We start from the raw sequence: 52,250 nt of genomic DNA, 5'->3' as shown, positions 1-52,250 counted from the left end.
CGATCTCGACCCCGGAGGCTTCGACAGGGTCCACCGCGAACCGCTCGGCGGGAGTGAGGCCGGCGTCCTGGAGGGCCTCGAGGTAGCCGACGTGGCGCTGCCCGATGTCGGAGCCCTCCTCGAGGCGCCCGACGAAGCCGATGCGGCGACGACCGTGCTCGATGAGGTGCTCGGTGAGCTGACGGGCAGCGGTGCGGTTCTCGGCGTAGAAGGCATCGACACCCTCGACCTGACCACGGGCGACGCTCACGGTGGGACGCACATCGGCGACCTGCTGCACGGTGTCGTCCAGGGCGCCGCTGCGGGCCATGAATGCGACGCCGTCGACCCGGCCGAGGAGGTCCAGCACGGAGAGATGCCGTGGTTCCTGCGGGTTCAGGAGCGCCAGCACCACGGACAGCCCGAGCTCGGAGGCCGCGACCTCGAACCCGACCAGGAGCTCCGCGTAGTACGGGCCGTCGATGTGCGGGAGCACGACGCCGAGCGCCTTGCTGCGCCGGACGGCGAGCGCCCGAGCCGCAGCCGCCGGGACGTACCGCAGCTCACGAGCCGTTTCCAGGACGCTGTCCAGCGTGCGGGGCGCCACCTTCGAGGGGTCCGAGAACGCGCGACTGACCGTCGCGATCGAGACTCCTGCCCGCTCGGCGACCTGGTAGATCGTGGGGACGGGCGAGGACGCGCCATTGGACATCATCCGGTCTCCTCCAGCTCGTCGTCGAGTGCTGCCCAGCCGTGCCCCGCATGTTCGGGAACCAGCCGCTTTTCGCCGTCGAGATCATCCATCCTTGATGGAAGCGCTTACAGCGTGGCAGTGACTGTATGCGCTTACATGCCAGCGCGCAAGAGGTGTGCGAACGGGACGGCGCGGGGCGACGGTGCGGAAGGACGGCGCGGGAAAACGAGGGCGCGGTCAGACGTCGGGCCGACGGGCCGCCCAGCCGACGGGCGGCCCCGCCCGTCGGTCCGCGCCGATGCCGGTCAGTCCGTGCGGGTCAGTCCGCGCAGGTCAGTCCGTGCGGGTCAGTCCGCGCAGGTCAGTCCGTGCAGGTCAGTCCGTGAAGCGGATATCGACGGCCGTGCCGTGCGCCGGAAGCCCCTCCGCGGCGGCGAGCGTGGTGGCCGCCGCGCGGGCGCCGGCCAGCGCCTCCCGGTCGTAGTGCACGACGTGGATGCCGCGCAGGAAGGACTGCACGCCGAGGCCGCCGTTGAAGCGGGAGCTGCCACCGGTGGGCAGGACGTGGTTCGAGCCGGCCGCGTAGTCGCCGAGGCTCACCGGGCTGTGGGCGCCGACGAAGACCGCCCCCGCGTTGGTGACCCGGGCGGCCACCGCGGCGGCGTCGGCCGTCTGGATCTCGAGGTGCTCCGCGCCGTAGGCATCGACCACCGACAGGCCCTGGTCCACGCCGTCGACAAGCACCACCCCGCTCTGCTCCCCGCGCAGCGCCTCCTCGATGCGCTCGCGGTGCAGGGCGAGGGGTACCTGCCGGGCGAGCTCGGACTCGACCGCTCCGACCAGCCGCTCGTCGTCGGTGACCAGCACGCTCGCGGCGAGCGGGTCGTGCTCGGCCTGGGAGATCAGATCGGCCGCGACATAGGCGGGATCAGCGGTCGCATCGGCCAGGATCGCGATCTCCGTGGGCCCTGCTTCGGCGTCGATCCCCACCGTCCCGCGCACCAGACGCTTCGCAGCGACGACGTACACGTTGCCGGGGCCGGTGACGAGATCGACCGGGTCGAGGTTCTTCCCGTCGCCGAGGTCGTCGGCGCCGTGGGCGAGCAGCGCGATGGCCTGCGCGCCGCCGGCGGCGATCACCTCGGTCACCCCGAGCAGCGCGCAGGCGGCCAGGATCGTGGGGTGCGGCAACCCGCCGAACTCCTTCTGCGGCGGCGAGGCGAGCACGATCTGCTCGACGCCGGCGACCTGCGCGGGCACCACGTTCATCACCACGGAGCTGGGCAGCACCGCACGCCCGCCGGGCACGTATAGCCCCACGCGGCGCACCGGCACCCAGCGCTGGGTCACCGTGCCGCCGGGCACCACCTGGACCGTCTCCTCCGGACGCGCCTGTGCGGAGTCGACACGGCGCACGCGCGCCGCGGACTCCTCGAGAGCGGCCCGGATCTCCGGGTCGAGCTCGTCCAGCGCCCGCTGCAGCTCGGCCTGCGGCACCCGCAGATGCTCCGGGCGCACCCCGTCGAAGCGCTCCGAGGCGTCGAGCACGGCCGCCGCGCCTCGCGCGGCGACGTCGTCGACCACGGGGCGCACGGCGGCGGTCGCTGCCTCGACGTCGAGCTCGGCGCGCGGCAGGGCCGCCGTGAGCTCGGCGGTGCTGAGGGTGCGCGAGCGCAGGTCGGTCACGGCGAGGAACGGGGCAGGATCAGGCATGGGGTCAGTCTAGGAGCTGGCCGAGCAGACGGACCTCGTCGGCCGTGGAGTGGTCGTTCCAGGAGATGGCGTCGGGCCACTCCCCCATCTCGTCGTCGACGGAGGTCACCCGCTGCCCGGTCACGAGCAGGATCCACCCTCGAGAGCTCAGATGCCGGGCGGCCTCGTGATTCCAGGACACCCGGGCGCTGCGGTGCGGCAGCCGGAACCAGATCGGAACGAGGACGTCGAAGATCTCTCCCGCGGCTAACGGGTACGGTTCCCGCTCGAGATCTGCGGTGCGCGCCGTGTACTCCACCGGCGCCTGGGACCGCGTTGACGCGTCGAGCGCCTTTTCCCGCGCGTCCTGGGAGGCCGTCGGGGAGATATCGAGGCCGACGACCCGGTGCCCCCGCTGCGCGAGGGCGACGCCGTGACGTCCGTAGCCGTCCCCGGGGCACAGGATCCGTGAGCCGCTCCCGAGCACTGCCGAGAAGGCGTCGTCCTCCATCACCTGTTGCACGAAGTCGTTCGGCAGATCGCCGAAGGGCCTGCCGAATCTCGCGTAGCGCTCCTCCCAGTCCATCTCGCCTCCGTGTCGCCGCTCCGGCATGTCACCGCTCGACCACCGTACTGTTCCGCGACGGTGCCGCGACGGGATCGACGAGGACGGCGACGACGGGGCCGACGGGGACGACGGGGACGCTGACACCGAGCCTCGGGAGGCTAGTCTCGTCCTCGTGCTCGTCGCATTCCTCCTCACTCTCGTCGCCGGTGGCGCCACCAGCATCGGCGCCGCGCTCGGAGTGCTCGGTCGGGGCACGAACCCGAAGATGCTGGCCGGTGGCCTCGGCCTCTCCGCCGGCGTCATGCTGTACGTGTCCTTCGTGGAGCTGCTCCCCCAGGGCGCCCATGTGCTCTCCGGCGGCGGCGCCATCACGACCCGCGGCACGGCGATCGCCACGATCGCCTTCTTCGTGGGGATCGCGCTGATCGCGGTGCTGGACCGTCTGGTGCCCGAAGCGGTGAGCCCCCATGAGTTCTCCGGGCGGATGACCGGCACCCACGGCCAGGCCGAGGTGCGCGAGCCCGATGAGCAGGCTGCCGATCGAGCGCTGCGCGCCCGGCTCCTGCGGACCGGCGCCGTGACCGCCGCGGCTCTCGCCTTCCACAACGTCCCCGAGGGCTTCGCGACGTTCGTGGCCGCACTGCAGGCACCGGAGATCGCGATCCCGGTGGTCGCGGCGATCGCCCTGCACAACATCCCCGAAGGACTCGCGGTGGCCGTCCCGGTGCGTCGGGCGACCGGCTCACGATCCAAGGCCTTCTGGCTCGCCTCGATGACGGGGATGGCAGAGCCGGTGGGCGCCGTGCTCGGATACCTGCTGCTCGCACCGCTGCTCTCCGGTGACGCGATGGGGGCGATCCTCGCGGGCGTGGCCGGGGTGATGGTGTTCGTCTCGCTCGATGAGCTGCTGCCTGCGGCCGAGGAGACCGGCGAGCACCACACGGTCATCTACTCCCTGATCGCGGGCATGGCGATCATGGCACTCACCCTGCTGGCGCTCTGAGGCGACAGTCCGCAGCTGCCGATGCACGGCCGACGGTCAGGCCCGGGGAGCGGTCCCGGGTGCCGATGCGGAGGCGACGGGGAGGGACTCGTCACGTACCGTGGGGGCATCCGGATCAACACTCCAGGCTCGTGCCTGACGTCGATTAGTCTTGACGTCAAGACAAATGCCGCACCGACCCGAGGGAGCCCCGCGACACATGGCGCGCATCATCTACACCCACACCGACGAGGCACCGATGCTGGCGACCGCATCGTTCCTGCCGATCCTCGATGCCTTCTCCGACACCGCCGGGATCGACGTCACCACCCGTGACATCTCCCTGGCCGGCCGCATCGTCGCCACTTTCTCCGATCTCCTGCCCGAGGAGCAGCGGGAGGCCGACGCCCTCGCCGAGCTGGGCGAGCTGGCGAAGTCCCCCGAGGCCAACATCATCAAGCTCCCCAACATCTCCGCGTCGGTGCCGCAGCTGAAGGCCGCCATCGCCGAGCTGCAGGGCCAGGGCATCGCCCTGCCGGACTACCCGGAGTCCCCCGAGACCGACGAGGAGAAGGACGTCCGCGCCCGCTACGACTCGATCAAGGGCTCGGCCGTGAACCCCGTCCTGCGCGAGGGCAACTCGGACCGTCGGGCGCCCGCCGCGGTGAAGAACTTCGCCAAGGCGCACCCGCACCGCATGGGTGAGTGGTCCACGGAATCCAAGACCTCCGTCGCCACGATGGATGCGGACGACTTCCGCGCCAATGAGCAGTCCGTGGTCCTCGAGGCCGAGGACACGCTGTCGATCGTGCACGTCGCCTCCGACGGCACCGAGACCGTGCTCAAGGCCTCCCTGCCGGTGCTCGAGGGCGAGGTCGTGGACTCCACGGTCATGCGCGCCGCTGCGCTGGACGCCTTCCTGCGCGAGCAGATCGCCGCCGCCAAGGAGCAGGGCGTCCTGTTCTCGCTGCACCTCAAGGCCACCATGATGAAGGTGTCCGACCCGATCCTGTTCGGCCACGCGGTGCGAGCCTTCCTGCCCACCGTGTTCACCCAGTTCGGCGATCAGCTCGAGCAGGCCGGCCTGTCCCCGAACAACGGCCTGGGCGGCATCCTCGCCGGGGTCGACGCGCTCGATGCCGAGCAGCGCGACGGGATCCGCGCCGCGATCGACACGGATCTGGCCGCAGGCCCCGACCTCGCGATGGTGAACTCCCACAAGGGCATCACCAACCTCCACGTCCCCTCCGACGTCATCATCGACGCCTCCATGCCGGCGATGATCCGCACCTCGGGGCACATGTGGAACGCGGATGACGCCGAGCAGGACACCCTCGCGGTGATCCCTGACTCCTCCTACGCCGGGGTGTACTCCGCGACGGTCGAGGACTGCCAGAAGAACGGCGCCTTCGATCCGACCACGATGGGCACCGTCCCGAACGTCGGCCTCATGGCGCAGAAGGCCGAGGAGTACGGCTCCCACGACAAGACCTTCGAGATCGCGGCCGACGGCCAGGTCGAGGTGCGCGACGCCTCCGGCACGGCGCTCATGACCCAGGAGGTCGCCGCAGGCGACATCTTCCGCGCCTGCCAGGCCAAGGACGCTCCGATCCGTGACTGGGTCCAGCTCGCCGTGCGTCGCTCGCGCGAGTCCGGGATGCCCGCGGTGTTCTGGCTCGACGACTCCCGCGCCCACGACCGCAACCTCATCGCCAAGGTCGAGGCCTACCTGGCCGAGGAGGACACGGAGGGTCTCGACCTCCAGATCCTCTCGCCGATCGACGCCACGAAGCACACGCTGGAGCGCGTGCGCCGCGGCGAGGACACCATCTCGGTGACCGGCAACGTTCTGCGTGACTACCTCACCGACCTGTTCCCGATCATGGAGCTGGGCACCAGCGCCAAGATGCTCTCGGTGGTCCCTCTGATGAACGGCGGCGGCCTGTTCGAGACCGGTGCCGGCGGCAGCGCCCCCAAGCACGTCCAGCAGCTCGTCGAGGAGGACTACCTGCGCTGGGACTCCCTCGGGGAGTTCCTGGCGCTGGCCGAGTCGCTGCGTCACCTCGCCCGCACCGCGGACAACGAGCGCGCCCGCGTGCTCGCCGACGCCCTGGACCGCGCCACGGAGACGCTGCTGAACGAGGGCAGGTCCCCGCAGCGCAAGCTCGGCAGCATCGACAACCGCGGCAGCCACTTCTACCTCGCGATGTACTGGGCCCAGGAACTGGCACAGCAGACCGAGGACACCGAGCTCGCCACCGCCTTCGGCCCGATCGCGAAGGAGCTCACCGACGGCGAGCAGACCATCGCCGACGAGCTGCTCGCAGTGCAGGGCAAGCCGGCGGACATCGGCGGCTACTACCGCCCCGATCTCGAGAAGATCTCGGCCGTGATGCGTCCGTCGAAGACCTTCAACCGCATCCTCGAGGAGATCTCCGCGGCGCTGTGAGTTCGTGACGAGGACGGCCGGAGCGCCGATCCTCGCGCAACGACTCTCGCGCAACGATTCTCGCGACAGTGGCATGGACGGGCCGCTGGTGATCCGAGCTGGCGATATCGCCAGCTGACATCACCAGCGGCCCGTCCGCTCCCGGAGCTACTGACCGAAAGGACCAGGCAATGCCCGTCATCCCCTCCCCCGTCGACGACATCGACCTGCGCTACGACGTCACGGGCTCCGGGCCCGCCCTGGTGCTGCTGCACGGCTCGGTGCTCTCGCGAGCGATCTGGCGCGGGCTGGGCTATCTTCAGCCGCTCGCGGCCGAGCACACGGTGGTCCGGATCGATCTGCGGGGCCACGGCCGATCCGGCACCCCGCATGACCCTGCCGCCTACACGCAGGACGTGTTCGTCGCCGACCTGCTCGCGGTGCTCGATGCCGAGTCGATCGGCCGGGCCGCACTGATGGGCTACTCGCTGGGTGCCCGTATCGCACTGACCGCAGCGCTCGAGCACCCGGCACGGGTGACGCGCCTGGTCAGCCTGGGTGGTTCCGCCGCTGAGCAGCAGGGGCAGATCGACACGGTCTTCTTCCCCGGGGTCATCGACGCGATCGAAGAAGACGGGATGGAGGCGTTCTGCGACGGCCAGGGCCTCGGCCCCGATGTCACCGGACGGCGCGACCGCGCCACGCGCACCGCGTTCCTCGCCGCCGATCCGCTCGCCGTCGCGGCCCTGCTGACCGCGACCGATGCCACCGCCGGGATCCCCGACGACGTGCTCGCGGAGTGCATGGTCCCGGCGCTGTGGATGGCGGGCACCGAGGACCATCCGCGGTACGAGGACTCCGTGCGAGCCGCGTCGCTGATGCCGGACGCGGAGTTCGTCCCGCTGCCCGGGCGCTCCCACGGCGCCACCCTGTTCCCGTCGGACGACGTGCTCGATCAGGTCCTGCCGTTCCTGCGCTGAGGCTGCGGCCCGCCCGGAGGAACCTGCTCAGACGAACTGGCGCACGAGGGCGATCAGCGCGACGACGACGATGATGCCGCGCAGCAGCCACTCGGGCATCAGCTTGGCGAGATGGGCGCCGAAGTAGCCGCCGATCAAGGCGCCGACGGCGATCGCGGCGGTCGCGAGCCACACGATCTCCGCCCCGATCACGAAGTGCGCGATGACGTAGACGGTTGCGGCCGCGAGGTTCACGACCAGGCTCAGCAGATTCTTCACGCTGTTCACCGAGCCCATCGTGCGACCGGTGAACGTGCCCAGGAGCCCGAGATAGAGGATCCCCTGCGCGGCGGTGAAGTACCCGCCGTAGATCGAGGCGGCACCCATCGAGCCGACGAGCGCCGGCGAGCGCAGCGGGCTGCGGTCCGGGCCGTCGGAGGTCGGTGGCACCGGCCCCCGGGCGGCCCTGCGCCGATCCGACCGGGCACGCATCGCCGTGGTGATCCGCTTCTGGAAGACGACCATCGCCAGGGCGACCACGATGAGCACGGGCACGACGACGTCGAGCGCCGAGGCCGGGGAGACCAGCAGCAGGAGCGAGCCGAGGACCGCTCCGCCGGCGGCGGTGAGGACGAGCGGCGGGAGGTCGTGCTTCTCCGCCGCGATCTCCTTGCGGTAGCCGACGACGGAGCCGATCGTCGAGAAGAGCATGCCCACGGTGTTCGTGCGCACGGCGACGCCCGGAGGGATTCCGAGGGCCATCAGCACGGGCAGGGTGAGCAGCGACCCCGACCCGACGGCCGCATTGATCGCGCCGGCGAGGGTGCCCATCACGAGCAGGACGATGAGCGAGAGCGGTTCCACGATCGACGACCCTACTGCCCGCAGGGGCGCGCCGGGCGGATGTCCGCGCCGGAGCCGTGCTCAGCGCGCGAGGTCCTGGAGCGCCGCCTGCAGCACCTGCGCGTGGTTGTGCTCGGTGTCCTTCGCGGCGAACAGGAGCACGACCTTGTGCGCTCCGGCGTCCCGGGCCCGGTCCAGGAGCGCCTGCGGGGCGTCGCTGTCGTCGAGCTCATGGCGGTACCGGTCCGAGAACTCCTGGAAGCCCAGCTCATCGCTGTGGAAGGACGTCCGGAGCTCGGAGCTGGGCGCCACGTCCTTGTCCCAGTCGTCGTGGGCCAGCCGCTCCTTCTTGATACCGCGCGGCCACAGCCGGTCCACCAGCACGCGGTGCTCGTCGGCGCCGGAGCCGTCGCCGTCCAGCACGTCGTGGACGCGTGCGGTGGTGATCTCGATGCTGCTCATGATCGATCCTTCCTGCGGCGTACGTCGTGGAGAAACGAGACAGGGCCCGATCCGCGCGGAAGGCGGACCGGGCCCTGGTCGGGGGCGGCAGCGGCTGCCGCGGCGGGGCGCTGCTCGGGTGAGGCCGTCTCAGGCGAGAGCGGCCTTCGCGCCCTCGTAGTCGGGCTCCTCGGAGACCTCGCCGACCTGCTCGGTGTAGACGACCTTGCCGGTCTCGTCGGTGATCACGACGGCGCGCGAGAGCAGACCGGCCAGCGGGCCGTCGCTCATGGTCACACCGTAGTCCTCGCCGAAGCTGGAGCGGAAGGCGGAGCCGGTGACGACGTTCTCGATGCCCTCGGCGCCGCAGAAGCGGGCCTGCGCGAACGGCAGGTCCTTGGAGACGCAGACGACGACGGTGTTCTCGAGGCCGGCGGCGAGCTCGTTGAACGTACGCACGCTCATCGCGCAGGTGCCGGTGTCCAGCGACGGGAAGATATTCAGCACGACGCGCTTGCCGGCGAGGTCGGAGCTCGCGACCGGCGAGAGGTCCTGCCCGACGAGCTCGAATGCCGGCAGGGCGGAGCCCTGGGCGGGAAGCTCGCCGACGGTGGAGATGGGGGTGTTCTTGAAGGTGATGGAAGCCATGGCTCCATCATTATCCGCCGAGCTGAACGGCACAAGCCGACTCCTGGGAGCGGACGGCGGAACTGGGCGAGAGCACCCGGCGAGAGAGCCGGACTGAAGTGACCTGCGCCGAGCACGATGGGTCCGTCCGGACTCGGTCAGTCCATCGTCTCCCGCAGGCGGGCCGTCTGCTCGGCGACATCGAACTCCGCCGCGGGCCACTGGGGGTCGATGCCGCGCAGCGCGTCCAGCAGGAGCTGCTGCACCGCGAGACGGGCGTACCACTTGCGATCCGCCGGGACCACGGTCCACGGGGCACCGACGGTGGAGGTGGCCCGCAGCGCCTTCGTGTAGGCCTCCTGGTAGGCGTCCCAGTGCGCGCGCTCGTCGACGTCCCCGGGGTTGAACTTCCAGTGCTTGTCGGGCCGCTCGAGCCGCTCCATGAGTCGTTCGCCCTGCTCCTGGCGGGAGATGTGCAGCATGACCTTCACGATGACGGTCCCCGCCTCGGTGAGCTCACGCTCGAAGGCGTTGATCGCGGTGTACCGGCTGCGGATCTCCTTCGCGTCGGCCCAGCCGTGCACGCGATGGATCAGCACGTCCTCGTACTGGGAGCGGTCGAAGACGCCGATCATCCCGGGCTCCGGGGCGTGCTTGCGGATGCGCCACAGGAAGTCGTGGCGCTTCTCGGCGCGGGTGGGGGCCTTGAAGGCGGTGATGTCGATGCCCTGGGGGTCGACGCCGCCCACCACGTGCCGCATGATGCCGCCCTTGCCGGAGGTGTCCATGCCCTGCACGATCAGCAGCACGGAGCGGCCTCCCTCGACGCCGTGGTGCGCCGCGTACAGCCGTTCCTGGAGCTCGTCGAGCTCGGCGGTGCGTGCGGCGAGCTGCTCCTTGCCGTCGGCCTTCTTCCCGGAGAACCCCGGGGTGGCGTGCGGATCGAGCTCGGTGACGTCCTGCGTCCAGTCCGACGGGATCGCGACGCCGCGAGGCTGCTGGTCCGCGGGGGCGCTCTTCTTCTGCTTCTTCGACATGGGGGCAGATTAGCGCCCGCGGTGCCGCCGCACAGCGTTCCGCCCGAACTTGACTCCACCGATCGGTCGGGCGAGTGTCGAGGCATGACGATCACCGCGCTCACCAACGCCCACGTCCTCCCCATCTCCTCCCCCGCCCTCGACGGCACCGTCCTGGTCGAGGACGGCCGCATCTCCGCCGTCGGGCCCCATGTCGAGATCCCCGAGGACGCGCTGGTCGTGGACGCGGGGGGCGGCTGGCTGCTGCCGGGCTTCATCGACGCCCACGTGCACCTCGGGGTCGACGAGGAGGGCGAGGGCTGGGCCGGCCAGGACACCAACGAGATGACCGACCCGGTGATGGCGGCGGCGCGGGCGATCGACGCGATCAATCCCGTGGAGATCGGCTTCGACGATGCGATCATCGGCGGCGTCACCGCGGTGAACGTGAATCCCGGCTCCGGCAACCCCATCGGCGGTCTCGCGGTGGCGATCCGCACCCACGGCCGGGTCGTGGACGACATGGTTCTGCGCAGCCCCTCGGGTCTGAAGGCCGCGCTCGGCGAGAACCCCAAGCGCATCTACGGCGAGCGCAAGCAGACCCCGTCGACCCGTCTCGGCGTGGCGCTCACGATCCGGCAGGCTTTCGCGAAGGCCCAGGTGTGGATGGCGAAGGACGAGGCGGATCGCGACGCCGACCTCATGAGCGAGGCACTGGCTCGCGTGCTGCGGCGCGAGATCCCGTGGCGCCAGCACTCCCATCGGGCCGACGACATCGCCACCGCGCTGCGGATCGCCGAGGAGTTCGGCTTCGAGCTGGTGCTGGACCACGGCACCGAGTCGTACCTGATCGCCGACAAGGTCGCCGCCGCCGGGGTGCCCGTGCTGTACGGCCCGCTGATCGTGTCCCGCTCGAAGGTGGAGGTGCGCCACCGCACCCCGAAGGCGCCCGGTCTGCTCACCGCCGCCGGCGTGAAGGTCTCGATCATCACCGACCACCCGGTGGTGCCCATCGACTTCCTCGTCCACCAGGCGGCCCTCGCGGTCAAGCACGGCATGGAGCCAGCGGACGCCCTCCGCGCGATCACTCTGAACCCGGCCGAGGTGCTCGGCGTCGAGGACCGTCTCGGCTCGATCGAGGTCGGCAAGGACGCGGACCTGGTGCAGTGGGACGGCGATCCGCTGGACACCCGGAATCGCTCGCTGCGGGTGTGGCAGCACGGCCGCGAGGTCATGCACCGCGACGAGGCCGGGGAACCGGTGATCACGCAGCGGTGAAGGGCAGTTCGAAAGCCTCCCCCCCCCCTCTAAGCTGAACGCGTGAACAGCCCGGAGATCAGCACCGTCGACCCCGCCGATATGGAAGAGATCGTCGCCTGGAACGCGACCATGCGCACGGCCTACTCCAGCGGGCGCGCGGTCGTGTGGTGGACATCGGCCGAGGCATCTGCCGAGCAGCTTCGCGCAGCCCGTGCCGGACATCTCCACATGGCACTGACCGCACGGCGCGGCGGCATGATGGTCGGTGGAGCGGAGATCGCCCTTGCCCCGGGCCAACCGGCAGAGGTCGAGATCGGTGTTCTTCGCGAGCACCGCGGTCAGGGCATCGGCACGGCGCTGGCGGCCGCCGCTCGTGAGCTGTGCGGCGATCATGAGCCTCCACTCCTCCAGACCGAGGTGTTCACCGAGGAAGGGGTGACGTTCGCCCGCAGCTGGGAGATCGAACCCGGCAACGTCGAGCACCGACAGGTCCTCGACCTGCCTCTCTCGGCCGAGGCGCTCGATGCCCTTGACCGCCCGTCCCCTCACCTCACGACCCGCTCATGGGTCGGGGCGTGCCCGGAGGATCTCGTGGACAGCTTGGCCAGGCTGACCGAGCAGATGGAGGAGGACGTCCCGGCGGGGAGCCTGACCCGCATCGTCACGCCAACGGACCGAGAACGCATTCGACGCAACGAGGTCCGCCTCGACGCCGAGGGCTACGACCTGGTGCGCAGCATCGCCCAGCACGCAGGGAAGAGCATCGGCTACACATCGCTCTTCGTCCCACGAGCCGACCCGGAGATCGTCGTCCAGGACTACACCCTGGTGGATCGCGCCTATCGAGGGCAGGGCGTCGGCCGTGCCCTGAAGATCGCTAACCTGCGCCAACTCGCTGCGGTGCCGTCCGCCGCAGGCTCGCGGTGGGTGCAGACCTCCACGGCGGTGACGAATGCACCGATGCTCGACCTGAACGTCGCGATCGGATTCCGTACTGTCGACTCGATCTACGAGTGCGAAGGGCGGGTGGACTCGCTCCCGGCGGCGTCGCACCCGAGCTGAGCGCGACGCGGGCTGCGTCGGGCTCCGGGCGTGCACAGCTGGCCGCCGCCTGCAGAGCCTGGCTGTCGCGCCGACCATCTGGTTCTGTTCGGCCTTCGAGCGTTCCTGGAGCCAGCCCGGCGTGGCGGCCCAGCACTCGCCCGGCGCTCGTCCCTGCAGACGCTTCCGGGCCTCAGAACGGGAGTCGTGGCTGATGGGGACGCTTCCCGCGAACGCCGACCACACCCCTGAACAGGCACTTCACGTGCAGACCGGTGACACGGCGGGTGTGGCGGAACGTCGCGGGGATGCGCTCGTCGCATCACTCCTTGGCACCTTCACAAGAACTGGTGGAACGGCGATGGCAGCCGCCGGTGGGCGGAACGAGATCCGAGCGCGATGCACGAGCGGCCCTGTATTTCTGACACCTATGCATTAGCGTCGAGCTCAGTGTCGAGATGGACCGCGAGCACGTCCCAGCGGACACCAGCGCCCGTCTCGGGCCGCAGTAATCCGGAACGATCGCACAAAGGGGAATCTCATGACTTTCCAGGGCAACATCGAGGATCTGCAGAACGCCGTGGTCGTGGACCGCGCCGGGGACAAGGTGGGCAAGATCGGCCAGCTCTACCTGGACAGCGAGACTCAGAAGCCGTCGTGGGTCACGGTGAACACCGGCCTCTTCGGCACCAGCGAGAGCTTCATTCCGCTGGACGAGGCGAAATTCGCCGACGGGACGCTCACGGTTCCCTACGAGAAGTCCTTCATCAAGGACGCGCCCAACATCGACGAGAAGGGCGAGCTGCCCCGTGAGGCCGAGGGCGAGCTGTACAGCTACTACGGTCTCGACGGCACCTCGGGAGGCACCTCGGGTGATTCTGGCCGCCAGGGCGGCGACCGCGAGCGCGATGGCCGCCACGCAGGCACACCGGGCTCGCGGGATGGCCGGGCAGGCGCACCCGGCAATCCGGGACCGCGCGAGGGCCAGGCAGGCGCGGCTGGTGCAGCGGGAGCGGCGGGAGCGGCTGGTGCGGCAGGCAACCCGGGCCCGCGCGAAGGCCAGGCAGGTGGGCCCGGCACCGCAGGCGCCCCCGCAGGCCGTCCTGGCCAGGACGGCCGAGAAGGTGCCGGGGCTGGCACCGAGGATGCGAACGTGACGCTCCACGAGGAGCGGGCTCAGGTCGGCACGGAGAAGGTCGAGACCGGCAAGGCTCGTCTGCGCAAGCACGTCGTGACCGATACCGAGACCGTCGAGGTCCCGGTGCAGCGCGAGGAGGTCGTCCTGGAGCGCGAGCCCGCTGACGGCCGCACCGGAGGCACCATCTCCGAGGAGGACGTCGAGGTGACGCTGTCCGAGGAGCGACCGGTCGTCGAGAAGGAGACGGTCGCGACCGAGAACGTGCGCCTCGGCAAGCGGTCCGTGCAGGACACCGAGACCGTGAGCACCGACCTCGCGCATGAAGAGGTCGAGATCGACGGTCAGACTCCTCGCGGCAACGGCCCGGGCGCCGGCGGGGAGGCCGGACGGTCCGAGCGGGATCACTGATCCCTCGGTAGCAGTTCTGCAGGCTTGACTGCAGGATGGGCGGGCGCGCCACCTCGGTGGCGCGCCCGCTGGCGTCTGGAATCGCGGGGCGGTGCGCGGGCCCGACGCCTGGTCAGTCCTCGACGCGGACCGTCCCGGTCTCGACGTCGACCTCGATCTCGGTGTCGTCGTCGCCGGACTGCTCGAGGTCGATCTGGTAGCGGATCGTGCCGTCGTCGGAGTCGAGGTCCCAGCTGGAGACCCGGCCGTCGTGCTTCCGCAGCGCCAGGTCGATCGCCTCGGCGGGAGTCATCGGCGAGGTGACGTCCACGGCCGGCTCGTCGACCCTGTCGTCGTCCTCCTCGTGCTGAAGGACCTCACCGGTGGCGGCGTCGATGTCGATTTCGTGCTCGCGACCGTCCAGGGCGACCTCGATCTCCCACGCCCAGTCACGATCGTCGTCGTGGTCGATCGAGACCGACACCGTCTGCCCGCCGCCGGCGGTCTCCAGAGCGATCGCGACGGCTTCCTCCGCGGGAACTGGCAGCTGCTCAGTGGCGAGGTCGGCGTTCTCGGGGAGCGGTGCGCCGCCGGATGCCGCGTCGTCTCCGGCGTCGGTCGCCTCGTCTGCCGTGCCGCCGTCGGAGGGTGCTGCATCGGCGCCACCTGTGTCCGAGGCGTCGCTGCCCGCTGAGTCGCCGTCCCCGTCGCCGCCGTCGTCGCCATCGCCGTCGGACGCGGTGTCGTCCGTCGCCTCCCCACCGTCGCTCACGGAGGGGTCGGAGTCCCCGTCGGCCGGAGAGCCATCGCTCCCGGAGGTGTCCCCGCACCCGGCGGCGAGGGCGACGACGAGGGCGCCGAGGGCGGTGGCCCGCGCGGTGGTGCGGAGGGTGGAGCGAGAGCGCATCGTACGGATCATGACGGTCCTTGTCCTGCCGGACCCCGCCCGACATATGTTCTGAAGATACCCCCAGGTTACGAGGCATTTCCCGGGAGAACCAGCACTCTGAGAACACTCTCATCGGGCTCTCACCAGACATCTTGACCCACCCGCCGCAGGCCCGTGCACGGTAAGAGTCTCGGGGCGGCGCAGCCCAGGTGAGCGGGACCTCCGGCCTTCCCCGTCCGCCACCGACGATCTACGGTGGGAAGCAGCCCCCAGGGGACCCTGATTTCTGATGCAGCAGGAAGGCGCCATGACCTCAACGAGGACCACCGCGAACACCACCACGAGCACCTGGCCGGACTCCCCCGCGCAGTCCCCCACCGAGGAGGAGCTGCACCGGATCCACGCCTGGTGGCGGGCCGCGAACTACCTCTCGGTCGGGCAGATCTACCTCAAGGACAACCCGCTGCTGCGCATCCCTCTGCAGCGCGAGCACGTCAAACCCCGCCTGCTCGGCCACTGGGGCACCACCCCGGGGCTGACCTTCCTCTACGCCCATGCGAACCGGGCGATCCGGCAGCGGGGCCTGCACGCCATGTACATCACCGGGCCCGGCCATGGCGGGCCGGGTCTGGTCGCGGCGAGCTACCTCGAGGGCACCTATTCCGAGGTGTATCCCGCCGTGAGCCCGGACGAGGACGGCCTGAAGCGGCTGTTCACGCAGTTCTCCTTCCCCGGCGGCATCCCCTCGCATGTCGCTCCGGAGACCCCCGGCTCGATCCACGAGGGCGGCGAGCTCGGCTACGCCCTCTCCCACGCCTACGGCGCCATGTTCGACCGCCCCGACCAGATCGCCTTCACCGTGGTGGGCGACGGCGAGGCGGAGACCGGTCCGCTGGCGACCTCCTGGCACTCCAACAAGTTCACGAACCCCCAGCAGGACGGGGTGGTGCTGCCGATCCTGCACCTGAACGGCTACAAGATCGCCAACCCCACCGTGCTGGCCCGCATCGGCGACGAGGAGCTCGAGGCGCTGATGCGCGGCTACGGGCACACCCCGCTGTTCTTCACCGGCGGGTTCCAGGACGAGGATCCGATGGCGGCGCACGAGCGCTTCGCCGCGGTGCTCGACACGGCGCTGGACCAGATCGCAGAGATCAAGCAGCAGGCGCAGGCCGATGCCGCGGCCGGCCGCGAGACGGAGCGGCCCGCCTGGCCGATGATCATCTTCCGCACCCCCAAGGGATGGACCGGGCCGAAGACCATCGACGGGCAGGTCACGGAGGGGTCCTGGCGCTCCCATCAGGTGCCGCTCGCGAGCGCCCGGGACACCGACGAGCACCTCGCCGACCTCGACGCCTGGCTGCGCTCCTACCGTCCCGAGGAGCTGTTCGACGAGGAGGGTCACCTGCTAGAGGAGATCGCCGCCACCGCTCCGAGCGAGCTGCAGCGGATGTCGGCGAACCCGGCCACCAACGGCGGCTCCGTGCTGGTCCCGCTGCGCCTTCCGGACTTCCGGGACCACGCCGTCGAGGTGCAGAATCCGGGGGCGTCGGTCTCCGAGGCCACCAAGGTGCTGGGCGCCTGGCTGCGGGACGTGGTGACCGAGAATCCCGAGAACTTCCGGATCTTCGGGCCCGACGAGACCGCCTCGAACCGTCTGCAATCGGTGTACGAGGTGACCGACAAGCAGTGGAACGCGGACTTCGAGCCGCACGACCGCGAGGAGCATCTGGCGCGATCCGGCCGCGTCATGGAGGTGCTCTCGGAGCACCAGTGCCAGGGCTGGCTCGAGGGCTACCTGCTCACCGGCCGCCACGGCCTGTTCTCCTCCTACGAGGCGTTCATCCACATCGTCGACTCGATGGTCAACCAGCACGCCAAGTGGTTGAAGGTCACCAACGAGCTGGAGTGGCGCCGACCGATCGCCTCCCTGAACTACCTGCTCAGCTCGCACGTGTGGCGCCAGGACCACAACGGGTTCAGCCATCAGGATCCCGGGTTCATCGATCACCTGGTCAACAAGAAGGCCGAGATCGTGCGGGTGTACCTGCCGCCGGACGCGAACACGCTGCTGTCCACCTATGACCACTGCCTGCGCTCGCGCCAGTACGTGAACGTGGTGGTGGCCGGGAAGCAGCCCAACCCGAACTGGCTGAGCATGGACGAGGCCGTGGTGCACTGCGCGCGCGGGCTCGGGATCTGGGAATGGGCCGGCACCGAGGTGGACGGCGAGGAGCCGGACGTGGTGCTGGGCTGCGCCGGCGACATCCCCACCATCGAGACGCTCGCGGCCGCGAAGCTCCTCCGCGAAGCGATCCCCGGCCTGAAGGTCCGGGTGATCAACGTCGTGGACCTCATGCGCCTGCAGGAGGACACGGAGCATCCCCATGGCCTCTCCCCGGAGGACTTCGACGGGCTGTTCGGCGAGGACATCCCGGTGATCTTCGCGTACCACGGGTATCCCTGGCTGATCCACCGCCTGGCCTACCGCCACGACCGCAGCTCCCGGATCCACGTGCGCGGCTACAAGGAGGAGGGCACCACGACCACGCCCTTCGACATGCTCATGCTCAACGACTCCGACCGCTACCACCTGGTGATGGACGTGATCGATCGGGTCGAGGGCCTCGCCACCCGGTATGCGGGACTGCGCCAGCGGATGGTCGACGCTCGGCTCCAGGCACGGGCCCATGCCTACGAGCACGGCGAGGATCCGGCGCACATCGCGCAGTGGCAATGGGACGACAACGCGGACGAGGCGGGCGACGGCGCTCCCGCGCAGGCCCAGGACACCGGAGGCGACAACTGAGGCGGCCCGGCGCACGGCCGGGTGCGCCGGAAAGGCGGGGATGAGCACACAGCAGAGCCCGGAGCCGGCGAGCGGCTCAGAGGATGCACAGCGCCGGATCGTCCGCGTGCGCGGGCAGGTCCAGGGCGTCGGCTTCCGGATGGCGGCCGCCTCGGAGGCGGCGCGGCTCGGTGTGGCCGGCACCGTGCGCAATCTGTGGGACGGCACGGTCGAGGCCGACGTCGAGGGAACGCAGCACGCGGTCGAGGCGATGCTCGCCTGGCTGCGTCAGGGGCCGACGAGCGCGCACGTGAGCGGGATCGACGTGCGCCCGGAGGCACCGCGCGGGGCGGCCTCGTTCCGGATCACCGGCTGACCCGCCGGCTAACTCAGGCGCGGACACGACCCCGCGGCGCGGTGCGCAGATAGTTCACCGCGACCAGCACGCCGGCGGTGATCATCACCGTGGAGGTCACGATCAGCGCGGTCTGGCCGGCAGAGTCGATGATCAGGCCGCCCACCAGAGCTCCCCCGGCGATCGCGGTGTTGAACACGGCGCTGTTCAGCGCGGTGCCCTCCTCGATCACCTCCGTGGCCTGGGTGTTGACGAACGCCTGGATCGCCACCGAGATCGCGCCGACGAACAGACCCCACAGCGGCATGATCGCGAGCGCCGAGGCGGGGCTGCGCATGAGCACGAGCACGGCCAGAAGGGCGATGCCCATCCCGGCCGAGACGACGAGCACGCCCCAGGGGGCGCTGCGGCTCAGCAGCGGGGCGACGGCGAAGTTGCCGATCAGCCCAGCGATGCCGAACACCAGCAGCATCAGCCCGACCTGGGTGACCGGCACTCCGGCACGCTCCAGGAGGATGGGGCTCACATACGCATAGGTGATGAACTGTGCGACCACGACAAGCGTGGTGAGCGCCACCGCGTAGCGCACTCCGCGGGTGCGGGCGGCGGCGAGCATCATCGACGGCGTCACCTTCACCGGCGAGCGCACCGGCGTCACGAGGACCAGGATCAGCACCGCGACCACTGCCGCCGCGACGCCCACCACCACGAACGCGGTGCGCCAGCCCACGTGCGTGCCGATCCAGGCGGCGACGGGGACGCCCAGCACCAGGGCCGCGCCCGCGCCGCCGAAGGCGACGGTCAGGGCCCGGGAGGTGTGCTCGCGGGGCACCTGGCCGATGGCCACGATGGCCAACACCGCCCAGTACAGGCCGATGGAGATCCCGGCGAGGAGGCGGGCGATCAGGAGCACCGCGAAGGTGGGCGCCACGGCGCTGAGGAGGCTGGAGAGGACCACGGAGACCAGGGCGATCACCAGCACGAGGCGGCGATCCAGCCCGCGCACGATCACCGGGGTGAGCACGGCGACGATGCCGGCGAGAACTCCGGGGACGGTCACGGCGAGGCCGGCCACGCCGGCGCTGACCCCGAGGTCCGGTGCCATCACGCTGAGGACGCCGATGGGCAGCTCCTCGATCGTGATGAGGATGAAGATGCCCAGGGCGAGTGCGACGACCCCGCCCCACCGTCGTGCGCTGTCCACTGCTGCTCCTCGGGCCGGGCCCGGTGTTCCGCCGGGCAAACTCCTCCACGATAGGGCACTGCCCCTCGGACAGCCGATGGCCCCGGGGCGCTGAGTGCGGGGACTCGCGCTGCCGGGGCCGTCGGGATCCGTGATCGTCCGGTGTCCGGGTCGTCCCGGACGGGACGACCCGGAGGGGACGATCAGTCAGTGCCGGTCAGGCACTGCCGATCAGGTCATGCCGATCAGACGGCGGCGTCGAAGGCCGCGCCGATCTCCTGCTCACCGTCGTTGTAGGTCAGGAACTTCCCGACGGTGCCGGGGCGCTCGAGCGCCGCGCCGATGGTGCGGGCCACGTTCCCGCGCGAGACCGTGCTGCTCTCGGACGCGGTGGCGTCGATCCGCCCGGTGGGCTCCTCGAGGGTGAGACCGGAGGGGCCGAGGATGGTCCACTCCAGGTCAGTGCCCTGCAGGTGCGCGTCGGCCTGGGCCTTGGCCTCGGCGTAGGCGAAGAACGGCTCGTCCTCGGGCACGCCGTGCTCGAGGCTCGCGCCGAAGTAGCTGATCATCACGTAGCGGGTGGCGCCGACGCGCTGGGCCGACTCCATCGACGCGATCGCCGCATCCCGGTCCACAGCCCACGTGCGCTGCGGGCTCCCGCCGCCGGCGCCGGCCGTCCACACCACCGCGTCCTTGCCGCGCAGCAGCTCGTCCCAGCCGTCGGCGTCGAGCGATTCGATGTCCGCCACGACCGCCTTGGCCCCGGTGGCCTCGATCTCCGAGACCTGATCGGGGTTGCGGATCACTGCGTGGACGGTGTGACCCGCCTCCACGAGCAGCGGCTCCGCGAGCAGCGCGACCTTGCCATGTCCTCCGATAAGTGCAATATCCATACCTCCACCTTCGCACCGTCATCTGCGCACGTCGAGGCCGGGCCGTCCAGGTTCACTCCTGGTGGAATGCCTCGCGGTCCGCACGGCGCTCCGCGCCGTCGACGCGCACGCCCGTGCACCGCGCTCGTGGCGCTGCCGATATCCTGGCCGCGGTCGCCATCGGGCGTCCGATCCCTCGGGGGAAGGAACCTCGCATGGCCGGTGGACTCGCCGCACTTCTCGACGACGTCGCAGCGCTCGCGCGGCTCGCCGCCGCCAGCGCCGACGATGTCACCGCAGCCTCCGCGAAGGCGGGCTCCAAGGCCATGGGCGTGGTGATCGACGACGCTGCCGTGACGCCGCAGTACGTGAAAGGGCTCGAGCCCAAGCGCGAGCTGCCGATCATCTGGCGGATCACCAAGGGCTCCTTCCGCAACAAGCTGATCTTCATCCTCCCGGTCCTGCTTCTGCTCAGCGCCTTCGCTCCCTGGGCGCTGACTCCGATCCTCATGCTCGGCGGCCTCTATCTCAGCTTCGAGGGCGCCGAGAAGATCTGGGAGCTCGTCAGCGGGAAGCCCAAGAAGGCACCGGCGGCCGCAGAGGGTGCCGGCGCCGAGGACAAGATCGTCTCGAGCGCAGTGCGCACCGACCTCATCCTCTCCGCCGAGATCATGGTCATCTCCATGAATTCGATCGATGCCGACTCGCTGTGGGCACGCGCGATCGTGCTCGTGCTCGTGGCCATCGGTATCACCGTCCTCGTCTATGGGGCCGTCGGCATCCTCGTGAAGATGGATGACGTCGGGCTGGCCATGGCGGCTGACGACAACTCCGAGTTCAAGCAGAAGTTCGGCCGCGGCCTGGTCGGCGCGATGCCGAAGATCATGAACGTGATCAGCTACGTGGGCATGGTCGCGATGCTGTGGGTGGGCGGGCACATCCTCCTGGTCGGCACCCACGACCTCGGCCTCGCCCAGCCCTACGGCTTCGTGCACCACCTCGAAGGCGCCGTCGCCGGCATCGCCGGGGTGGGCGCAATCCTCGGCTGGCTCATCAACACCGCCTTCTCCTTCGTGTTCGGCCTGATCATCGGCGGCATCATCGCCGTGATCCTGCACTTCCTGCCCTTCGGGCATCACGACGAGGACGGGCATGACGGCAGCGGGCACGCCGGGGACAGCGCCGGCCAGCACGACGCCGGCCAGCACGGCACCGTGGAGAGCACTGAGAGCACTGAGAGCGCCGAGAGCGCTGAGAGCTCCGACGCCGGCTCAGAGAGTCACGACGCGAAGGGCTGACCCCAGGGCTCCCGGCATCGCAACGGTGCTTGCCCGGCCTCCCAGGCCGTGCGACCGTTGGTGACCACCGTCATCGACCGAGGAGTCCACAGCGCCGTGCATCCTGTCGATCGCCGTTCCTTCCTGTCCCTGTCCACCCGGGCCGCCGTCGGCGGAACCGCAGTCACCGCCGCGGCGGCCGCGTCGGCGGTACCGGCTGTTGCCGCTTCTGCGCCCGCTGCCCCTGGGGAGGACCCCGCTCCCCCGCCCTCCCGGGAGTTCCGCGCCATGTGGCTCTCCTCCGTGGTCAACATCGACTGGCCCTCGAAGCCCGGACTCAGCGTCGAGGAGCAGAAGGCCGAGTACATCGCCTGGCTGGACCGCGCCCGGGAGCTCGGGCTGAACGCGGTGATCGCCCAGGTGCGGCCCACAGCGGATGCCTTCTGGCCCTCCCGCTTCGAACCCTGGTCGGTGTACCTCACGGGCACTCAGGGGCAGGATCCCGGCTACGATCCGCTGGCCTTCCAGATCGAGGCGGCCCACGAGCGCAACATCGAGTTCCACGCCTGGTTCAATCCCTATCGGGTCGCCATGAGCGAGACGCCGGACCTGGTCGCGGATCATCCGGCCCGGGTGCACCCCGGGTGGGTGTGGCCCTTCGGCGGGAAGCTCTACTACGACCCGGGCCTGCCCGAGGTGCGCGCCTTCGTGCAGGACGCGATGATGGATGCGATCTCGCGGTACGACGTGGACGGCGCCCACTTCGACGACTACTTCTATCCCTACGCGATCGCCGGGAAGGAGTACCCGGACCAAGCCACGTACGACGCCCAGTCCGATGGCGCCACCTCGATCGAGGACTGGCGCCGGGAGAACATCAACTTGCTGGTCAGCGAGATGCATGAGCGGATCCATACGGAGAAGCCGTGGGTGCGCTTCGGGATCAGCCCGTTCGGGATCTGGCGGAACTCCACGAGCGATCCGGAGGGGTCGGACACCTCGGGATCGGAGAGCTACGAGATCATCTGCGCGGACTCGCTGCGCTGGGTGCGCGAGGGCTGGGTGGACTACATCAACCCGCAGATCTACTGGCAGTTCGGCCACCCCGCCGCGGACTACGAGACCCTCGTGAACTGGTGGGCCGAGAAGGTCGAGGGCACCGATGTGGGCCTGTACATCGGCGAAGCCGCCTACAAGGCGATCAGCGGAGTGTTCCCCGAGGTCACAGAGCTGGGCGATCACGTCGATCTGACCCGCAGCCTGGACGCCGTGGACGGCAACGTGTATTTCAGCGCGGCGAGCCTGCGCGATGACACCACCGGTTCGGTCGACGACCTCGTCCAGCGCCACTATCAGCACCCGGCGATCGTGCCCGAGCTCGAGATGGTGCCCGGTGAGGCTCCCGGTGCGCCGACCGTGCTGGTGGTGCGCCGCACGGAGGACGGGGTGCAGGTGCGATGGAGAGGGCACGGAGCCGCCAGCTACGCCCTGTGGCACCTGCCCACCGCCGACGTGACCGACGAGGCTCTCGCCGACGGGCGGAATCTGGTGGCGACCGTGCGCGCGGACCGGGGCTCGCAGGCGCTCGTGCACCTCGAGGCCGAGGGCGCCGACGGCAACGGGTACTACGCGGTCACGGCCTACGACCGCACCTGGCACCAGAGTGCGCCCTCGAAAGCAGTGCGGGTGCGCGGCTGACTGCGGCACCGGCCACTGTCCAGCCCACGATTCGATATGAGGACGTCGGGCACGTGGAGGCCCGCCGGCTCACCGCGTTCCCGCTCCATCCTCACGGTTCCAGTGGGGATTCTGATGCGACCAAATAGCGGCCTGGACGCGGTCACGGACGCCGAGCTTGGCGATGATGCGTGAGACATGGGTCTTCACCGTACCGACCTCCACGAACAGGCTCTCTGCGATCTCGGCGTTGCTCTGTCCGTCAGCGAGGGCGGTGAGGACGTCGCTCTCCCGAGCAGTCAGGTCGGGCAGCGGCAGAGACGATTTTTTGGCTGGCCTCCGGCGGGCGAACTCGCGGATCACGCGGCCGGTCACCGCAGGAGAGACCAGTCCGTCTCCGGCCGCAGCAGCCCTCACTGTGAGGGTCAGATGCGTTGGATCGGCATCTTTGAGCAGGAATCCCGCAGCCCCATTCTCCAGCGCCCCGAAGACATATTCGTCGAGATCGAAGGTCGTGATCACGAGGACGGGCACCGGCCGCCCAGCGGTCGGATCAGAGAGCTGAGCAGTCGCAGTGAGGCCGTCGCCCCCGGGCATCCGCACGTCCATCAGCACGACGTCAGGTCGCAGTCGGCAGGCACGTTCGACGGCTTCTTGGCCATTGGAGGCTTCACCCACGACCTCGATGTCGCCGTCGACTTCGAGAAAAGTGCGAAGCGAGCGACGGACGCTGGGCTGGTCATCAGCGATCAGCACGCGGATCATGCGTTCCCCCCGACGGCGTAAGCCTGATCAGCAGATGGCTGGTTCGGCAGTGTGAGCGCTACAAGCCAGTCACCGTTCGGTGTGGGGGCGGCCTCCAGCGTCCCGCCCAGGAGCGTGGCTCGTTCGGCCGCACCGATCAGCCCGTAGCCCGTGCCCGTGTTCCGGAAGCGCTTCGGCGACGATCGCTCCTCACTGCCGAGGTGCTGACTGGTCGGATTGGTGACGGTCAATTGCACGCGGTCGCTATCGGCGTCGAGGGCGACGGTGACCGTGTGTCCCGGGGCATGGGCATCGGCGTTGAGCAGAGCTTCCTTCAAGATGCTGAGCACCGTGGAGGATGCGGCGTCGCCCACGCTGGCAGGCACCCGGACGTGCGGATCCACGGTGAGTCCCCTTTCCCTGGCTACGGCGGCGATGAGTTCGCGGGCAGCCTCGTCGAGGGGCATGCGGGTCGGGTCGTCGACATCGTCCTCCCGCAGAGCACGGACCACCGTGCGCATGGTGTCCAGGGCCCGTGCGGTCTTCTCCTCCACCTCGGTGAGGATCGGCTCGTCGCTGGTGAGCCGCAGTGCCCGAAGGGAAAGCAGGACGTCCATGACCTCATGGGCTGCGAGGTCATGCAGATCGCGAGCGAGACGGTTGCGTTCCGTCGCGATGGCCTCGGCATTCACCGCGCGCGAGTGCTTCTCGACCAGCCAGGCGCGCTCAGCAGCGTCGCAGGCACGCTGCCGTTGGAGACGGAATCCGTACCCCACCGCAGAGCATGCGACGAAGAAGAAACCGATATCCAGCGTGACCAGACCAATCTCGGGCACTGTGACCCCCAGTCCGTTCCGGACGGCGAGCCCCACTTTCAGGAAGGTACCGAGCAGCCACCCAGACGCCACGACGATCAGCCCGAGTCGAAACGGCGCATACGCGGCAACGGCGTAGACGCTGAACCAGAGCGACAGTGTGAACGCCGCACTGCCGGTCTGTCCGATCAGTATCGAGCTGGCGAGAAAGACCAGCAGCACCCCGGCGAACACCATCAGCGGGTACCGCCGATGCCACCACAGCAGGCCGGCGGCCAGCGTGTTGACCACGAGAAACACGACGTACCGTGCGACTCCACCGTCGATGATGTAGTCGTGGATCGCCCACAGATACAGGGCACCCACAGCCACGCTCAAGGCGCCGACCGCCAGGACGACGAGGGTGTCGTACCTGCCGGTGCTACCGGTCGAAGTCGCCGAAGACATGCCCCCATGATGTCTGAGTGCGGGGAGATCGGCATCTGTCGGAGGATGGACTTCTCGCGGCGTCCCCGGGAAATCTGTCTTGCGACAGATGTGCCGTGGGCTCCGACCCCGACACGCTGGACGCATGAATGATGAAGCCGATGCTCCGCCACCGCTGTCCGGTCTCGCGATCGAGGTCCAGGGCCTCAGCAAGAGGTTCAGCGATCGCGACGTTCTCCGCGATATCTCGTTCGCGGCCCGCCCGGGTCGCGTTACTGGATACCTGGGTCCGAACGGCTCGGGCAAGACCACGACCATTCGCATACTGCTGGCGCTCACCGCTGCCGCCACAGGCTCTGCCACCTTCGGCGGCTACCCGTACCGGGCGATCGCGCACCCCGGGCGGTCGGTCGGCGTGCTCCTGGAGAACGCCGGCCTGCACCCAGGTCTGACGCCGACCAAGCAGCTGCGCATCGCGTGCGCCGCAACCCACACCTCGAGGTCGCGGATACCCCGCGTGCTTCACGAGGTGGGACTGTCCGAGGTCGCGAACCGGAAGATCAGGACTTTCTCGCAAGGCATGCGGCGACGACTCGGTCTTGCCCTCGCGCTGCTTCCGGAGCCGAGCACACTGATCCTCGATGAGCCGGCCAACGGGCTCGATCCGGAGGGCATGATCTGGATGCGCACCCTCCTGCGCGACTACGCAGACCGCGGAGCCACCGTGCTGCTGACCAGCCACGTCCTGGCAGAACTTGATCGGTTCATCGACGACGTCGTCATCATCGGCAGTGGTCGCATTCTGGCCGAGACGACCCTCGGCCAGCTGCCCGAAGGCGTCGACCTCGAAGCCTTCTACCTCTCCACACTCCATACAGCCTCTGCCACGCAGGAGGTGGGAGCGTGATCGCCAGCGAACTGCTTCGCCTCCGCTTCTCGCTCGTCGCGAGGATCATCGGGATCCTCGTCGTCGCCGAGGCCGTATTCATCGGGCTGCTCCTTGTCCTGCTGCCCTCGATCATCGACGGGCTGATCGCCCTGAACGAGGTCATCCCGAATGCCACTGACGCCGACCAACTCGACCCGTCCCAGCTCGCTGCGTTAAGCCTCGACGCTCCCGCAACCCAAGAAGTCATCATCGACCTGCTGGGCAACTCTGGAACCGGCAGCGGCCTCCCCGCCATCGCAGCCCTGCTCATCGGTGCGTTGACCATTACCACCGAACACCGGCGCGGATCGCTCACCGCCAGTGCCCTCGCCGAACCCCGCCGGGCGCAGCTGCTGCTCGCCAAGATGACCGCTCTCGCCCTCACGGTGATCGCTGGGGTCGTCGTGCTCGTCGTGATCCGGGGCCTCCTGCTCACCATCGGCCTCGCCATCCACGGCGCGCCACTGCAACTCGACACCGTCGCGCTGGCCGGGCTATGGGGCAAGGGCGCTCTCGCTCTCGTTCTCTATGCCGCGATCGGATTCGCCATCGGCTTGCTCGCTCGCAGCCCGGTCACGGTGATCATCGTGCTCGGAGCGGCGATCATCGTCGAAAGCGTCATACGGCCGATCACGCTCCTCATCGTCGGCACACCCAACCCCGCACTCTTTCTTCCGTTCGGCCTCGTTCCCGACATCAGCGGAACAAACCCGCTAGCCGCGCTCACCGGGTCAACGGTGACGACCACAGGAATCACACCGATCACAGCCATGCTGGCCTTGGCCGCCTGGGCGATCATCGCTGCCGCTGTGGCATCGATACGCTTCGTCCGAACAGACGCCCCGGACCTCCAGTGAGGACACGATGACAGCACGGCTCGGGTCTCGCGTCTCGCCGCTGGTGGTGTCTACCCGTCCTCGCGTCGTCCCCACGGATCGATGAGCGCGACATCCAACTGCTCGAAATCCTTGACGTTGCGCGTCACCACGGTCAAGGCGTGGACTGCCGCCGTGGCGGCGATCATGGCGTCCCGCTCTGGACTCGGATCAGGAACATGCAGCCGCGCCGCCCGCCGGGCCACGGCGAGATCCATGGAAAGGATTCGGCCCGCGAACACCTTGAGCAGATCATCCTCCAGCCATGTCTGCAGACGACCCGCCTGAGCAGGATCTCGACGAGCTAGTCGTCCGATCCCGATCTCGATCTCCATGATCGTCAGTACCGACAGGTACAGGTCTGACGGGGCACGGGATGCGACCCACGAGCGCACCATCGGGTCGGCCTTGTGCTCCGGTTTGCGAAGCTCGCTGACCACGTTCGTGTCGAGCAGATAGCTCACAGGTCAGGAACCCTCAGACCGACCTTGATCGGCTCGACGTCGAAGTCGACGTCATCGACCATGCTCAACCGCTCGACCAGATCTGCGCCGTCTTCTCCCAGACGTCGGTATTCCTCGATCGACAGGAGAACGAAGGCAGGCTCGCCGCGATCGGTGATCACGACCGGTCCATGACCGGCCTCGCGCTTGGCCGCGCTGACGTCGCGGTTGAACTGACCAGCACTTATCGTCGTCATCACGATCATCTCCGTCGTAGGTAGATACCTACTTTAGCTCGATCTCGCGATCGTAGCAATCTCTGCGCACCGCGCCCGCGCCCGAGGGCGGAAGAGCACTCATGCCCTGCCACCTGGGCGGATATCGCGGACGACATGAAGAAGCGCGCGTCCGTCCTCGGTGCGTCAGTCCGTCGCGGCGGCACCCTGGTTCGCGACCACCGGCGGCTCGGCCGACCACGGGAAGACGATCCACTCATCGGTGCGCCGCCACACGAAGTCTGGGGAGACGACGGAGGCGGACTTCGAGTACAGCACCGCACTGCGGGCGTCGGCGCCCTGCTCGCGCAGCAGGTCGAGCACGAGGGCGAGGGTGCGGCCGGAGTCGGCGACATCGTCGACCACGAGCAGTCGCTTGCCCTGGATCGACTCGTTGTCCAGCATCGGCGCGAGCAGAACCGGCTCGGGCAAGGTCTCGTGCACGTCGGTGTAGAACTCGACGTTGATCGCGTCGGCGAGCTTCAGGCCCAGGGCGTAGGAGAGGGACCCGGCCGGCAGCAGACCGCCACGGGCCACCGCGATGACGATCTCCGGCTCGAACGCAGAATCAGCGATGATCTGCGCCAGCTCCCGCGAGGCGGTGCCGAACAGCTCCCAGGTCAGGACCTCCTTGGTCGACAGCTCGGACGAGTCGGCATGGTAGGCCTGGGACATCTTTTCTCTTCTCCTCGGGGTGCGATCGACGCAGAGAGCAACGATGGTATCGGCCCGCATGCGCTCGAGCCCGCGCAGCGGGCGCCTGCGTGACGGTCGACTCGTCCGGACCGGCCTTCCACCGGTGGATCGCTGGCTGAGCTCTGGCTGATCTCCGGCTGCAGCGGCCCTGACCGCGCCCTGGCCCCGTCCCACCAGCACCTCCGCGCAGGATGCTGGCCGCGCCGTTCAGCTCGCCCGCCATCGCCCTGCTGCCCCCGACTCATGCATTCAGCCACACATTCCCACAGATATTAACTGTTGTTTCATGTGGCTTTGTGGCGTAGTGTGCGGTCATCTGCGGAGCCGAGGCTCGCTCGACGCCCGCGATCCCCCTTCGATGAGGCAGGTGATCCCATGTACGCCCGCGAACGCCAGCGACAGATCCTCGACACCCTCGCGCAGTCCGGCCGGGTCGCCGTCACGGACCTCTCCGCGCAGTTCGACGTCGCCACCGAGACCGTTCGGCGCGACCTCGACCAGCTCGCGGGACAGGGCTCGCTGACCCGGGTCCACGGCGGCGCAGTGCCCCGGCGCACCACCGAGGTCGAGCCCGACCTCGAGTCCCGCCGCACCACCAACGTCGACGTGAAACGACGGATCGCGACGGCCGCCGTGCGTCTGCTCCCCGCAGATCCGGGCGCCGCCGTGCTGATCGACGCCGGGAGCACCACCGCAGAGCTCCTCCCCCATCTCTCCGGTCGGCGCGGCCCCGTGATCACCAATGCTCCCGCGATCGCCCAGGGCGCTCTCGTCCACACCGATCTCGAGGTGCACGTGCTCCCCGGCCGCGTGCGCCCCACCACTCAGGCCGCCGTCGGCTCCTCGACGGTCGACGCGATCCGCCTCCTCCATCCCGAGGTGGCGTTCCTGGGCTGCAACGGCCTGGACGGCGAGGGGTTCACCACCCCGGACCCCGACGAGGCCGCGGTGAAGAACGCGATGGTCCGCTCCGCCGGGCTGCGGGTCGTCCTCGCCGATTCCTCGAAGGCCGGTTCCCGACACCTGGTGACCTTCGCGCGCGCCGCGGACATCGACACCCTCGTCACCGACGACGGCCTGCCGCCCGAGGTGCTGCGCCAGCTCACCGACGCCGGGGTCGAGGTGATCCGCGCATGATCGTCACCTTCACCGCGAACCCCTCGCTGGACCGCACCATCGACCTCGGCGGCCCGCTCGTCCCCGGCGGGGTGCACCGCATCGGCGCCGACAGCACCCAGCCCGGCGGCAAGGGCATCAACGTCGCGCTCGGCGTGCACCGCGCCGGGATCGACGTGACCGCGATCCTGCCGGCAGCCCCGTCGGATCCCCTGCTCACCCTCCTCGAGGCCGAGGAGCTCCCCCACCGCGCCGCTCCGATCCTCGGCCCGGTGCGCACGAACCTCACCGTGCTGTCCTCTCCCCAGGTCACCACCAAGCTCAACGAACCCGGCGCCACGCTCGGCGAGGAGGAGATCGCGGGGCTCGAGCAGCTGCTGATCTCTTGCGTCGGGGACGGGGACATCGTCATGCTCTCCGGCTCGCTCGCACCGGGGCTCCCGGCCGACGAGTACGTGCGCCTGATCGAGCTGCTGCAGGCGCGCGGCGCCCGCGTCGGCGTCGACACCTCGGATGCGCCGCTCGCAGCTGTTGCCGCAGCCCTTCCCGGCACTGCTCCGGACTTCCTCAAGCCCAATGCCGAGGAGCTCGGCCAGATCGTCGGCGTGTCCGGCGACGTGCTCGAGAGCCAGGTGAGCGATGGGAACCTCGAAGGCGTCCGCGACGCGGCTCTGAACCTCCACCACCGCGGTGTCGGAGCCGTGCTCGTGACCCTCGGCGCGGCCGGCGGACTGCTCGCCACCGAAGGCGCCGCCTGGTACTGCCCCTCGGCCTCCTCCCCCGTGGTCTCGACCGTCGGCGCCGGCGACTCCGCGACCGCCGGCTACCTGATCAGCCGCGAGCTCGGCGAGGCCCCCGGCCTGCGCCTGGCCCGCGCCCTCGCGTACGGGACGGCCGCCGTCGGCCTGCCCGGCACCACCATCCCCCGTCCCGATCAGGTCCGCATCGCTGCGGAGGGCGTCGTCCAGTTCTGATCCCTCCCCTTCCGCCCGTCCCTCCCTGTCTCTCCCCCGTCCCGCCCCCGCGGGACAGCCCGTTCGAAGGAGCACACATGCCCGGGTCACTGATGACCCCCGAGCTGGTCCGCCTGGAGGTGGCCCCTCCCGGTGACAAGCACGCCGTGATCGGCCTGATGGCCGATCTGATCTCCGCCACCGGCCGCGCGGACCGCGACGGCCTCGAGGCCGGACTGCTCAAGCGCGAGGAATCCTTCGCCACCGGCATGCCCGGCGGTTTCGCGATCCCGCACTGCCGCACCGAGGCGGTCCACGAGGCGGCACTGGGCTTCCTGCGCCTGTCCGAGCCGGTCGATTTCGGGTCGGCCGACGGGCCTGCGGACCTCATCATCGGCATCGCCGCCCCGGCGGGCACCGACGACCAGCACCTGAAGCTGCTCGCCCAGCTCTCCCGCGCCCTGATCCGTCCCGAGTTCCTCGCGGATTTGCGCGCCGCCAAGGAGCCCCAGGAGGTCTCCGACCTGGTGATGGGCGTGATCGAGCCCGAGCCGTCGGCGCAGCCAGCCGCCGCGTCGGGCGACGCGGCGGCCGCCGGATCTCCCGGCGCCGCCGGAACCGTCGGAGCCGTCGGAGCCGTCGGAGCCGTCGGAGCCGTCGGAGCCGTCGGAGCCGTCGGAGCCGTCGGAGCCGTCGCTGCAGGATCCACCGCGGCGTCGTCCGACTCCACGGCGGGCGACGCGCCCGTGCTGCTCGCGATCACCTCGTGCCCCACCGGCATCGCCCATACCTACATGGCGGCCGAGTCCCTCGAGAACGCCGCGAAGGAGAAGGGCGTCGAGCTGCACGTGGAGACCCAGGGCTCCGGCGGCATCACCCCGTTCACCGACGCACAGATCGCCGCCGCCAGCGCCCTGATCATCGCGGCAGACGTGAACATCTCCGGCCGCGAGCGCTTCGCCGGCCTCCCGCTGATCGAGCACCCGGTCAAGCGCGCCATCTCCCACGGCCCGCAGATGATCGACGAGGCCGTCGCGGCCTCCTCGGACCCCTCGGCCCGGCGCGTCCCGGCGGCATCGGGCAGCTCGGAGAAGGGCTCGGGATCCGCGTCCGGCTCCGGGAGCCAGCAGTCCTGGCCCAAGCGGATCCAGGCATCGGTCATGACGGGCGTGTCCTACATGATCCCATTCGTCGCGGCCGGCGGCCTGCTCATGGCGCTCGGCTTCCTCATCGCCGGATTCGACGTCGCCTTCGTGGCCCAGGACGTCGCCACCAGCTACTCGCTCACCTCGCTCCCGGACCACATGTCGTACGAGGCGGCGACGGGCCAGATGCTGACGGAGCGGGCGGGCCTCGCCCTCTACCTCGGCGCCGTGTTCTTCACCGTCGGCAACCTCGGCATGGGCTTCCTGGTCGCCGCCCTGTCCGGCTACATCGCCTACGGACTCGCCGGCCGTCCCGGGATCGCCCCCGGGTTCATCGGCGGCGCGGTCTCCGTGCTGGTCGGCGCCGGCTTCCTGGGCGGTCTGATCACCGGTCTCCTGGCCGGTCTCGTGGCCCTGTGGTTCACGACGCTGAAGCCGCCGCGGTGGCTCGCGGGCCTCATGCCCGTCGTGATCATCCCGCTGCTCACCACGCTCGTCGTGGGCGGTCTGATGCTGATGTTCCTGGGCCGTCCTCTCGCCTCGCTGATGACCGCGCTCCAGGACGGGCTGACCGGGATGTCCGGCTCCTCCGCGATCCTGCTCGGCGTGATCATCGGCCTCATGATGTGCTTCGACCTGGGCGGCCCCGTCAACAAGGCGGCCTACCTCTTCGCCACCGCGGGACTCTCGCAGGGCACCGAGGCCTCCTTCCAGATCATGGCCGCCGTGATGGCCGCCGGCATGGTGCCGCCGCTCGCGATGGCGCTGTCCACCGTGGTGCGCCGGAAGCTGTACACCCCGGTCGAGCGGGAGAACGGCACCACCGCCTGGCTGCTCGGCGCGGCCTTCATCACCGAGGGGTCGATCCCCTTCGCCGCGGCGGACCCGCTGCGCGTGATCCCCTCGATGATGACCGGCGGGGCGGTCACCGGCGCCCTGATCATGGCATTCGGCGTCGGCTCCCAGGCTCCGCACGGCGGCATCTTCGTCGCCTTCGCGATCAGCCCGATCTGGGGCTTCGTCCTCGCGGTCCTCGCCGGCACTCTCGTCGCGGCCGCCGTGGTCACCGTGCTCAAGGAGAGCTCGAGCAGGAAGCAGGCCCTGGTCGCCTGACTCCGACGGGGCCCATCGGCACGCACGAACCGTAGTTCCCGTAGTTCCCGTAGTTCCCGTACGACCTTGCGCAGAGCGCCCCGCCACGGCGGGGCGCTCTCGTAGTCTCGGATCTGATCGCCGCGACGGTGTCCTTGCCGCACAGCGCCGTCAGCCGCCAATCGGCAACCGGCAGCCGGCAGCCGGCAGCCGCCAACCCTCAGTGGTCAGCCGCCAACCCACGACGAACAGCGCGCAGTGCGGGCACGGATGCGAGGAGGGACAGCGATGCCGGGAACCGGGCCGAGCCAGGGCCTGCTCCTCGCAGGTCCGCTCGGGCAGATGCCTGCCTACGGGGGCGCGCATCTGAGTGCCCTCGCCCTGGTCGTCCTCGCAGCGATCGCTCTGGTGGTGTGGGCCCGGCGAGCGCACCCAGCAGTGGTGGACCGTTCGCTGCGAGTGGCCGGGTGGATCCTGCTGGCCAACAGCGTGCTCTGGACCGTGTGGGGTTTCCTGCCCTGGTCCTGGAACCTCGACGAGTCCCTCCCGCTGCACTTCTCCGACGCTCTGCGATTCATCGTGCCGCTGGCCCTGATCACCCGAGCACCCTGGGCGATCGTGGTGACCTACTTCTGGGGCCTGACGCTGAACATGCAGTCGGTGCTCACGCCGGACGTGAACTACTTCGTGTGGATACCGCTCGAATTCACCGAATACTGGATCGCCCACGCGAGCGGTGTCCTGGCACCCATCGTGCTGATCTGGGGTCTCCGCTTCCGGCCCACCTGGCGCGGCTATGGCGTCGCCTATGCGGCGACCGTGGCGTGGGCGGCTGTCGCCGTCGTCGGGAACGCGCTGACGGGCGCGAACTACGGCTACCTCAACCGCGCCCCCGCCGGCCCCAGCATCCTGGATGTGATGGGCCCCTGGCCGCAGTACCTGCTGGTCGAAGCCGTCGCGATCGCCGTGGTGTGGGCGCTGATGACCTGGCCGTGGAGCGCGCTCGACGCCCGGCACGGGACCCCAGCGGTCGACCCCGGTGCCCTGCTGTGCCGGCCGGTCACAGGGCGCGGCCTCAGGCCAGGAGCTCCAGCTCCGCCAGGCGCAACGGCCCCTGGGCGGTGGTGATCTCCAGGCGGTGGTGGGTGAACCCGCGCGGCGAGGGGATCTGGAAGGGGCGCGTCTGCCGGCGCCAACGGAAGCTCTGGTCCGTGCGCTCGTCCAGCAGCTCCCACGTCTCTCCGTCCTGCGACCCCTCCAGCCGCCAGGCGATCGGGTCCCCGCCGGTCTCCGCCGACGAGGTCAGGGTGAGGAACCGGGTCACGAGGGGCTCGCCCAGCTCGGGCAGGTCGATCACGACGCTCGAGGTGTCCCACGTCTGCTCGGTCCGGGAGTCGTCGTCCCGCAGCGGGTCCGAGGGATCCGTGCCGAAGAGGTCCCGCAGCGGCTGCGGGTGGTGCCCCACGGGGGTGGCCGACGGCGGCACGGCGCCCCAGTCCGAGGCCTCGGCGTCGGCCCGGGATCCGAGCGTGACGTGCAGGCGGCCGTGCAGGTCCTCGTGGTCGATCCAGGCATCGCGGTGCTCCGTGTCATCGAGGGTCATGCCCACGATGCAGTCGGCTCCGGCTTCGCGTGGCTCGGCGATCACGGTGAACGGCTCCCCGCCCAGCGGCTTGACGTGCACATGGTCGAACAGCGGGGCCACCAGGTGGTAGCGGCCGGTGCCGAGCTGCAGCGGGTACAGCCCCAGCGCGGTCAGCAGCCACCAGGCGCTCATCTCGCCGTTGTCCTCGTCCCCCGGATAGCCCTGCCCGATCTGCTCGCCCACGAACAGCCGACGGTGCACCTCGCGCACCACCTGCGAGGCGATCTCGGGGGTCCCGGCGTGGTGGTACAGGAAGGGGATGTGGTGCGAGGGCTGGTTGGAGACCCCGAACTGTCCCATCCGCACGGCGCGTGCCTCATCCATCTCGTGGATGACGTGGCCGTAGGTGCCCTTGAGGTCTGCTCGTTCCGGGGTGGAGAAGAACTCGTCGAGCTTCGCGCGCAGGAACTGCCGCCCTCCGTACAGTGCGGCGAGGCCCTCCCCGTCGTGCGGGACGTGGAACGCGAAGTTCCAGCCGTCGGTCTCGGTGAAGTCACCGCCCCAGGCACGCGGGTCGAACTCCTCGGGGCTCTGCGCGAAGGCGCCGTCGGCCCGCCGGCCCTGGAAGAAGTGGATGGCCGGGTCGAACAGCAGCGGGTAGTTCACGGAGCGGGCCCGCAGGTAGGCGGCCTCCTCGCGCAGCTGTGCGGCGTGCTGGTCGTCCTCCGTCGACGCCGCCAGCAGCTCGGCCTGGGCGGCGAGCCCGAAGTCGTTGATGTGGGCCTCGAGGGCCCACGACACGGATTCCTCGGTGTCGGTATCGACGTATCCCGTGAACACGGCCCGCTCGTTGCCCTTGCGCCCCACCTCGGTCATCGGCGGGGTCACGGTCGCGTTGCGCAGGCCCGACTCGTAGGCGGCGACCGGATCGGGCAGGGCCACCCCCTTGACGGCGAGATCGGCGAAGGCGACGTCGCTGCTGGTCCCGGTCATGCAGTCCGCGTAGCCGGGCGAGGACCAGCGGGCGATCCAGCCGCCCTCGCGGTACTGCTGCACGAAGCCGTCGGCGATCTCGGCGGCCACCTCCGGGTAGAGCAGCGCGTAGGCCGGCCAGGCGGTGCGATAGGTGTCCCAGAACCCGTTGTTGACGTGCAGCTTCCCGGGCAGCACCTGGGCGTTGGTGCGCGAATCGGTGGCGTCGCCCTTGGGCGGGCGCACCGGGCTCGCGTGCATCGGTGAGACCCGCTGAGCGGTCCCGGCGTTCTCCCACTGGGAGTTGGGGTAGAGGTTCAGGCGGTACAGGTTCCCGTACAGGGTGCGTCGCTGGGCCGGGGTCGCGGTTCCCGGCTCGATCACCCGCAGGCGCTCGGTCCACGCGGCGTGCGCGTCCCCGCGGACCTGCTCGAGGGATCGCCCCTGCACCTCCTGGGCGAAGGTGCGGCGTCCCTGCTCCACGCTGATGAAGCTGGTGACCAGACGCACCGTGACGTGCTCGGTGCCCTCGGCGAAGGTGAGCACGCTGCCGGTGGACTCGCCCTGCGCGGTGGCCACCGCGATCGGGGCCGGCTCCACCTCGGCCAGGACGAACATGCGGGTGGCCCCGTCGGCGCGCTCGAAGCCCTCGGCCAGGCTCGAGTCGACCCAGGCGCGCAGCGTGCCGTCGAACACGGCACCGGCCGCGTCGATGCGGCTGTGCTCGTCGACGCCCTCGAGCAGCAGGTGCGGGGTTCCTGCCTGCGCGGAGTAGTCGATCTCGCAGACGGCGCCGTGGTCGGTCGGTGCCAGTCGCAGTGCGGTCCCGCCGTCGAGCGCCACCTCGTAGAGGTCCGGGCGCGCCGTCTCCTGGGCGTGGTCGAAGCCCAGGGCGCGGGCGGCCGGGGTGGCGTCGGGAGCATCTCCCTGCATCGGCATGAGCACGAACTGGCTGCGATCCCCCATCCAGGGGCTGGGCTGGTGGGAGATCGCCAGGCCCTGCAGGCGGGGACGGTTGTCCTCCCCGTTGCGGCGGTGGTACTCGTACAGCCAGCGGCTGGTGCGCGCATCGGTCACCGGGGTGAAGAAGGCGAAGCCGTTGGGGACGGCGGTCAGCGGGAGGTTGTTGCCGCGGGAGAAGTCGCCGGAGGCGTACGTTCCGCGCCGAGTGTCCACCCAGGCCACGTAGTCCTCGAGGGGTGGGTCCGCGGGGAGCGGGCCGACGTAGGGGCCGTCGATCCAGCCGATCAGCTCCACGGGGCCGACGGGCTCAGCGGGGGCGACGGGCTCAGCGGGGCTGACGGACTCAGCGGGGGCGACAGGCTCAGCGGCGGCGCTGGCCTCGACCGGCTCCTCGCCAGTCTCCTCGCTGGTCTCCACCGCCGCAGGAGCGGTGACGCCGTCCGTCGCGATCGGGTCGGCGTCGTCCGTCGGACCGGAGTTCCCTTCGGCGTCGTCCTCGAGATCGGTCTCGTCGCCGAAGTCCCAGGATGAGATCTGCGACGCTCCGAGGGACGGATCGGTCTGCGCCAGGACCCGCCCCGACGGGTCGCTCCGCTCCAGGTCGATGTCCAGCAGGCTCGCGCCCGGACCCTCGGGGGCCGAGTCAGCGGTGAGGGTGTCCTCCGGCTGCCCGTCGACGGTGTCGACGGTGTCGGCAGGGATGGCGGCCACCAGCAGCACCTCGGCGATGGTGCGCCCGACAGCGGCGTCGAGTGCGACCTGCACGTCGTTCCACTGGTCGGCGTACAGGATCTTCCCCCCGCCGATCCCATCGGCACTGGCCGGGGTCCCGTACTGGTCGCGCGAGTCGAGCTCGGAGAGACGCGAACCGTCCTTGAACACGAGATCGATCGAGACGTGCGTGGCGCCCCAGGTCAGCTCCGCATCGAGCTGCGGGTACACGTAGAACCGCAGCACGTCGCCGCCTTCGATCGTGCGACCCACCGCGGAGGGCAGGCCGTCCAGCGCCGGCAGCGTCGTCTCAGCGCTCTCTCCGGCGCTGGCTTCGTAGCGCAGGGCGGAGGTCGCGAGGAACCCTGCGGCGTCCTTGCTGGTGGGCGAGCCGACGGGCCCCGGGTCTGCGGTGACGATCATGTGCACAAGGTTATCGACCGCGGCGGCCTCCAGGCACGTCCAGTCCAGCGCGGCGCGGCGAACCTGCCTCAGCGGGAGCCCGGTTGCGCAGGCTTCGTCGTCCGCCCCCACCCTCGTCCACAGGCACCAGATGTGCAGGCTCCGCCCTATGCGGCCGCCCTCATCACCTCACGCCCCCGGATGCGCCTCCCCGCCTCGGGAGAGAGATGCACGGCGGCGGGGCTATGGGCACCTCTCCCCAATCATGGGAGGCCAGAGCTGCGGAGCAAGAGCACTCCCCACCTCGGCAGGGAGGCGCACGGCGGCTTGGCTATGGGCACCCCTCCCCATCCGGGGCGGCACATGATGCCGCCCCGATGCGGAATACTGCAGGTGCAGGGACGACGATGCGAGCATTCGGGGGACACACCATGGCGTACGCGCAGGCATCACCGATGCCTCAGAAGGCTTCGCCGAAACGGCCGAAGCGGCCCACCTGGCATTGGCTCGTGCTGGGCGCTGTGGCCCTGCTCGGGCTGCTGCTGGTCGCGGCGCTCGCCCTCTTCATCGGGTGGAAGATCCTGGATCGTGGCAACCCGGAGGACACCCTCGATGACTTCTACAGCTCGCTGCAGTCCGCCGACTGCGACCTGTTCATGGAATCGACCACCGACGAGTTCCAGCAGGCGACCGGCCTGACCTCCTGCGACGTGTTCGACGCGAACATCTCCGGGGTCTCGGGCGTGAGCTACGAGGTCACCGATCGCACCAACCGTCAGGGCTACGCGATCTTCGAGGTCACCGAGACGTTCACCGAGAACGGTCAGTCGGAGTCGGTGGACACGCGCTTCTACGTGCGCCGCATCGACGGCCAGTGGGACCTCGACATCATCGAGGCCGTCGAGCCGGGCAGCGACCCGATCACCTGATCGGCCTGCCGCACCCCACACCGCGCACTGCGCACGGCACACCGCACGCCGCACGCCGCGCACCGCACACCGCACGCCGCACGCCGCACACCGCACACCGCACACCGCACACCGCACTGAGTCAGCGATGAGCGCGGCAGCGTGCCTGGTACAGCTCCGTGCCACCGATCTGCTCGGCCGTCGCCTGGAGCGCGTCCGCGTCGGAGTCGAGCAGACGGATGTGGAAGGCGGCGTCCGCCCCGCACACGGTGCATACCGCAGTCAGCTTCACGACCTCCTCCGCCTGCGCCATCAGGCTCGGGATCGGCTCGAAGGGTCCGCCGTCGTAGGTGACGCACAGCCCGGCGACCTCCACCTGGATCCCGGTCACGAGAATCTCCTCGACGACCGCGACGATGCTCGGGCCGAAGAACTGGGCCTCGTCGATCGCCACGAGGTCCGGGCGCTCCCCCGTGACCGCCTCGCGCAGGTCCTGAGCGCTCTGGAGCATCCTGGCAGGCACGGTGCGTCCGATGTGGGTGCTGAGCCTGTCCTGCCCGCCGCGGTCATCGAGCCGATGGCCGAACACCTCGACCTTCAGCCCGGCGAGCTCGGCGCGGTGCACACGACGCAGCAGCTCCTCGGTCTTGCCGGCGAACATCGGCCCGGCGATGACGTGGAGTCGGCCTGCCTCTGAGGGACGCATGCGATCACAGTACGCGCAGGCCGTGCCTCGGCGGCCCCGGATACAGTGCCCGGATGAGCATCCGGCGCGTCTCTCCCCTCGACGGGCGCAGGCCCACCCGTGACGATCTGGCCGCCTTCGCCGGCTCGGACGGATCCGCGCTCGAGGACGTGATGCCCGACCCCGATCATGGAGAGCGCCTACGACTGCTGATCGTCGGGATCAACCCCGGCCTGTGGACCGCCGCGGTCAACGCACCCTTCGCCCGGCCCGGCAACAGGTTCTGGCCGTCCCTGCACCGCGCGGGGCTCACCTCCCGCCTCGTCGATGCCTCGCGCGGGCTGGCGGAGCAGGACGAGCGCGAGCTGCGCGCACGAGGCATCGGCATGACGAACCTCGTGGCGCGCGCGACAGCACGCGCGGACGAGCTCAGCCGGGAGGAGCTGCGCGTCGGCGGCAGCGAGCTGGCCGCCCGCGCGGAGACCTCGCAGCCGCGTGCGGTCGCGATCGCAGGCATCACCGCGTTCCGCACCGCGTTCGGCCTGCCCCACGCCCGGATGGGTCGGCAGGACCCGGAGCTGGTCCCGGGCTGGCCCACGGAGGTCACCCTGTGGGTGATGCACCAGCCCAGCGGCCTGAACGCCCATGCGACGGTCGACTCCCTCGCCGAGACGTGGCGCGATGTCTCCCGCGACGCCGGCCTGGTGCTCGAGGACAGGGGCTGAGGTCGCGGGCCCCTGGGCGGGAAGCCCTGCGGGTTGCTCTGCGCGATGCCCTCACTGCCGTGCGGGATGCGGGACGTGCTGCTCCTGCAGCCCTGAGCGCTTCTCCCCGGTCGACCAGAAATACAGCAGATCGGTGCCGTTCAGCAACCGGTCCCCGATGGCGCGCTCCTGATAGATGACCGGATTGTGCGAGGCCAGGGTGCGGGCGTTGCGCCAGTGACGGTCCAACGCACGTCCCCGTGAGGTCGCCGATGCCCCGCCGACCTCGAACAGCTCCGTGGTCACCGAGAGCACGTCCGCGACCGTGGTGATCTGGGCCTGGACGGTGCGCAGCTCGGCGGCATCGGTGAGGTGCTCGTGGTCCGGCTCACCGACGGATTCCTGCGCGAGGGCGAGCGCCCGCGCGGCGGCGAGCACCGCGTCCTGCGCCGAAGCCACCTTCGCCGACAGCCGCCCCACGACCTGCTGCACGAGCGGGTCGGCCGCCGCCGTCGTCCCGCTGCCCTGCGAGTAGACCCGGGTGCGTGAGCGCACGAACTCGATCCCCTCGCGGAGCGCGGCGCGGCCGGCGCCCACCAAGGAGGCCAGGAGCACCAGCTGCAGGAAGGAGGTCTGCGTGGTCGTGGCGCCGTCCCCGCGGCTCTCGAGCACCCGCACACGGTCGGTCGGCACGTGGACCTCGGTGAACAGGGTGGATCCGCTGCCGGTGAGGGTCTGGCCGAAGCCGTCCCAGTCGTCGCGCACGGTCACGCCGGCGTCGGCGATCCCCACGGTGACGCGGGCCCGCCGGCCCTCCGGGGTGCGGGCCGAGACGTTGATCCAGTCGGCGAAGATCGAGCCGGTGGAGTAGTGCTTCTCCCCCGAGAGCCGGAATCCGTCGGCCGCGGGGGTCACGGTGGTCGCGAGGTCGCCGACGGTCGCGGTGCTGCGCTCGTGGCTGGCGTTGCCGAAGACCGCGCCCTGCACGATCTCGGAGAACCAGGCGCCGGGGTCCCCCTCCTCGCCGCCGATCAGGAAGTCGTTGACGAAGGCGAAATGCGCCCGCAGCAGCTGCGGGAGGTTGGAGTCCGCCTCACCGAGATCGATGAGCAGACGGAAGAAGGTCTCGATATCCGCTCCGGAGCCGTCGTGGACCGTGGGCACGGTGACGGCGGTGAAGCCGGCCTCGGCGAGCGCTCGCACCTCGGCGTGCGGCAGCCGTCGATCCCGGTCCCTCTCGGCCGCCCCCTCGGCGATCTGGGAGAGCACCGGGGCGAAGCGCTCCCGCAGCTCGGCGTAGGTGGGTGCGGGTCGGGTGGTGCTGATGGCGGTCATGCGGACTCCTCGAGTCGGGGGCGGGGCAGCGCGTCGACGAGCTGCCGGGTGTAGTCGTGCTGCGGGGTGAAGAAGACCTCGTCGGCGGTTCCGGATTCCACGATGCGGCCGCCCTGCATGACGAGCACGCGGTCGCTGATGTGGTGGATGACGCCGAGGTCGTGGGAGATGAACAGGTAGGCGGTGCCCAGCGCCTGCTGGAGGTCGCCGAGCAGATCCAGGACCTGCGCCTGGATCGACACGTCGAGGGCCGAGACGGGCTCGTCCAGGACGAGGATCTCGGGGTCGGTGGCGAGCGCGCGGGCGATGGACACCCGCTGTCGCTGGCCGCCCGAGAGGGACAGAGGGTGACGTGCGGCGTGCTCGGGGCTGAGTCCGACGGAGTCCAGCAGCTCCCCGATCCGTCGGGCGCGGTCGCCGCGGGCAACGTCCGCAGGCAGGGCGTCGGCGATGATCCGGCCGGCGGTCCACCGCGGGTCGAAGGAGCCGAGCGAATCCTGGTGGACGACGGAGATCCCCCGCCGGGGCGCCCGGCGTCTGCGCTCCGGGAGCTCGGACCAGGGCCGGCCGTCCAGCAGGACCGTGCCGGTCGTCGGCCGGGTCAGCGCCAGGGACATCCAGGCGGTGGTCGACTTCCCGGACCCTGATTCGCCGACGATGCCCAGGGTCTCCCCCGCATGGAGGTCGAAGGAGACGTCGTCGACCACGGTGCGATCGCGGCCGTCGGGCCCCCGATAGCGCTTGGAGACCCCCTGGACCGACAGCACCGGGCCGACGTCGAGGGGACGCACCGACGGCGAGGAGCGGGCCGACGGCGAGGTGCGGGCCGACGGGATCTGCTGCGGCGGTGCAGCGGACAGCCGCTCGCCCCGCGAGTGCGCGGAGGGCACGGCGGCGATCAGCCGCTGCGTGTAGGGATGCTGCGGGCGGGTGAGCACCTCGTGAGTGGGGCCCTGCTCGACGACCCGCCCCTCCTTCATGACCAGCACCTGATCAGCCAGTCGCTCCACGACCGCGAGATCGTGGCTGATCAGGATGATCGCCCTGCCCGCGGAGAGGTTGTCCTCGAGCAGCGCGAGGATCTCGGCCTGCACGGTGACGTCGAGCGCCGTGGTGGGCTCGTCGGCGATGAGGATCTCCGGGTCCAGGGCGAGCGCGGCGGCGATCAGGGCGCGCTGGCGGAGACCGCCGGAGAGCTCGCCGGGCAGCTGCCGCGCGCGCAGCTCCGGCTCGGGGACCCCCGCCGCGACGAGGAGCTCGCGGACCCGCGCCCCGCGCTCCGCCCGCGGCACGCCGTGCAGCCGCAGCGGCTCCGCGATCTCGGAGCCCACCGTGCGGATCGGGTCCAGTGAGACCAGGGCATCCTGGAGGACGTAGCCGATCCGGCTCCCGCGCAGGCGGCGGAACTGCTGCTCCGTGGCAGTCAGCAGATCAGTGGCGGTCAGCAGATCCGTCGCAGCGGGCCGGTCGGCAGAGGAGAGCGGTTCTCCGCGGACCTCGAGCCTGGTCCCGGTGACCGTGGCGTTCTCGCCGTTCAGACCCAGCAGGCTGCGGGCGGTGACCGACTTCCCGGAGCCCGATTCGCCGACGATCCCCAGGCAGCTGCCGGCACGCAGGGTGAAGGAGACGTCGTGGACGACGGGCGTGCCGTCGAAAGCGATCGCCAGGTTCTCGGCGGTGATCAGCGGCGTCATCGGGGTCATCGGGCAGCTCCGGAATCGGTGGCGCGCTGGAGGTGACGACCGATCACGGTCAGCGACAGGGTGAACAGGACGATGGTGATGCCGGGGAAAAAGTCCATCCACCAGGCCTGCTGGATGTAGTTGCGGCCCGCGTTGAGCATCGCGCCCCACTCGGCGGTGGGCGGCTGGACACCCATGCCGAGGAAGCCGAGAGCGGCGGCCCAGACGATCGCCTGGCCGATGCCCAGCGTGATGAGGACGGTCAGGGGACGGAACGTGTTGGGGAGGATGGTGCGCAGCAGGATCCTCAGCGGTGAATGGCCGAGGGAGCGGGCGGCCTCGACGTAGAGCGAGCCCTTCACCGACAGCACCTGACCGCGCACCATCCGGGCGTAGCCCGGCATGGACGCCACCCCGACCGCGACCATCTGCGTGAGGGCGCTGTTGCCGTAGACGGCGATGAGGATCAGGGCGAGCAGGATGCCGGGGAAGGCATAGAGCACCTCGATCACGCGGGTCACGGCCGCATCGGCGAACCGGCCGCCGAGACCACCGGCGAGGCCGAGGATGAACGCTCCCAGCAGCCCGATCGCCGTGGCGCCCAGTCCGATGGTCAGCGACTGCCCCGCGCCGTGGACGACCCTGCTGTACACGTCGCGGCCGGACTGGTCGGTGCCGAAGGGATGCTGGAGGCTCGGCGCGTCGAAGCTCGAGGCGAGGTCGATCTCGAGAGGATCCTGGTGAGCCAGCAGCCCCGGGGCCAGCGCGGCGAGCACCACGAGGGCGACCACGCCACCAGCCAGCAGGAGGCCGGGTCGGCGCAGCGGACCGCGACGGACCGCCCGGGACTGCGGGCGGGGGGATTCCGTGGCGAGGGCAGCTTCGGGAGCAGGAGCGAGCAGCGTCATGAGGCACGTCCGATCGAGGTGCGCAGCCGGGGGTCGACCACGACATAGGCGAGATCCGTGAGGAGGTTGGCGACCACGTAGACCAGGGCGACCACGAACGTCACCCCGACCACGAGCGGCAGGTCCTGCGCGGTGACCGCGCTGACCAGCACCTGGCCGATGCCCTGCCGGGAGAAGATCACCTCGACGACGACGGCGCCGGAGATCAGCGACCCGAGCCCCCACCCCGACAGCGCGATGCCGGGCAGGGCCGCGTGGCGCAGGACGTGTCGCCAGCGCACGTCGTGCAGCGTCGCGCCCCGAGAACGGGCCGAGAGCACGAAGGGCTCGCGCAGCGCGGCGTCGAACTCGTCGCGCGTGACCTGGGCGAGGAACCCGCCCAGCGGGATGCCGAGGGTCAGGGACGGCAGGATCAGGCCGAGCGGCCCGCCGTCCACGACCGGCAGCCAATGCAGCACCACGGCGAAGACCACCAGGAGCACGACGCCCAGCCAGAAGTGCGGCAGCGCCGCGAAGACGACCTCGATCGCCGAGCCGATCCTGCCCACGAGGCCCGAGCGTCCCGCACTGAGCAGCGTCAGCGCCAGGGCGATCACCCAGGCGATCAGCAGCGCCGTGGTAGTGAGCTGAAGGGTGGGGATGATCTGCTCCCCGATCACGGCGAGCACCGACTCCTTCATCGTGTAGGACTCGCCGATGTCGAGGTGCAGCAGACCACCCAGGAAGGCGGCGTACTGCACGAGGAGCGGCTGGTCGAAGCCGTACTGCTCGCGGACCGCCTGGACCGTCTCCTCGGGAGGGTTCGCCGAGGCACCGCCGAGGATGGCGAGCGCGGGATCGCCGGGGACCATGTGCTGGAGGAAGAACACGATCGTCGCGACCGCCCACAGCAGGAGGATCGCCGAGCCCAGCTGCGAGGCGGCACGGCGGGCCGGGGCCCGCCATCGAGAACGCGGACTCTCGAGGATCTTCACAGTCATCTCAGAGCCCTTCCCGGAGCAGATAGGCGTCGTGGAGGACGGGCTCGCCCTCGCTCGGTTCGATCCAGATGTCCTCGACCAGGTCGGATCGCGTGGCCAGGCGGGTCTGGACCGGGTACAGCGGGATGTGCCAGGCCTGAGCGGTCAGTCGCTCCTGGGCCGCCGAGTAGAGGGCGTCCTGCTGGTCCGGGTCCGTGGTGGCGGCGGCCTCGAGCAGCGTCGCGTCGAGCTCCTCGTCCGAGGCCAGCGACACGTTCTGGCCGTTGCCGAGATCAAGGGTCTCCTGGGAGTACTTGATGTACATGACGTTGGGGGTGGGGCTGTTCCAGTAGCGGCCCTGGATGTCGTACTGCGTCGGATCCTTCTTGAGCGCCGTCATGGTGGAGGCATCGGTGGGGACGAGCTCGACCTTCACCCCGACGCGCTTCTGCATGGCCTGGAAGTTCTGGTAGATGGTGAGGTCCGCCGGCGGGGTCTCGCCGGGATCGGAGGTGTAGGGGAACCGCAGCGACAGGGTCCGGCCGTCCTTGGTGCGGTACCCCTCGGCGTCGCGGCCGGTCCAGCCCGCCTCGTCCAGCAGTGCGTCCGCGGCGGCCTCGTCGTAGGGGTAGGGCTCGTGGAACCGTTCGTCGTACGCGGGGGTGCCCGTGGAGATCGAGTTCCCCTCGTACGGGAACACCCCCGCATAGGCGCTCTCGACGATGCCCGGCGCGTCGGAGGCGTGCACGATGGCCCGGCGCACGCGGATGTCGGACAGCGCCGGGCCGGTGGTGTTGAGGTCGAGGGAGAACGGCACTCCGGAGTGGACGAAGTCCTCGGTGCTGATCGTGGGATCCGCCGTCGCGGCGGGCACCGATTCGGGCGGCACGTTGAAGATCGCGTGGGCCCGGCCGGACTGCAGCGCACCGAACCGTGCGGTGTTGTCCTTGAGGAATCGCCAGGTGAGCTTCTCCAGATAGGCGGGTCCCTGGTGCTTCGCATCGGCCGGGGCGGAGGTGTAGTCCTCGTTGCGGACCATCACGACCTCCCGTCCGCGCTTCCACTCGGAGACGATGAACGGGCCGGTCCCGACCGGGGACTGGCAGTTCTCCTCGAGCCCGCGAGCCATCGCCGTCGGGGACTCCATGCCGAAGAACGCCTGGGAGAGGACCGTGAGCAGCGGTGAGTAGGGTCGCTTGAGGTGGATCCGCACGACGTGCTCCGAGACGGCCTCGGCGGAGTCGAAGTAGGGCGAGAGGTACAGCAGATCCGTGGACGACTGCGTCGCAGGATCCATGATCTGCTCGAAGTTCGCGACCACCGCGGAGGCGTCGAACGGCTCGCCGTCCGTGAACTCGACGCCCTCTTTGAGGGTGAAGTCATAGGTGAGACCGTCCGCGGAGATCTCCCACGAGTCCGCGAGCCAGGGCACCACCGAGCCGTCCTCCTGCATCGAGACCAGCGAGTCGAGGTATTGGCGGGCGATGTACGTCTGCGGCATGTCCCCGGTGTTGTGGGGGTCCAGGCAGGTGGGTTCGCGGTCGGTGGCGTAGACCAGCTCCCCGCCCTCTTTCGTCCCGGCCGTCAGCGCGGCCGCGGGGTCGGCCGTTCCGCAGCCGGCCAGCAGCATGCTCGCGCAGGCGGTGGCAGCAGCAGCTGCCAGGGATCGTCGTCGCACGGTCGTCTCCTCGGTCGATGGGTCATCCCGGAACATAAGCGCCGATAAGGGCAGACCAAAGATTTATGACGCCTCGCGAACGCGCGGGTCGGCCGAGGGCACCGCACGGAGCATGGGCGTCACGGTGGTTCACAGGAGGTGCGCGACAGCTCCCCGAGCACGGATCGTGCGAGGTGTCATCACCCGCCCTCACGATCGGAGATCCCGTGGCCCCCAAACCGCTGATCCTCAACCTGTTCGAGATGAACTGCGTCGGCCACATCACCCATGGTCTCTGGCGGCTTCCCGGGAACAACCGGCACCGCTACACCGACGTGGCCTACTGGACCGAGCTCGCGCGCCGCGCCGAGGAGGGCGGATTCACCGCGATCTTCCTGGCCGACGTCGTGGGTGCCTACGACGTGTACGGGGGCTCCGCGGAGACCGCGCTGCGCGAGGGCCTGCAGATCCCCAACAACGATCCGATGATGGTGGTGCCGGCGATGGCCGCGGTCACCGAGCGCCTCGGCTTCGGGATCACCTTCTCCACCAGCTACGAGCCGCCCTTCTCCTTCGCGAGGCGGATGTCCACGCTCGACCACCTCACCGGAGGCCGCGTGGGATGGAACATCGTCACCTCCTACCTCCCCAACGCCGCCCGGAACTTCGGGCTCGCCGAGGAGATCGAGCACGACCAGCGCTACGAGATCGCCGATGAGTACCTCGAGGTCCTCTACAAGCTGTGGGAAGGCTCCTGGGACGACGGCGCCGTGGTGCGCGACGCGGAGAACAGCATCTACGCCGACCCCTCGAAGGTGCATCGCATCGACCACGAGGGGCCGAACTTCTCCGTCGCCGGCCCGCACCTGTCCGAACCCTCCCCGCAGCGCACCCCCACCCTGATCCTCGCCACGGCGTCGCCCGCCGGCGCGATCCGGGCAGGACAGAACGCGGAGGTCGTCTTCACCCACGGCCCGCTGCTGGAGAGGACCGTCCCCGCCGTGCGGGCCGCCGCGGAGGAGGCCGGCCGCGATCCGTCCGATCCGAAGTTCGTGGTGCAGGCCGCCGTGATCACGGGCCGCACCCAGGCCGAGGTCGACGCGAAGCTCGCGCAGTACCAGGAGCACCGCTCCACCGAGGGGATGCTCGTGCACCAGTCGGTGCCGATCCGCGCCCTCGACCATCCGCGGGAGCGCACGATCGCCGAGGCACTCGAGATCGAGGGACTTCCCGCCGACACCCCGGTGGGCCGCAAGGGCGGGTCCTCCACCATCGGAGAGCTGCTCGACGCCGTCGACGAGGCCTGGCAGGACCGCTTCTTCGTGGCGGGGACGCCGGAGGTGGTGGCCGATGCGATCGAGCACTGGCTCGACGTCGACGGGATCGACGGCATCAACCTGCGCCAGTACCACTCCTATGACACGGTCACGGACTTCGCCGAGCTGGTCTCACCGATCCTCCGAGAACGCGGGCGCCTGCCGGAGCAGGGTGGCACCCTGCGCAGCCAGCTGACCGGCACGGACACGCTGCCCGCGGCGCACCCCGCAGCACGATTCCGGGGTGCGTTCACCGGCGTCGGCGTCTGACGATCCGGTGCATCACGAGACCGGACGGCCAGGACCCTCAGCCGGCCCGGACCCCCACGACCCCTCGCCCGTCGATCGACTCCGCGGACGACTAGACTGACAGTCCACCTTATAGCGGATCCAAGGAACAATGATGTCTGCCACTGCCCCGCGCGACACCCCGGCCGTGCACGTCCTGCACGACAACCCGGAGTGGATCCCCCCGTTCCGACGCGCCTTCGAGGCAGAAGGGGTCCCCCTCGTGGAGTGGCCGCTCGGCGCCGGCACGCTGGATCTCGACGCCGAGCCGCCGGCGGGCGTGATCTGGTCCCGGCTCAGCGCGTCCTCGCACACCCGGGAGGCTCCCCTCGCGAAGGACGCCGCACGGTCGATCACCGCGTGGGCCGCCGCCTGGGGCCGACGGGTAGTGGGCGGCCAGCACGTCGCCGATCTCGAGGTCAGCAAGGTCATCCAGCACGCAGCCCTGCGTCGGGCCGGGTTCGACGTGCCGCGCACCGTGGCGGTCTTCGGTCGCGACGGCCTCATCGACTCGGCGAAGGGCATCGCGGCCCCCTTCATCACGAAGCACAACCAGGGCGGCAAGGGGCTCGGGGTGCGCCGCTTCGACGATCACGAGTCCTTCGACGCCTATGTGCGCGGTGACGACTTCGAAGAGGCGGCCGACGGGATCACCCTGCTCCAGGAGCTCCTGGTCGCCACCGAACCGTCCATCACCCGCGCGGAGTTCGTGGGCGGCGAGTTCGTGTACGCGGTGCGTGTGGACACCTCCGCCGGCGGCTTCGAGCTGTGCCCGGCCGAAGCCTGTGCGCTGCCGGGCACCGGCTCAGGTGCTGCGGAAGGGGCCGGGCCCGAGATCGATGCCGCCCCCGAGCCGATGTTCCGGATCCGGCCCGAGATCACGGACGAGGACCCGCTGATCCTCCGGTACCGGTCGCTGCTCGCGGACCTCGGCATCGAGATCGCCGGCATCGAGTACATGACCACGGTCGACGGCCGCACGGTCACCTACGACATCAACACCAACACCAACTACAACCCCGAGGTCGAATCAGATCTCGAGCTGCCTGCGGCCCGCCGGATCGCCCGGTACCTGGGCGAGCTGCTGCGCGCGGAGGAGCAGACCTCCTGACGACCACGAGCCGGCGACTACCGACGAACCACGATCGACGCACGACGGGCAACTGCCGACGGGAGACGGACGCCGGACGCCGGACGCCCACACTCGACGCCGGCCGACGGCCGAGCCCGTCGGCCGGTTCCGCACTCCGCCCCTCCACCTGTTCCGCCATTTCCTTGCGGCGGCCCCGTCCGCGTGGAAAGGTGAGGTGACCCACGCGGTGCACTGAGGCCGAGCTGGGAGCTCGGTCCCGCCGCACGTCGAGCACGCAGGAGGTCATTCGTGAAACTGCCCTGGCTGAAGCCGGCCCTCGAAACCACCGGTCCCATCACATCGGTCCATCTGGACACGACCCGGACGGATCCGCACGCCGCCGGTGAGCTGGAGGCGCGGTGGGCCCGGATGCGTTCCGGCCTCTCGGCCGACGGTGCTCCCTCGGACCTCCTGGACCAGATCGAGGAGACGGTGCTGAGCCCCTCCCCGATCGGCGGGAGGAACGGCCGCACGATCCTCGCGACGGACTCGGAGATCCTCGTGGACCGGGTGCTCCCGGTGCCTCCCCTGCAGGAGTCCGCCCATCGCGGCGACCATCCTCAGCTGCTCCCGCTGCTGCAGCTGACCCCGTACGCGGTCAGCCAGCTGCTCGTCGTCGTGGACCGCGCCGGGGCAGACCTGCATCTGCGGGCCCCGGAGAACCCGTCGATCGCCCGCGGCCCCAACGATCTGGGCGCAGATGCCCACGTCGAGGGCGGCCACGACGAGCTGCACAAGGCTCGTCCCGGCGGAGCCCAGCACGGCTGGCGAGGGAGCAGTGTCGAGGCACGGGTCGAGGACTCCTGGGAGCGCAATGCCGACGCCGTCGCCGCGACGGTGGAGCGCATCGTGCGCGAGCGCTCCCCCGACATGCTGATGCTGAGCGGTGACGTGCGCGCCATGGGTCTGCTCAAGGACGCATTGGGGCGCGAGACCCGCGACCGCGTGATCGAGGTCCAGGGCGGCACGCGGGGCGTCGCCTTCGACCAGGGACCGTTCCGCACCGAGCTGGTGCGCGCCGCCGAGCAGTTCGTCGCCGCACGCCTGCAGGACCTCGCGGACCGCTTCCGCGAGAGCCAGGCCCGCGATGGCGCCTCCGTCGGAGGTTCTGACGAGGTGGCCCAGGCGCTGGACCGCGGGCAGGTCGAGGAGCTCGTGTTCGTCAGCGGGCACGCCCCATCGACCATCGAGGAGCTGCTGCGTGCGGCGCTGCTCACCGATGCGGCGGTCTCCGCCCTCCCGGAGGACGCCGAGGGGATCCCCGAGGGGGTCGGTGCCCTGCTGCGCTGGCGCGACGGCAGCACCCCGTCCAACAGCATCGGCAGCATGACCGGTGACTCGCGGCGGGAGTGAGGACGCAGCGATGTCGCCCGACGCCGCAGGACACGGAACATCCCTGGAGGACCTGACGGACAGGAGCAGATGATGCCCGACGCATGGAGCGCCAAGCGGGAACGCCAGTACGAGCACGTCAAGGAGGGCCTGCAGGACAAGGGTCGCTCGGAGGACGAGGCCGAGGAGATCGCGGCCCGCACCGTGAACAAGACCCGGGCCCAGGAGGGCGAGTCCGAGGAGGCCAGCCGGACGTCCCTCGCGGACAAGTCCCCGGCCGAGCGCGGCGCGGAGCACTCCCACTCGGGACCGCAGGGCCGCACCAAGGACCAGCTCTACGAGGACGCCAGACGGCAGGGTGTCGAGGGCCGGTCATCGATGGACAAGGCCGAGCTGAAGGACGAGGTCGAGAAGCGCGAGGATCGCTGAGCCTGGGAACGGGCCACGCGCGACAACGCACGGCACGGGAAGGCCCGAGGATCCAGGGAGGAGCCTGAACGCTCCTCCCCCACGATTCTCGGGCCTTCCTCAGCTTTCCCAGTAGACTTCTACCAGGCAACGGGGGAGTATCCGCCACGCTGCGTACGTCATCACGAGGGCCTCCACAGGCACTCCGGACGCAGCGGCCCGTCGAGATCCTCGACGGGTGGAGAGACCCGGGTCAGTCACACGACCCGGAAGGCAGCTCCATGTCCGTACCCCCTCTCGTCTGGATCCTGACGATCATCCTGATCGTCGGCCTCCTGGCTTTCGACTACCTCTTCCATGTGCGCAAGGCGCACATCCCCACGATCCGCGAGGCCGCGGTCTGGTCGGGGATCTACGTCGGCATCGCTCTGCTGTTCGGCGTGGCCGTCCTGGTGATCGGCGGCGCCGGCATGGGCACCGAGTACTTCGCCGGATATGTCACCGAGAAGGCCCTGTCGATCGACAACCTCTTCGTGTTCCTCGTGATCATCGGTGCCTTCGCCGTGCCGCGCGAGGACCAGCAGAAGGTGCTGCTGTTCGGCATCACCTTCGCGATCATCGCCCGGTCGGGCATGATCGCGATCGGCGCGGTCGCGATCGACCGCCTCTCCTTCGCCTTCTACATCTTCGGGGCGATCCTGCTGTACACGGCGATGAAGATGATCCTCGGCGAGCTCAAGGCCGACGATCCCGAGAAGGAGGAGAAGGACAGCCTCTTCGTGCGCCTGATCAAGGCGGTCCTCCCGGCGAGCGACGAGTTCGACGGCGACAGGCTCGTCACGATCGAGAACGGCAAGCGCGTCCTCACCCCGATGCTGCTGGTCATGATCGCCATCGGCGGCACCGACCTGCTGTTCGCGCTGGACTCGATCCCGGCGATCTTCGGCCTGACCCAGAACACCTTCGTCGTGTTCACCGCGACGGCATTCTCGCTGCTGGGTCTGCGCCAGCTGTACTTCCTCATCGACGGACTGCTCGACCGTCTCGTCTACCTCTCCTACGGGCTCTCGATCATCCTCGGCGTCATCGGCGTGAAGCTCGTGCTGCACGCCCTGCACGAGAACGAGCTCCCGTTCCTCAACGGCGGCGAGCCGCTGGACGTCCCCGAGGTCACCACCGGCCTCTCCCTGAGCGTCATCATCGCGACGCTCGCCGTGACCGTCCTGGTCTCCCTGGCGTCCCCCAAAGGACGCGCGCAGGCCGCGGTCAACAACGCCCATCGTGAGGCCGTCGCCTACCAGGAGATGACCTACGAGAGCTTCGAGAGCCGTCGCGATGCGATGTACGAGCGGATGCTCGAGCACGAGAGGATCATCGCGTCCTTGCCCACGAAGTTCCAGGATCTGGTGGTCTCCGAGCGCAACGTGACCGAGCTGCTGTCCGACGCCCACACGGTCCACGCGCAACGCGTCGCGTTCAACGAGTGCGGCGAGCGGTCCGACGAGCAGCCCGAGGGATTGCTCGTCACCCGGGCCGACGGCACGGTCGCGACCGATCCCCAGGGCAACGTCATCACCGTCGCCGAGGAGGAGCTGACGCTCGCGACGCAGAAGGCGAAGCGCCTCGAACGGGAGCGGGCCCGTGTGGAGCACGTGAGCTGAGGATCGCCTGACGGGGACGGGGGCCCCCCGCAAAAACC

General features: G+C 70.0%; 45 protein-coding genes. 23 read left to right on the top strand and 22 right to left on the bottom strand.

Going from position 1 to position 52,250, the window contains the following annotated elements; translation table 11 throughout:
• From ACT3UL_RS17165 to ACT3UL_RS17155, 3 genes are all read right to left on the bottom strand, one after another.
• The coding region (locus tag ACT3UL_RS17165) for a LacI family DNA-binding transcriptional regulator (protein WP_444579579.1) at positions 1 to 694 on the bottom strand (694 nt) is incomplete at its 3' end.
• Positions 695 to 1,048: 354 nt separating this feature from the next.
• The gene (gene hisD, locus ACT3UL_RS17160) at positions 1,049 to 2,386 is read right to left on the bottom strand and encodes a histidinol dehydrogenase (protein ID WP_444579578.1); all 1,338 of its coding nucleotides are present in this window, start codon (positions 2,384 to 2,386) and stop codon (positions 1,049 to 1,051) included.
• 4 nt (positions 2,387 to 2,390) lie between these two features.
• Positions 2,391 to 2,951, bottom strand: a complete 561-nt coding sequence (locus ACT3UL_RS17155; protein ID WP_444579577.1) for a class I SAM-dependent methyltransferase — start codon at positions 2,949 to 2,951, stop codon at positions 2,391 to 2,393.
• A gap of 154 nt (positions 2,952 to 3,105) precedes the next feature.
• On the opposite strand from ACT3UL_RS17155, the gene zupT reads away from it, so the two are divergent.
• From zupT to ACT3UL_RS17140, 3 genes are all read left to right on the top strand, one after another.
• Complete coding sequence (gene zupT / locus ACT3UL_RS17150) at positions 3,106 to 3,936, top strand: zinc transporter ZupT (RefSeq protein WP_444579576.1); 831 nt, start codon at positions 3,106 to 3,108, stop codon at positions 3,934 to 3,936.
• Positions 3,937 to 4,135: 199 nt separating this feature from the next.
• Positions 4,136 to 6,364: an NADP-dependent isocitrate dehydrogenase gene (locus ACT3UL_RS17145; RefSeq protein WP_444579575.1), complete on the top strand. Its 2,229-nt coding sequence runs from the start codon at positions 4,136 to 4,138 to the stop codon at positions 6,362 to 6,364.
• A 170-nt stretch (positions 6,365 to 6,534) separates the two neighbouring features.
• Complete coding sequence (locus ACT3UL_RS17140) at positions 6,535 to 7,323, top strand: alpha/beta fold hydrolase (RefSeq protein WP_444579574.1); 789 nt, start codon at positions 6,535 to 6,537, stop codon at positions 7,321 to 7,323.
• Between the two features lie 27 nt (positions 7,324 to 7,350).
• Here ACT3UL_RS17140 and ACT3UL_RS17135 read toward each other — a convergent pair whose 3' ends face one another.
• The 4 genes from ACT3UL_RS17135 to ACT3UL_RS17120 form a co-directional block, all read right to left on the bottom strand.
• A complete protein-coding gene (locus ACT3UL_RS17135; protein WP_444579573.1) occupies positions 7,351 to 8,166 on the bottom strand; it encodes a sulfite exporter TauE/SafE family protein in 816 nt (271 codons plus the stop codon).
• A gap of 60 nt (positions 8,167 to 8,226) precedes the next feature.
• A complete protein-coding gene (locus ACT3UL_RS17130; RefSeq protein WP_444579572.1) occupies positions 8,227 to 8,607 on the bottom strand; it encodes a DUF488 domain-containing protein in 381 nt (126 codons plus the stop codon).
• Positions 8,608 to 8,736: 129 nt separating this feature from the next.
• On the bottom strand, positions 8,737 to 9,234 hold the full coding sequence (gene tpx, locus ACT3UL_RS17125; protein WP_193117952.1) for a thiol peroxidase: 498 nt from the start codon (positions 9,232 to 9,234) through the stop codon (positions 8,737 to 8,739).
• 137 nt (positions 9,235 to 9,371) lie between these two features.
• On the bottom strand, positions 9,372 to 10,250 hold the full coding sequence (locus ACT3UL_RS17120; RefSeq protein WP_444579571.1) for a polyphosphate kinase 2 family protein: 879 nt from the start codon (positions 10,248 to 10,250) through the stop codon (positions 9,372 to 9,374).
• Between the two features lie 84 nt (positions 10,251 to 10,334).
• Here ACT3UL_RS17120 and ACT3UL_RS17115 point away from each other — a divergent pair, with 84 nt between their 5' ends.
• The 3 genes from ACT3UL_RS17115 to ACT3UL_RS17105 all read left to right on the top strand — a co-directional run bounded on the left by ACT3UL_RS17115 (position 10,335) and on the right by ACT3UL_RS17105 (position 14,076).
• Positions 10,335 to 11,507: an amidohydrolase gene (locus ACT3UL_RS17115; protein WP_444579570.1), complete on the top strand. Its 1,173-nt coding sequence runs from the start codon at positions 10,335 to 10,337 to the stop codon at positions 11,505 to 11,507.
• Positions 11,508 to 11,549: 42 nt separating this feature from the next.
• On the top strand, positions 11,550 to 12,551 hold the full coding sequence (locus tag ACT3UL_RS17110) for a GNAT family N-acetyltransferase (RefSeq protein ID WP_444579569.1): 1,002 nt from the start codon (positions 11,550 to 11,552) through the stop codon (positions 12,549 to 12,551).
• Between the two features lie 520 nt (positions 12,552 to 13,071).
• Complete coding sequence (locus tag ACT3UL_RS17105; RefSeq protein ID WP_444579568.1) at positions 13,072 to 14,076, top strand: DUF2382 domain-containing protein; 1,005 nt, start codon at positions 13,072 to 13,074, stop codon at positions 14,074 to 14,076.
• Positions 14,077 to 14,188: 112 nt separating this feature from the next.
• Here the strand turns inward: ACT3UL_RS17105 and ACT3UL_RS17100 are convergent, their stop codons facing one another.
• The gene (locus ACT3UL_RS17100) at positions 14,189 to 14,974 is read right to left on the bottom strand and encodes a PepSY domain-containing protein (protein WP_444579567.1); all 786 of its coding nucleotides are present in this window, start codon (positions 14,972 to 14,974) and stop codon (positions 14,189 to 14,191) included.
• A 277-nt stretch (positions 14,975 to 15,251) separates the two neighbouring features.
• On the opposite strand from ACT3UL_RS17100, the gene ACT3UL_RS17095 reads away from it, so the two are divergent.
• A complete protein-coding gene (locus tag ACT3UL_RS17095) occupies positions 15,252 to 17,753 on the top strand; it encodes a phosphoketolase family protein (RefSeq protein ID WP_444579566.1) in 2,502 nt (833 codons plus the stop codon).
• A 40-nt stretch (positions 17,754 to 17,793) separates the two neighbouring features.
• On the top strand, positions 17,794 to 18,108 hold the full coding sequence (locus tag ACT3UL_RS17090; protein WP_444579565.1) for an acylphosphatase: 315 nt from the start codon (positions 17,794 to 17,796) through the stop codon (positions 18,106 to 18,108).
• Between the two features lie 13 nt (positions 18,109 to 18,121).
• Here the strand turns inward: ACT3UL_RS17090 and ACT3UL_RS17085 are convergent, their stop codons facing one another.
• The gene (locus ACT3UL_RS17085) at positions 18,122 to 19,291 is read right to left on the bottom strand and encodes an MFS transporter (protein WP_444579564.1); all 1,170 of its coding nucleotides are present in this window, start codon (positions 19,289 to 19,291) and stop codon (positions 18,122 to 18,124) included.
• Positions 19,292 to 19,515: 224 nt separating this feature from the next.
• Positions 19,516 to 20,163, bottom strand: coding sequence for an SDR family oxidoreductase (locus ACT3UL_RS17080; protein WP_444579563.1), 648 nt, complete (start codon positions 20,161 to 20,163; stop codon positions 19,516 to 19,518).
• Positions 20,164 to 20,357: 194 nt separating this feature from the next.
• Between ACT3UL_RS17080 and ACT3UL_RS17075 the strand changes: the two genes are divergently transcribed.
• Together ACT3UL_RS17075 and ACT3UL_RS17070 are read left to right on the top strand one after the other, a co-directional pair.
• Positions 20,358 to 21,440 carry a DUF808 domain-containing protein gene (locus tag ACT3UL_RS17075; protein ID WP_444579562.1) on the top strand — a complete coding sequence of 361 codons (1,083 nt, stop codon included), beginning with the start codon at positions 20,358 to 20,360 and terminating at the stop codon, positions 21,438 to 21,440.
• A 96-nt stretch (positions 21,441 to 21,536) separates the two neighbouring features.
• On the top strand, positions 21,537 to 23,117 hold the full coding sequence (locus ACT3UL_RS17070; protein WP_444579561.1) for a glycoside hydrolase family 10 protein: 1,581 nt from the start codon (positions 21,537 to 21,539) through the stop codon (positions 23,115 to 23,117).
• Between the two features lie 69 nt (positions 23,118 to 23,186).
• Here ACT3UL_RS17070 and ACT3UL_RS17065 read toward each other — a convergent pair whose 3' ends face one another.
• Both ACT3UL_RS17065 and ACT3UL_RS17060 read right to left on the bottom strand, forming a co-directional pair.
• Positions 23,187 to 23,861 (bottom strand): response regulator, encoded by a 675-nt coding sequence (locus ACT3UL_RS17065; protein WP_444579560.1) that lies wholly within the window; start codon positions 23,859 to 23,861, stop codon positions 23,187 to 23,189.
• A complete protein-coding gene (locus ACT3UL_RS17060; protein ID WP_444579559.1) occupies positions 23,858 to 25,102 on the bottom strand; it encodes a sensor histidine kinase in 1,245 nt (414 codons plus the stop codon). Before ACT3UL_RS17060 ends, ACT3UL_RS17065 begins: the two co-directional genes overlap by 4 nt.
• 124 nt (positions 25,103 to 25,226) lie before the next feature.
• Between ACT3UL_RS17060 and ACT3UL_RS17055 the strand changes: the two genes are divergently transcribed.
• Positions 25,227 to 25,988: an ABC transporter ATP-binding protein gene (locus tag ACT3UL_RS17055; RefSeq protein ID WP_444579558.1), complete on the top strand. Its 762-nt coding sequence runs from the start codon at positions 25,227 to 25,229 to the stop codon at positions 25,986 to 25,988.
• Positions 25,985 to 26,866, top strand: a complete 882-nt coding sequence (locus ACT3UL_RS17050; protein ID WP_193117938.1) for an ABC transporter permease subunit — start codon at positions 25,985 to 25,987, stop codon at positions 26,864 to 26,866. The genes ACT3UL_RS17055 and ACT3UL_RS17050 overlap by 4 nt, the downstream gene beginning before the upstream one ends.
• Positions 26,867 to 26,916: 50 nt before the next feature.
• Here the strand turns inward: ACT3UL_RS17050 and ACT3UL_RS17045 are convergent, their stop codons facing one another.
• The 3 genes from ACT3UL_RS17045 to ACT3UL_RS17035 all read right to left on the bottom strand — a co-directional run bounded on the left by ACT3UL_RS17045 (position 26,917) and on the right by ACT3UL_RS17035 (position 28,277).
• Complete coding sequence (locus ACT3UL_RS17045; RefSeq protein WP_193117937.1) at positions 26,917 to 27,348, bottom strand: type II toxin-antitoxin system VapC family toxin; 432 nt, start codon at positions 27,346 to 27,348, stop codon at positions 26,917 to 26,919.
• Positions 27,345 to 27,593 carry a type II toxin-antitoxin system Phd/YefM family antitoxin gene (locus ACT3UL_RS17040; RefSeq protein ID WP_226850371.1) on the bottom strand — a complete coding sequence of 83 codons (249 nt, stop codon included), beginning with the start codon at positions 27,591 to 27,593 and terminating at the stop codon, positions 27,345 to 27,347. The genes ACT3UL_RS17045 and ACT3UL_RS17040 overlap by 4 nt, the downstream gene beginning before the upstream one ends.
• 156 nt (positions 27,594 to 27,749) lie before the next feature.
• Entirely contained in the window at positions 27,750 to 28,277 is a 528-nt protein-coding gene (locus ACT3UL_RS17035) for a phosphoribosyltransferase (protein ID WP_193117936.1), read from the bottom strand.
• Positions 28,278 to 28,673: 396 nt separating this feature from the next.
• Here ACT3UL_RS17035 and ACT3UL_RS17030 point away from each other — a divergent pair, with 396 nt between their 5' ends.
• From ACT3UL_RS17030 to ACT3UL_RS17015, 4 genes are all read left to right on the top strand, one after another.
• On the top strand, positions 28,674 to 29,435 hold the full coding sequence (locus ACT3UL_RS17030) for a DeoR/GlpR family DNA-binding transcription regulator (RefSeq protein ID WP_444579557.1): 762 nt from the start codon (positions 28,674 to 28,676) through the stop codon (positions 29,433 to 29,435).
• On the top strand, positions 29,432 to 30,388 hold the full coding sequence (locus tag ACT3UL_RS17025) for a 1-phosphofructokinase family hexose kinase (protein WP_444579556.1): 957 nt from the start codon (positions 29,432 to 29,434) through the stop codon (positions 30,386 to 30,388). The genes ACT3UL_RS17030 and ACT3UL_RS17025 overlap by 4 nt, the downstream gene beginning before the upstream one ends.
• Before the next feature lie 77 nt (positions 30,389 to 30,465).
• Positions 30,466 to 32,625: a PTS fructose transporter subunit IIABC gene (locus ACT3UL_RS17020; protein WP_444579555.1), complete on the top strand. Its 2,160-nt coding sequence runs from the start codon at positions 30,466 to 30,468 to the stop codon at positions 32,623 to 32,625.
• A gap of 267 nt (positions 32,626 to 32,892) precedes the next feature.
• Positions 32,893 to 33,732 (top strand): YwaF family protein, encoded by an 840-nt coding sequence (locus tag ACT3UL_RS17015; protein WP_444579554.1) that lies wholly within the window; start codon positions 32,893 to 32,895, stop codon positions 33,730 to 33,732.
• Here ACT3UL_RS17015 and ACT3UL_RS17010 read toward each other — a convergent pair.
• Positions 33,680 to 37,258 (bottom strand): GH92 family glycosyl hydrolase, encoded by a 3,579-nt coding sequence (locus tag ACT3UL_RS17010; protein WP_444579553.1) that lies wholly within the window; start codon positions 37,256 to 37,258, stop codon positions 33,680 to 33,682. The genes ACT3UL_RS17015 and ACT3UL_RS17010 overlap by 53 nt on opposite strands.
• A gap of 410 nt (positions 37,259 to 37,668) precedes the next feature.
• Between ACT3UL_RS17010 and ACT3UL_RS17005 the strand changes: the two genes are divergently transcribed.
• Positions 37,669 to 38,166, top strand: a complete 498-nt coding sequence (locus ACT3UL_RS17005; protein WP_444579552.1) for a hypothetical protein — start codon at positions 37,669 to 37,671, stop codon at positions 38,164 to 38,166.
• 121 nt (positions 38,167 to 38,287) lie between these two features.
• Here the strand turns inward: ACT3UL_RS17005 and ACT3UL_RS17000 are convergent, their stop codons facing one another.
• Complete coding sequence (locus tag ACT3UL_RS17000) at positions 38,288 to 38,851, bottom strand: thymidine kinase (RefSeq protein WP_444579551.1); 564 nt, start codon at positions 38,849 to 38,851, stop codon at positions 38,288 to 38,290.
• Between the two features lie 53 nt (positions 38,852 to 38,904).
• Here ACT3UL_RS17000 and ACT3UL_RS16995 point away from each other — a divergent pair, with 53 nt between their 5' ends.
• Positions 38,905 to 39,555 (top strand): mismatch-specific DNA-glycosylase, encoded by a 651-nt coding sequence (locus ACT3UL_RS16995; RefSeq protein WP_444579550.1) that lies wholly within the window; start codon positions 38,905 to 38,907, stop codon positions 39,553 to 39,555.
• 51 nt (positions 39,556 to 39,606) lie between these two features.
• On the opposite strand, the gene ACT3UL_RS16990 is transcribed toward ACT3UL_RS16995, so the two are convergent.
• From ACT3UL_RS16990 to ACT3UL_RS16970, 5 genes are read right to left on the bottom strand one after another with little or no spacing between them, the layout of a single operon-like run.
• Positions 39,607 to 40,869 (bottom strand): acyl-CoA dehydrogenase family protein, encoded by a 1,263-nt coding sequence (locus ACT3UL_RS16990; RefSeq protein WP_444579549.1) that lies wholly within the window; start codon positions 40,867 to 40,869, stop codon positions 39,607 to 39,609.
• Positions 40,866 to 42,572, bottom strand: a complete 1,707-nt coding sequence (locus tag ACT3UL_RS16985; protein ID WP_444579548.1) for a dipeptide ABC transporter ATP-binding protein — start codon at positions 42,570 to 42,572, stop codon at positions 40,866 to 40,868. The genes ACT3UL_RS16990 and ACT3UL_RS16985 overlap by 4 nt, the downstream gene beginning before the upstream one ends.
• Positions 42,569 to 43,459, bottom strand: coding sequence for an ABC transporter permease (locus ACT3UL_RS16980; RefSeq protein WP_444579547.1), 891 nt, complete (start codon positions 43,457 to 43,459; stop codon positions 42,569 to 42,571). The genes ACT3UL_RS16985 and ACT3UL_RS16980 overlap by 4 nt, the downstream gene beginning before the upstream one ends.
• On the bottom strand, positions 43,456 to 44,439 hold the full coding sequence (locus ACT3UL_RS16975; RefSeq protein WP_444579546.1) for an ABC transporter permease: 984 nt from the start codon (positions 44,437 to 44,439) through the stop codon (positions 43,456 to 43,458). Before ACT3UL_RS16975 ends, ACT3UL_RS16980 begins: the two co-directional genes overlap by 4 nt.
• Before the next feature lies 1 nt (position 44,440).
• Positions 44,441 to 46,096, bottom strand: coding sequence for an ABC transporter substrate-binding protein (locus ACT3UL_RS16970; protein WP_444579545.1), 1,656 nt, complete (start codon positions 46,094 to 46,096; stop codon positions 44,441 to 44,443).
• A 173-nt stretch (positions 46,097 to 46,269) separates the two neighbouring features.
• Between ACT3UL_RS16970 and ACT3UL_RS16965 the strand changes: the two genes are divergently transcribed.
• The 5 genes from ACT3UL_RS16965 to ACT3UL_RS16945 all read left to right on the top strand — a co-directional run bounded on the left by ACT3UL_RS16965 (position 46,270) and on the right by ACT3UL_RS16945 (position 52,212).
• Positions 46,270 to 47,661: an NtaA/DmoA family FMN-dependent monooxygenase gene (locus ACT3UL_RS16965; protein WP_444579544.1), complete on the top strand. Its 1,392-nt coding sequence runs from the start codon at positions 46,270 to 46,272 to the stop codon at positions 47,659 to 47,661.
• A gap of 133 nt (positions 47,662 to 47,794) precedes the next feature.
• Positions 47,795 to 48,790 (top strand): ATP-grasp domain-containing protein, encoded by a 996-nt coding sequence (locus ACT3UL_RS16960; protein WP_444579543.1) that lies wholly within the window; start codon positions 47,795 to 47,797, stop codon positions 48,788 to 48,790.
• A 270-nt stretch (positions 48,791 to 49,060) separates the two neighbouring features.
• Positions 49,061 to 50,164 carry a baeRF2 domain-containing protein gene (locus ACT3UL_RS16955; protein ID WP_444579542.1) on the top strand — a complete coding sequence of 368 codons (1,104 nt, stop codon included), beginning with the start codon at positions 49,061 to 49,063 and terminating at the stop codon, positions 50,162 to 50,164.
• A 72-nt stretch (positions 50,165 to 50,236) separates the two neighbouring features.
• On the top strand, positions 50,237 to 50,572 hold the full coding sequence (locus ACT3UL_RS16950) for a plasmid stabilization protein (RefSeq protein ID WP_444579541.1): 336 nt from the start codon (positions 50,237 to 50,239) through the stop codon (positions 50,570 to 50,572).
• Positions 50,573 to 50,832: 260 nt separating this feature from the next.
• On the top strand, positions 50,833 to 52,212 hold the full coding sequence (locus tag ACT3UL_RS16945) for a TerC family protein (protein WP_444579540.1): 1,380 nt from the start codon (positions 50,833 to 50,835) through the stop codon (positions 52,210 to 52,212).
• Positions 52,213 to 52,250: the final 38 nt, after the last annotated feature.

It is taken from the genome of Brachybacterium sp. 107 (assembly GCF_052379725.1).
GTDB lineage: Bacteria > Actinomycetota > Actinomycetes > Actinomycetales > Dermabacteraceae > Brachybacterium.
The sequence above is the reverse complement of the archived record's forward strand: the minus strand, read 5'-3'. Positions and strand labels throughout refer to the sequence as shown.

What these genes read in the sequence shown, in the direction of transcription:
- hisD (WP_444579578.1), bottom strand. Translation starts at nt 2,386, where the DNA reads ATGCCTGATCCTGCCCCGTTCCTCGCCGTGACCGACCTGCGCTCGCGC.
- ACT3UL_RS17155 (WP_444579577.1), bottom strand. Translation starts at nt 2,951, where the DNA reads ATGGACTGGGAGGAGCGCTACGCGAGATTCGGCAGGCCCTTCGGCGAT.
- ACT3UL_RS17145 (WP_444579575.1), top strand. Translation starts at nt 4,136, where the DNA reads ATGGCGCGCATCATCTACACCCACACCGACGAGGCACCGATGCTGGCG.
- ACT3UL_RS17140 (WP_444579574.1), top strand. Translation starts at nt 6,535, where the DNA reads ATGCCCGTCATCCCCTCCCCCGTCGACGACATCGACCTGCGCTACGAC.
- ACT3UL_RS17130 (WP_444579572.1), bottom strand. Translation starts at nt 8,607, where the DNA reads ATGAGCAGCATCGAGATCACCACCGCACGCGTCCACGACGTGCTGGAC.
- tpx (WP_193117952.1), bottom strand. Translation starts at nt 9,234, where the DNA reads ATGGCTTCCATCACCTTCAAGAACACCCCCATCTCCACCGTCGGCGAG.
- ACT3UL_RS17120 (WP_444579571.1), bottom strand. Translation starts at nt 10,250, where the DNA reads ATGTCGAAGAAGCAGAAGAAGAGCGCCCCCGCGGACCAGCAGCCTCGC.
- ACT3UL_RS17115 (WP_444579570.1), top strand. Translation starts at nt 10,335, where the DNA reads ATGACGATCACCGCGCTCACCAACGCCCACGTCCTCCCCATCTCCTCC.
- ACT3UL_RS17105 (WP_444579568.1), top strand. Translation starts at nt 13,072, where the DNA reads ATGACTTTCCAGGGCAACATCGAGGATCTGCAGAACGCCGTGGTCGTG.
- ACT3UL_RS17100 (WP_444579567.1), bottom strand. Translation starts at nt 14,974, where the DNA reads ATGATCCGTACGATGCGCTCTCGCTCCACCCTCCGCACCACCGCGCGG.
- ACT3UL_RS17095 (WP_444579566.1), top strand. Translation starts at nt 15,252, where the DNA reads ATGACCTCAACGAGGACCACCGCGAACACCACCACGAGCACCTGGCCG.
- ACT3UL_RS17090 (WP_444579565.1), top strand. Translation starts at nt 17,794, where the DNA reads ATGAGCACACAGCAGAGCCCGGAGCCGGCGAGCGGCTCAGAGGATGCA.
- ACT3UL_RS17080 (WP_444579563.1), bottom strand. Translation starts at nt 20,163, where the DNA reads ATGGATATTGCACTTATCGGAGGACATGGCAAGGTCGCGCTGCTCGCG.
- ACT3UL_RS17075 (WP_444579562.1), top strand. Translation starts at nt 20,358, where the DNA reads ATGGCCGGTGGACTCGCCGCACTTCTCGACGACGTCGCAGCGCTCGCG.
- ACT3UL_RS17065 (WP_444579560.1), bottom strand. Translation starts at nt 23,861, where the DNA reads ATGATCCGCGTGCTGATCGCTGATGACCAGCCCAGCGTCCGTCGCTCG.
- ACT3UL_RS17060 (WP_444579559.1), bottom strand. Translation starts at nt 25,102, where the DNA reads ATGTCTTCGGCGACTTCGACCGGTAGCACCGGCAGGTACGACACCCTC.
- ACT3UL_RS17055 (WP_444579558.1), top strand. Translation starts at nt 25,227, where the DNA reads ATGAATGATGAAGCCGATGCTCCGCCACCGCTGTCCGGTCTCGCGATC.
- ACT3UL_RS17040 (WP_226850371.1), bottom strand. Translation starts at nt 27,593, where the DNA reads ATGATCGTGATGACGACGATAAGTGCTGGTCAGTTCAACCGCGACGTC.
- ACT3UL_RS17035 (WP_193117936.1), bottom strand. Translation starts at nt 28,277, where the DNA reads ATGTCCCAGGCCTACCATGCCGACTCGTCCGAGCTGTCGACCAAGGAG.
- ACT3UL_RS17030 (WP_444579557.1), top strand. Translation starts at nt 28,674, where the DNA reads ATGTACGCCCGCGAACGCCAGCGACAGATCCTCGACACCCTCGCGCAG.
- ACT3UL_RS17025 (WP_444579556.1), top strand. Translation starts at nt 29,432, where the DNA reads ATGATCGTCACCTTCACCGCGAACCCCTCGCTGGACCGCACCATCGAC.
- ACT3UL_RS17020 (WP_444579555.1), top strand. Translation starts at nt 30,466, where the DNA reads ATGCCCGGGTCACTGATGACCCCCGAGCTGGTCCGCCTGGAGGTGGCC.
- ACT3UL_RS17015 (WP_444579554.1), top strand. Translation starts at nt 32,893, where the DNA reads ATGCCGGGAACCGGGCCGAGCCAGGGCCTGCTCCTCGCAGGTCCGCTC.
- ACT3UL_RS17010 (WP_444579553.1), bottom strand. Translation starts at nt 37,258, where the DNA reads ATGATCGTCACCGCAGACCCGGGGCCCGTCGGCTCGCCCACCAGCAAG.
- ACT3UL_RS17005 (WP_444579552.1), top strand. Translation starts at nt 37,669, where the DNA reads ATGGCGTACGCGCAGGCATCACCGATGCCTCAGAAGGCTTCGCCGAAA.
- ACT3UL_RS17000 (WP_444579551.1), bottom strand. Translation starts at nt 38,851, where the DNA reads ATGCGTCCCTCAGAGGCAGGCCGACTCCACGTCATCGCCGGGCCGATG.
- ACT3UL_RS16995 (WP_444579550.1), top strand. Translation starts at nt 38,905, where the DNA reads ATGAGCATCCGGCGCGTCTCTCCCCTCGACGGGCGCAGGCCCACCCGT.
- ACT3UL_RS16990 (WP_444579549.1), bottom strand. Translation starts at nt 40,869, where the DNA reads ATGACCGCCATCAGCACCACCCGACCCGCACCCACCTACGCCGAGCTG.
- ACT3UL_RS16985 (WP_444579548.1), bottom strand. Translation starts at nt 42,572, where the DNA reads ATGACCCCGATGACGCCGCTGATCACCGCCGAGAACCTGGCGATCGCT.
- ACT3UL_RS16980 (WP_444579547.1), bottom strand. Translation starts at nt 43,459, where the DNA reads ATGACGCTGCTCGCTCCTGCTCCCGAAGCTGCCCTCGCCACGGAATCC.
- ACT3UL_RS16975 (WP_444579546.1), bottom strand. Translation starts at nt 44,439, where the DNA reads ATGACTGTGAAGATCCTCGAGAGTCCGCGTTCTCGATGGCGGGCCCCG.
- ACT3UL_RS16960 (WP_444579543.1), top strand. Translation starts at nt 47,795, where the DNA reads ATGTCTGCCACTGCCCCGCGCGACACCCCGGCCGTGCACGTCCTGCAC.
- ACT3UL_RS16950 (WP_444579541.1), top strand. Translation starts at nt 50,237, where the DNA reads ATGCCCGACGCATGGAGCGCCAAGCGGGAACGCCAGTACGAGCACGTC.
- ACT3UL_RS16945 (WP_444579540.1), top strand. Translation starts at nt 50,833, where the DNA reads ATGTCCGTACCCCCTCTCGTCTGGATCCTGACGATCATCCTGATCGTC.